The sequence below is a fragment of the Nonomuraea jabiensis genome, assembly GCF_014204795.1.
Classification (GTDB): Bacteria; Actinomycetota; Actinomycetes; order Streptosporangiales; family Streptosporangiaceae; genus Nonomuraea; species Nonomuraea jabiensis.
The window spans coordinates 2,563,930-2,620,760 of the sequence record NZ_JACHMB010000001.1; the positions used below are offsets into that span (position 1 = coordinate 2,563,930).

Below are 56,831 nucleotides of genomic sequence, written 5' to 3' on the forward strand. Positions count from 1 at the left end.
CGTTGTCGGCCGGGGTGCCGCCGTTCAGCGCGGTCAGCTGGTGGACGATCGCGTCGGGCGCGGCCTCGGCCACCGCGCGGGCGACCGCCTCGGCGTCGAAGACGTCCAGCCGTACGGCGCCGGCGCCCTGGGCGCGCAGCCGGTCGAGGCCGGAGTCGGTACGGGAGGTGCCCGTGACGCGGTGACCTGCTTCGACCAGCAGGGGGACGAGGTAGCGGCCGATGGCGCCTGCGGCACCGGCGACGAAGACGTGCATGCGGAGGTTTCCTTGCGTTGGACGGCGGGGGCGGTCGGGCGGATCGACGCTCGCACGGCCAGGCTAGGAGACAACTGTCCCAGTATTATGGTCCAGTCATCGGCCGGAAAATTGGACCATTCGCATGACCGACGCGCTCGGGCCCGAGCTCCTGCTGGAGCTGCCCGGCTGGGGTTCTCGTGGCAGGGCGCTGGAGGAGGCGCTGCGGTCCGCGATCCGCGGCGGGCGGCTCGTGGCCGGGACTCGCCTGCCGTCGAGCCGCGATCTCGCCTCCCAGCTGGGGCTGTCGCGGGGGACGGTGACGCAGGCGTACGAGCAGCTCGTGGCCGAGGGCTGGCTGACGGCGCGGCAGGGCTCGGGCACCCGCGTGGCGGCGGGCACCGCGGAGGCCCCGGCTCGTTCCGGGAGGTCGGCAGGCTCGGCGGAGGTCGCCACATCGGGGCGCTACGACCTGCGGCCCGGGCGGCCGGACGCGTACGCGTTCCCCCGCGAGGCGTGGGCCCGGGCGATGCGGCACGTCCTGCGGGAGGCGCCGACCGAGGTGTTCGGGTTCGGCGACCCGCGGGGGCGCATCGAGCTGCGCACGGCGCTGGCGTCGTATCTCGGCCGGACCCGCGGCGTCCGGGTCGACCCCGCGAACCTGATCGTCTGCTCCGGCTACACGCAGGCGCTCGGCCTGCTGGCGGAGGTCTTCACCGAGCTGGGCGTGCGTACGGCGGGCATGGAGGACCCGGCCATCGGCGACCACGTCCGCCTGCTGGCCGGCCGGCTGCGCGTCGCCGCCGTCCCCGTGGACGCGGCGGGCCTGCGCGTGGACGCGCTGCGCGACTCGGGCGCCGAGGTGGCCGTCTGCACGCCGGCCCACCAGTTCCCGCTGGGCGTGAGCATGGCGCCGGAGCGCCGCTCCGAGCTGCTGGAATGGGCGGACGACAGCCTCGGGTGGATCGTCGAGGACGACTACGACGGCGAGTTCCGCTATGACCGGCATCCGATCGCGGCGCTCCAGTCCCGCCGCCCGTCCAGGATCGTGTACGCGGGCTCGACCAGCAAGACCATCGGCCCGGCCGTCCGGCTGGGCTGGATCGCCTGCCCGCCCCTGCTGCTGGAGCCGCTCACGGAGGCCAAGCGGCGGGCGCGCGAGACCCGGCCCCTGGAGCAGCTGGCCCTGGCGCGCATGATCGAGCTGGGTGACTACGACCGCCACCTGCGCACGATGCGCCGCGGCTACCAGCGGCGCCGGGACACGCTGGTCGCCGCCGTGCGATCCGGCCTGCCGGACGTCCGGGTACGCGGCATCGACGCCGGCCTGCACGCCCTGCTCGAACTGCCCTCCGCCCCGTCGGAGCAGGCCGTCGTGGAGGCGGCGCGGGCGGCCTCGGTCGAGGTGCATCCGCTGGGCGAGTACATCCGCGGCGACCGCGACGGGCACCCGCCCTCGCTGGTCGTCGGGTACGCCACGCCGCCGGCCCACTCCTACCCCGCCGCGCTCGACGCGCTGATCCGCGGCCTGCGCGGGCTCTGACCGGAACCCCACGCTCGCCCGATTCGTTTTCTCATCAGCACGTGGAGCCCCGGGGGAAGGCGGACATGGGCACGATCGAGCGGCGACTGGGAAGGCGCGTCCGGCGGCACGCGGGCAGGTTCGTGCCGGCGCCTCCGGAGGAGCGCCGGCGCCTGACCCGGCGGCAGCGGCGGCGGATCGCGCGCCAGGCCGGGACGGCCGCCGCGCAGCGCCGCTCGGTGTGGCGGGAGTGGGGACCGGTCACGGCGCTCACGCTGGCCGCCTTCGAGCTGATCTACTTCTTCCTGGTCGCCGGCATGGTCGGGGGGACGAGCAGCACCGGCGTGATCGTGACGGGCGTCCTCGGCTGCGTCGCGGTCTGCTCCAGGTTCGTGCAGGAATATGCGATGTGGCGCAGCGCCGCTTCCAAGGTCGTTCCGTTCCTCGTCGTGGGCGTGGTCTCGGTGGCCGTGACGCTGGTCGCCATGGGCGCCGAGACGCTGTCGAAGATGGCCTGAGCGCGTCCCGTACGAACGTGTTTTCGAGTAAACTGCCGGCATGCCGAACCCGCTGGCCCTCAGCCTGGAGAGCGCGCGACGCCTGGCCGTGACGTGCCAGCACCTGGCCGGCCCGCGCCCCGGCGGCGGCCTCGACGGGCTGCGGCAGGTGCTGCGCACGCTGCGGTGCCTGCAGCTCGACCCGATCGACGCGGTGGCCCGCAGCCACTTCCTGGTGCTCTGGAGCAGGCTCGGCGACTACGACCGCGCCGACCTCGACACGCTGCTGTGGCAGGAGCGCTGGCTCTTCGAATACTGGGCGCACGCCGCCTCGATCGTGCTGGCGGAGGACTATCCGATCCACCACGTCATGATGCGCGGCCACGCCAAGGGCGAGTCCCCCTACGCCCAGCGGGTCCGCGGCTGGATCGAGGCCAACGACGGGCTGCGGCAGCACGTCCTCGACCGCTTACGCACGGCCGGGCCGCTGCCGCCGGGGGCGTTCGACGACCTCACGAGCGTGCCCTGGCAGTCGAGCGGGTGGACCAACGGCCGCAGCGTCGAGCGGATGCTCGACTTCCTGTGGTTCCAGGGCAGCATCATGGTCGCGGCCCGGGCGGGCCGCACGCGCCACTGGGACCTGGCCGAGCGCTGGCTGCCCGCGTGGGTCGACGCCCCGCCGCTGCCCCGCCGGGAGGCGGTGTCGCTGGCGGCCGAGCACGCGCTGCGCGCCCTCGGCGTGGCCCGCGTCGCCGACATCGAGCGCCACTTCATCCGCGACCGCTACCCCGAGCTCCCCGAGATCCTGGAGGAGCTCCAGCGCTCCGGCCGCGTGGTGCCCGCCGAGGTCGAGGACGGCACCGAGCGCTGGCACGTGCACCGTGACGTCCTCGGGCTGCTGGAGCGCGAGTGGCAGCCGCGCACCACGCTGCTGTCGCCGTTCGACAACCTCATCTGCGATCGGGCGCGCACCGAGCGGCTGTGGGGCTTCGAGTTCCGTACGGAGATGTACGTGCCCAAGCACAAGCGGCGCTACGGCTACTACATCATGCCGATCCTGCACGGCGAGCGGCTCATCGGGCGGCTCGTGCCCCGCCTCGACCGGCGCAAGCAGGTGCTGGAGATCGAGGGCCTGTTCCCGGAGCCCGGCTTCCCGGGCGACGAAATCTCCGTGCGGGCCGTCGGGGAGGCGGTGGCCGAGCTGGCCGCGTTCGCGGGGGCTCGCGAGGTCGCCTACGCGGCCACCGTACCGGAGCCTTGGCGGGCCGCCTCGGGCTGAGCTCCGGCGTCGCGCCTCCCCGTTCGATTCCCTCGATCGTGGGCAAGTAGGGCATGCTAATGATCCGTCAGCATCCGCCCTCGCCTCACCATGGAAGCCGTAGTCATCCACCCCGTCACCGCCCGCAGCAGCCGGCGATGGATTCCTACAGGACGTCTGACCAGCGACGACGTCTCCCCGCCCATCGCCCGCGCGACGGTGCCGTGGCCGCGCGAAACCCCGCCCAGCGCAACGATCACCCCCTTACCCTGCTGTGATCACATATAGCAATCACATGACTACTTTTCGTTAATCGGCGGTTGCGAGACTCATCGAAAAGCTTGAGGGAGGTCCCCCATGCCATACCTGACACAGCTGGCCGACGTCGCCCGCCGCACCGGATTCCCCGTGACCGAAGTGGCCGGATGGCAGACCCGCGGCCACGGGCCGCAGCCCCAGGTGCAGGGCATCGTGTGCCACCACACCGCCGGTCCCGCCGGCGGCGGCGACTACCCGTCGCTCGCGGTGGTCCGCGACGGCCGCCCCGGCCTCGACGGGCCGCTGTCCCAGTTCGGGCTCGGCAGATCCGGCCACATCTACGTCATCGCCGCCGGCCGCTGCTGGCACAACGCCCCTTCGACGTCGACGATGCACACCAACTCCGCCTCCCTCGGCATCGAGGCCGAGAACGACGGCACCCAGCCCTGGCCCGACGTCCAGAAGGACGCCTACATCCGGCTGTGCGCGGAGCTGTGCCGCGAGTTCGGGCTGCCCGCCTCGCGCGTGAAGGCGCACCGGGAGGTCAACACCTCCAAGCCGGACCCCCACTCCATCGACATGAACGACTTCCGGGCGGCCGTCGCCGCCCTCATCCAGGGCGCCCCCGCGCCTGAGCCATCCTGGACGGAGGAGATCGTGAACCAACTGCCTATGATCCGGCCGGGCGACGACAACTTTGACGTCAAAACCGTCAGAGGCTGCCTGTTCGCCCGGGGCCGGGTGCCCGCGTCCGCCTACGCGCAGGTCGGGCTGGAGGACTGGCTCAAGTCCACCCGCTGCGACCCGGGGCTCGTCGAGCTGGTCCGCGGCTTCCAGCAGGCGGAGGGGATCGGCGCGGACGGCGTCGTCGGCCCGAAAACCTGGCCCTCCCTCCTCCGCGTCTAACCCCACGACGTTCCCCACCCCCGCCCGACGACCCGGACCCCAACGGCAAACGACCTGACGCCATGAGGCCCGGCGTCAGGCGGCCCGGCGGTATGGGGCCCACTGCAGGCGGGCCCGTGGCAGGCGGGCCCGTGGCAGGCGGGCCCGTGGCAGGCGGGCCCGTGGCAGGCGGGCCCGTGGCAGGCGGGCCCGTGGCAGCGGCTCAGCGGCAGGACCCCGATCGCAGGCCGCCCGACGCTTCGCAGCGCCGTCGGCCATCCGGACACGCCTGCAGCCGGTCAGCCGGGTGCGCCTGCCGCCAGCCGGTCGGGCCCACTTGCCGTCGGTCGACCGGGCCCCGCGGGCATCGGCCAGGCGCAGCTGCCGTCGCCCAGCCGAGCGAAGTGGGCGTTGGGCGGCCGGGTGCAGCGGGGGCGTCGGGCGGCCGGGTGCAGCGGGCGTCGGCCAGCCGGACGCAGCGGGCGGCGGTGGTGAGCGGGGCCCATGGCAAAAGGCCCGGCGGTGTTGCCGGGCCTGGCCGTTTGTGAGGGCGGGCCGGACTCAGCCGGAGACCTTTGGTGTGGCGCGCATCCCGACGTAGCACACCGGGGTCCCGTCGGGCAGGGTCGAGAAGACGACGGGCATGTAGTCCTCGCTGAACGACGCCCCGATGCCCGAGGCCGCGAACACCGTCTCCGAGACCGGGGTCAGATCGGCCTCCAGCGGCGGCGACAGGTCCTTCATGCCGTCGACGAACTCGTACCGGATCCGGCTCGGGCTGATCGTGATGACGACGCCCTCCCGCTTGTACGTGCCCACGAACGGCGTCATGTCCACCGAGATCGGCTCCGCCGGCGGGCCGAACGGGTCCGGCATGCGTACCCCGGCCAGCTCCGCCAGCAGCTCGCGGAACAGGGCCGCGTACACCTGCCGCGCCCCGCCCCCGTTGGTCATGAGGGCGACGGCCACGCCGGCCTGCGGGACGACGCGCAGGTAGGCGTACTGGCCGATGGCGGCGCCGTCGTGGCCGTAGCCGGGGACGCCGTCCCAGTCGTAGAGGGTCCAGCCCAGGCCCCAGCCGTCCGCGCTGACGGTCCACTTGTCCGGGACGTCCACCTCGCGCCGCTGCATGGCCGCCACCGCGTCGGCGGGCATCACGCGCGTGCCGTCGGGGGCCAGGCCGCCGGCCAGGTGCATCTGGGCGAAGCGGACCAGGTCGCCGGAAGAGGTGATGATCCGCCCGTACGGGCCGGCCGAGCGCGGCATCATGTCCCAGACGGGCGCCGGGTCGGGGTCCTGGCCCGGCTCTCCCAGGTGGCTCATCGCCACGCGGAACCGGAGCGCCTCCTCCGGCAGCGTCATGGAGCGTTCGAGCCCGAGCGGCGTGAACACCATGTCCCGCAGCGCCTGGTCCCAGGTCTTGCCGGTCAGCACCTCGACGAGGCGGCCGAGCACGACGTAGCCGAGGCTCCCGTAGGAGACGGCCGTGCCGGGCCGGCAGTCCAGGGGCACGCCCCGGGCAGCCTCGACGTACTTGGCCAGGCAGTCGTCGCCCCGGCCGGAGTCGTGGTTGAAGTCGTTGGTGACCCCGCCGGTGTGGCTGAGCAGCTGCCGGACGGTGATCACCTTGGTGGCCTCCTCGTCCGGAGTGGCGAACTCCGGCAGCACGTCCACCACCCGGGCGTCCAGGTCCAGCCGGCCCTCGCCGACGAGCCGCATGACCAGCGTCGCGGTGTGGACCTTGGCGATCGAGCCGGACAGGAACACCGAGTCGGGGGTCACCGGCACGCCGGTCGCTCGGTTCAGCACGCCGGTGGCCAGCTCGTGGATGTTGCCGCCGGTCAGCACGGCCAGGGTCGCGCCGGGCACGTGGTGGGCGGCGCACAGCTCGTCGAGCCGCCGCTGCCAGTGATCGACGTAGAAGCTGCGGCCGGTCGAGTCCACCGTGCCCCAGTCGCCCGTGGCGTTCCAGTTCAGGTTCATGGTCTTTTCTCCTTAGATCGAGGCGGTCTTCTTGGGCATCACCAGCAGGGCCAGTACGGCGGCCGCCACCACGCCGGCGGCGCTGATGAGGAAGGCGGACGACATGGCCGTGGTGAAGGCCTCGCGGGCGGCGGCCGCGATCCCGGCGTCGCCGAGGCCGAGCGCGCTCCCGATCGAGAGGCGGGCCGCCGCCGGCGCGGTCGCGGGCATGGCCGCGGTGTAGGAACTGGCGAGTACGCTGCCCAGGACGGCGATGCCGAGGGCGGCGCCGGCCTGCTGGATGGTGTCGTTCAGCGCCGAGCCGACGCCGGCGTGCTCGGCCGGGATCGTGCCCATGAGGGCGGAGACCGCGGCGGGCATGGCCAGCCCGCCGCCGGCGCCCATGAGGAGCAGCGCCACGGCCGCGGTGGCCAGGCCGCTCGACGCGTCGAGGGTGCTCAGCAGGGCGAATCCGCCGGCGCTCACGACGAACCCGGTGACGATCAGCGGACGGTTGCCGAGCCGCGCGCCGAGGGTCGCGCCCAGGGTGTTGCAGGCCAGGGAGGCGACGGCCATCGGGATGAAGGCCAGGCCCGATTCGGTGGGCGTGTAGCCGAGGACGTACTGCAGGTACTGGGTGAGCACCAGCAGCAGGCCGCCGTTGCCGATCTGGACCAGGGTGAGCGAGAAGCTGCCGCCGCTGAAGGTGCGGTTGCGGAACAGGCGGAGCGGGACCATGGGGTGCGGCGTACGCAGCTCCCAGAGCACGAACCCGGCGAGCGCCACGACCGCCACGGCCAGCGCGGGCACGGACAGGCCGTGCGGCAGCTCGATGATCGTCCAGACCAGCGCCGACATGCCGGCCACCGACAGTACGGCTCCGAGGGGGTCGGGCCTGGTCTGCGGGCCCTTGGACTCGGGCATGAGCACCAGCGAGGCGACGATGGCCAGCGCCGCGATCGGCACGTTGATCAGGAACACGGCGCCCCACCAGAACCAGGCGATCAGCGCGCCGCCCAGCACCGGCCCGCCGACCAGGCCGACCATGGCGACCGCGCTCCAGGCGGCCATCGCCTTGCGCCTCTCCTGCTCGTCGAACACGGTGATCAGGATCGACAGGGTGCTCGGCATGATGAGCGCGCCGCCGATGCCCATCACGGTGCGGGCGGCGATCAGCGTCACCGGATCGGCGGCGTAGGCGGCCGCCAGCGAGGCCACCCCGAACAGGGCCAGCCCGATGACCATCACCCTGCGCCTGCCGAACCGGTCGGACAGGCTGCCCGCCGTCAGCAGCAAGCCGGCGAAGACCAGGATGTACGAGTCCAGGATCCACTGGATGTCCTGCGCGCTCGCGCCCAGGTCGGCGGTCAGCGGCGGGATCGCCACCGAGAGCACCATGTTGTCGACCACCAGCACGAGCGTGCTGAGACACAGCACCACCAAGATCAGCCAGCGGCGCGAATCGCGTGCTTGCATCAGACCCTCCCAGGCCGCGAGTACGTCGTCCTCGTTATGCGAACACTGTACGCACAAGAGAAGGGCGTTCGCAACCGGGCGGGCTGGACGGGGCCTCCGGCGTCGGCGGAGTGCCGCACCTACGGCGCCTGGCCGGGGAGGCGGCCGCGGAGCCGCCCGACGAGCTGTTCGAGTCGGTGATCGCCATGCTGACCTCGGGCATCGCGGCGATGGCCGGACAGATTTTTCGGGCTGTTGCGCCCGTGGCGGGGCCGTCGCGGCCTGCGGCGATAAGGCGGGTGTCAGGGTGCGCCGGGCGCGGGGATCTTGGGCTTAAGCAGGACTTACCCGCCGTTCGTCACGCTGGTGTCATCGGGACTCTAGGAGATGACATGGACGCGAACACGCCTCGCGAGGACAGCGCCGGCGGCTGGAGCCAGTTCGGTGACAAGCCGCCTGCCACCGGGACCTTCACCCGGCCCGGACCGGTGCTGCCGCCTCCTCCGCCGCCGCAGCGGCCACGGGCCGGGTTCATGCTCACGCGCAAGGCGGTCGCCGGGCTGGCGCTGGCGGCGTTCGCGGCGCTGGCGGCGACCGCGCTCGGGGGTGGCGCCGTCGGCGCCTACGTCGCCGGCGCCGGGCAGCCGGTCCCGACGGTCACCAAGACGGTGGCGAGCCCGGTCTTCCGTACGGCCTCCGGCCAGCTCACGGTCGCGCAGGTGGCGGAGAAGGTGCAGCCGTCGGTCGTGATGATCCAGGGGCAGTCCGCGGAGGGCTCCGGCGTGGTGCTGTCGGAGGACGGGCTGATCCTCACCAACAACCACGTGGTGAGCGGGCAGGGCAAGCAGCTGACGGTGAAGTTCAGCGACGGCAAGACGGCCAAGGCCACCGTGGTCGGCACCGACCCGGCCACCGACCTCGCCGTCATCCGGGCCGAGGGCGTGTCGGGGCTGGCCAAGGTCACGCTGGGCGACAGCGACCAGCTCAAGGTCGGGGACGACGTACTGGCCCTCGGCAGCCCCCTGGGCCTGGACGGGACGGTGACGTCGGGCATCATCAGCGCGCTCGACCGTACCGTGACCGCCGGTGGCGGCGGCCGGGGCGACCAGCAGCTCCCGCCGGGCTGGGGCGGGCAGCAGCAGAGCCAGGCGGAGGAGCCGACCACGCTCGGCGGCATGATCCAGACGGACGCGGCGATCAACCCGGGCAACTCCGGCGGCGCCCTGGTGAACGCGGCCGGCGAGCTGGTCGGCATCAACAGCGCGGTCGCCGCCGACGGCGTCAACCTCGGCTTCGCGATCCCCGTGAACACCGCCAAGCAGGTCTCCGAGCAGCTCATCAGCAAGGGCAAGGTGACCCACGCCTTCCTCGGGGTGAGCGTCACCGACGCCACCGGCGACGTGCCCGGCGCGCTGATCCGCCAGGTGAGCGCCGGCAGCCCGGCCGAGAAGGCCGGGCTGAAGCAGGGGGACCTGATCACCAAGATTGGCGAGACGGCGGTCTCCGGCGGCGACACGGTGGTGGGCCAGGTCCGCGGGTTCAAGGTCGGCCAGCAGGTGCCGGTCACGTACCAGCGGGACGGCAAGACCGCCACCGTGACCGTGACGATGGAGGAGAAGAAGTAGCCCGTCTCCCGCGCACCGCGCCCATGCCGCTCCTCGGCGTGCTCGATCCGGACGTGGGCGTGGACGCGGGAGCCGCGCCCGGGCGCGGAATGTGGACGATCACCGTCGCGGCGACGAGCTTGCGGCGGTCCGGAACGCCTCGACCTGAGCGCAGGGGCCTCAGCGGAGCGAGATGTAGAGGGCCTCGCCGACCTTGCGGTAGCCGACGCGGGCGTAGACCCGCGCGGCGCCGTCGTCGGCCGGGGTGAGGAACGGGGTCGTGACCCCGGCGCCCGCGCCCTCGCGGGTCAGCAGCGCCGTGACCGCGCCCGCGATGCCGCGCCGCCGGTGCGAGGGCAGCACCGCGATGCCCGCGACCTCGGCGACCCCGCCGTGCGGGCGGCCGAGCTGCCCGGCGCCGACGGCCTGCCCGGCGTCGAAGGCGGCCGCGATCAGGCCGCCGCCGTCGAGGACCCGCCGGAACCGCGCGATGTCGTGCTCGGTGGGCTCCGGCGCGTCGAACGCCTCGTTCATCACCCGAGCGACCTGCCAGAGGTCGGCGTCCTCGGTCACGAGCGCCACCGGTACGTCCACAGGCCGCTCCACCACCTCCGCCGGCGGGCACACCAGCAGCGGGTAGCGCCCCTCCTGGGCGAACCCGGCCGCGAGCAGGGCGTCCTCCACCTTTGGGGACACCTGCGGCACGTATTCCAGGCGGGGCGTCCTGGCCCGCGCGCGGAACGCCTCGATCAGCGCGGCGACCTCGTCCGCCGTGGGCGCGGCGTCGTCGTCGGGAACGGCGTAGTTGAACGGGAGCGCGTCGTCGTGCTCGTCGAACTTGATCGTGAACGGCCCGCACCGGACCGCCCGGTCCCCCGCCATCGACCTGAGATAGGCATGCACGTGAGCGCCCAGCAAGTGCGTTCTCCTTCCCTGAGGATGCGACCCCTGAGGATGCGACCCCTGAGGATCCGACGCATACGCTAGCCTGATCATCCCGCCCCGGGGACGATGAGGCCGCCCTCGTAGGCGGCGATCACCGCCTGCACCCGGTCCCGCAGCCCCAGCTTGGTCAGCACGTTGCTGACGTGGGTCTTCACGGTGTGCTCGCTGACCACCATGGCCTGCGCGATCTCCGCGTTGGACAGGCCACGGGCGATCATGCGCAGCGTCTCCTGCTCGCGGGCCGTGAGCACGCCCAGCCGCTCCGTCGGCGGCACGGCCGGACGGGCGACCGTCCTGGCGGTGAACTCGGCGATCAGCTTCGTGGTGACCGACGGCGCGAGCAGCGACTCCCCGGCCGCCACCACCCGTACGGCGTGGATGAGGTCGTCGCGGCGGACGTCCTTCAGCAGGAACCCGCTCGCCCCCGCGCGCAGCGCGTCGTAGACGTAGTCGTCCAGGTCGAACGTGGTCAGCATGAGGACGCGGCAGCCGCTCTCCGCGCACACGATCCTGGCCGCCTCGATGCCGTCCATGACGGGCATGCGGATGTCGAGCAGCAGCAGGTCGGGACCGTGCGCGCGGACGGCCGCGACGGCCTGCTCCCCGTCTCCCGCCTCGGCGACGACCTCGATGTCCGGCTGGGCGTCGAGGATCATGCTGAACCCGGCGCGTACGAGCTCCTGGTCGTCCGCGACCACCACGCGCACGCTCACGCCGCCACCGCCCGGCCGGCCAGCGGGAGGCGTACGAGGACCCGGAAGCCCGGCCCGTCGGCGCGGCGGCCGAAGTCGGCGGTGCCGCCGCAGGCCGCGGCCCGCTCGCGGATGCCGATCAGGCCGTTGCCGCCCGAGGGGAGCGAAGATCCGGAGCCGCGGCCGTCGTCGGCGATGTCGATCATGAGGGTGTCGTCCTGCCAGGTGAGTCTGATGTCGGCACGGGCCGCGCCGGCGTGCTTGACGATGTTGGTGAGGGCTTCCTGGGTGATCCGGTATGCGGCGATCTCCGTGTCGGGGGTCAGCGGCCCCGGCTCGCCGGAGGTGGAGTATGTCACGGCGAGGCCGGTGGCCCTGACCTGTTCGGCCAGGGTGGTGAGCGCGGCGATCGTCGGCTGCGGCGCCCGCGGGCCCTCCTCCTCCTTGAGCACGCTCAGCATCCGGCGGAGCTGGACCATGGCGTCGCGTCCCGCGGCGGCGATCGCGTCGAAGACGGCCTCCGCCCTGGCCGGGTCGCTCCTGACCACCACCGGTCCGGCCTCGGCCTGGACGACCATGAGGCTGACCGCGTGGGCCAGGATGTCGTGCATGTCGCGGGCGATCCTGGCCCGCTCGCGTTCGGCGGCCCGCTCGGCCTCGGCCTGGCGCTCGCGGGCCAGCTGGACGGCGCGTTCCTCGAGCGCGGCGGCGTGGGCGCGGGAGACGGCGGCGGCCCGGCCGATGGCGTAGGCGGCGGCGAAGAGCACGATGCCGCGCATCGCCGTCTCGGACGAGCCGACGATGAGCAGGCCGCCGGCGATCGTGAAGGCCAGCATGAGCAGGCGGGTCCATCTGGCGGAGTAGGCGGCCACGGTGTAGAGCGCCATGAGCGAGCCGTACCAGATGGGCTGCGCGGCCACCTCGTCCACGGCGTCGTAGAGGGCGGTCGTGACGAGGCTGGCCACCAGGACGGTCACCGGCGCCCGGCGCCGCCAGATCAGCGGCACCGCGGCGGCGACCACGACCGCGTAGCCCCACCAGTGCCAGGGCCCGCCGTACGGGTTCTCGCGGGAGAACAGCGGCCACAGCTGCACGACCAGCACCAGCAGCGCGAGCGCGGCGTCCAGCCAGATCTGCGGCAGCGAGCTCGACCACCGGCGAACCGCCGCAAAGAACCGTAGATCGGACACAGCATCCCATCTTGCCTCGTACGTCATGCGAGCGCGGCGGCGGGCCTGGACGTCGCCGGGACCTGGCGGGCAAGCGGGACGAACGAGACCAGCAGGCAGAGGGCGCCGAGCGGGATGAGGTCCTTGTCGATGAACGGCAGGACGAGGTCGACCAGGACCAGGACGGGCGTCCACACCCTGACCCGGCGCAGCGCCGCGAGCTGCACGACGAGGGCGAGCTGGCCGGCGAAGAACAGGAGGGGGACGACGTCGTAGACGACGGTCGAGACGCCGGGGACGCTCTGGACCCGGTCGAACAGCACGCCCATCGCCTCGTTGTCGGCGGACATGAACCCGACCACGATGTCGATGCCGAACTGGGCGAGCAGCGCCACGACGCCGGCGGTCCCGGCCGCCGCGCTCGCGGTGGCCAGGGCGTTCCCCCCGGCCATCCGCCGCATTTGCCAGAAGATGGGGACGAACAGGACGAGTGCCGCCATGAAGGCGAGGTGGCCGGTGGTCCACGCGATGCCGGGGCCCCGGCTGCCGTCGAGGCCGTCGAGGATCCGGATCACGCCGTAGGCGAGCACGAGCAGGGGCGCGGCGATGAAGGCGGTACGGGAGTTCATGGGGACGATCCTCGGCGTCGCGGGGGTCCCCGGGCATCGCCGGTAAGGGCGATTCCACGGCTCCCTCTCAAGAGCGAGGACGGATCCCCCGCTCAGTCGCGCCGCCGCGCGTAGTGCTGCTGGATCAGCGCGGCCGCGCAGGCCAGCGTGGCCAGGCCGAACCCGATGCCGACGAACATGTTGAGGTCGGAGGTGGAGGTGACCATGTTGGCGACCGCGAAGATCGCCAGCAGCAGCCACAGCAGGGGGCGGGGGATACGGACGGGGGCCATCGGGTGCTCCTCACGAGATCGGGTGACACCCCGAGACGCTACGGATCGCCGGCGCCACGGGCGATCCCGCCAGTGAGACAGCCCGAGGTACAGCAGGCTGTACTGTTCGTCCGGTATCGCGGCCTTGTCCGGGGAGATGCCCTAGGGTCTGAGGATGCCGACTCCCGACCCCGGGCCCTTACGCCGGTGGGACGTGGCGGCCCGGACCCGCGCCACCCTCGACGCCCTCGAACACCTCGTCGGCGGCGTCGGCACCGCCATCCTGGCGATCCTGGCCGTGTTCGCCGTGGCCGTCACCGCGCTGGCCTGCCTCCTCGGCGTGGGCCTGTTCCTGGTGCCCACCGCTCTGCACGTGCTGCGCGCCGTCGCCGACCGGGAGCGGGGGCGGCTGTCCCGCTGGGGGCCGGACGTCGTCATCAGTCCCGACCCGGTCCCGTCCGAGCTGCGAGCCGCGATCACGAACCCGGCGAGCCGGCGCGAGCTGTGCTGGGCGCTGGTCCACGCGTCCTTCGGGCTGCTGCTCGGGGCGCTCGGCATGACGCTGCCGCTCAGCGCGGTACGCGACCTGACGTTCCCGCTGTGGTGGCGGCTGATGCCGGACGGGGCGGGCGTGGACCTCTGGGTGGTGCACGACCTCCCGAGCGCCCTCGCGGTCGGCGCGCTGAGCGTGGGCTGGATCGCGCTGACCCTGGCCCTCGTCCCCGGCATGGCGCGCCTGCAGGCCTGGCCGGGGCGGCGGCTGCTGGCCGCCGACCCCGGCACCGACCTGGCGCTGCGGGTCGCCCAGCTCACCGCGACCCGCGCGGAGGCGCTCGACGCGCACGCCGCCGAGCTGCGGCGGATCGAGAGATCGCTGCACGACGGCACGCAGAACCGGCTCGTCGCCGTCAACGTCATGCTCGGCGCCGCCCGCCGCGCGCTGGCCCGCGACCCGGCCACCGCCGACGCCATGCTCGAACGCGCGCAGGACGCCGCCGAGCAGGCGCTGGCCGAGCTCCGCGCGGTCTCGCGCAGCATCCTGCCCCCGGTGCTGACGGACCGCAGCCTCGCCGACGCGCTGACCGGCCTGGCCGCCAGTTGCCCCGTCCCCTGCCGGATCGACGTCGACCTGCCCGGCAGGTGCGCCGCGTCCGTCGAGGCCACGGCCTACTTCGTGGTGGCCGAGGGGCTCACCAACATCGCCAAGTACAGCCAGGCGCGGCACGCCACCGTCACGATCCGACGGCACGACGACCGGCTGGACCTCCAGATCACCGACGACGGCCGCGGTGGAGCGGACGAGCGGCGCGGCTCGGGGCTGGCCGGGATCCGCCGCCGGGCCGAGGCCCTGGACGGGACCTTCGCGCTGACCAGCCCAGAAGGCGGACCTACCACCATGAATGTGAGCCTCCCATGCGGATTGTGATCGCCGAGGACGACCCGCTCCTGCGCGAAGGGCTCGCGCTGCTGCTGCGGGCGGAGTCGCTGGACGTCGTGGCCACCGCGCCCGACCCGGACGGCTTCCTGACCGCGATCGACGCCCACGAGCCGGACGTCGCCATCGTGGACGTCCGGATGCCCCCGACCCACACCGACGAGGGCATCGTCGCGGCCGTCGAGGCCCGGCGGCGGCAACCGGAGCTGGCCGTGCTCGTGCTGTCGGCGTACGTGGAGCAGGCGTTCGCCACCGACCTGCTCGCCCACGGCAGCGCCCGGCTGGGTTACCTGCTCAAGGAGCGGGTGGGGCGGGTCGAGGAGTTCATGGGAGCGCTGCACCGCGTGGCCGAGGGGGGCACGGCCATCGACCCGGAGGTCGTCGCGCAGCTGCTGGCCCGCAGCAGGCCCGACAACCGGCTCGACCGGCTCAGCCCGCGCGAGCGCGACGTGCTGGCCCTGATGGCCGAGGGCCTGGGCAACGCCGCGATCGCCGAGCGGCTGTTCGTCACCGACGGCGCCGTGCACAAGCACATCCGCAGCATCTTCGCCAAGCTCGACCTGGCGCCGACCGACCGGACGGACCGGCGCGTGGCGGCCGTCCTGCACTACCTGGAGAGCGGGAAATAGCGGGTTAAGCGCCCAGGTCGCGGGCGATGTTGTCCAGCCTGATGGCCAGCTCCTCCATGGCCTCCTCGCTCAGGCCGCCCTCCGGCAGCCGGGCCGCGAGCTCGTCACGGCTGGCGATGACCAGGCCCTTGTGCGCGTCGTCCACCTCATCGGCCGGCAGGACCACGCAGTCACCCCGGACGAACACCAACGTGGCGTCGGGGTGCTCCGACTGCAGCAGCTGGCGGACGCATTCAAGATCGATGAGAGACATCTCGGCTCCTCTGCCCCGACTGACTTCAAGCTGGGCGCTTACCCGGACGGCGGTCATCCGAACGTCGGGGGGCCGCCGTCGGCGTGCGAGCGCCGCACCCCGAACGTCACCAGGTACACGCCGGCCCCCAGCGCCACCAGGGCAGGCGGTACGGCGAGCAGCGGCCGCGCGGCCAGCAGCGCCAGCACGGCCAGGACCACCCCCACCAGCAGCCCGAGCGCGCCCGCCAGCAGGCGCACGCCGAGCCAGCTCGACGGCGGCGGCGCCTGCGGCCACTCGCCGTGGCCGCCTCCGTGCACGTCGGGCACGCCGGTGTCGCTCACCACGCCGGAGGAGGTGATCTCCTCGGGAGGCGGCGGCTCGCGCAGCACGGGAGCGAAGAACTCGTCCTCCGGATCCTTGTCGCGTCTGTTCATCCTGGATCACCTCGCCGGATCGGCTTCCTCCAGCTCGTGCAGGAACGGGTTGACCACGGCGTTCAGCTCGGCCAGGAGCGCTTCGAGCGAGGCCTGGGCGTCGTCGAGGTTCGGCAGGCCCGCGGCCCGGGCGTGGGTGGGCGTCGGCAGGCGCCCGACCGGCAGCGGAACGCGCAGCTCCAGCGTGCTCAGCGCGGTCGGCCGCTCGTACGGCGGCGGCACGTACGTGGGCTCCTGGCGCTGCCAGCTCGACCAGCCCCGCGGCAGCGGGAACGAGAGCGGGGCGGCCAGCTCGACCACCGCCAGCAGGCCCGGCGCCTCCTCCGGGCGGTGGCAGGTCGCGTCCAGCACCCGCGGGTGGCGGCGCACGTAGGCGTGCTCCGCCACCGGGCGCGTGGCCACCTCCCACGCGCCCAGCGCGAAGTGCAGCGGGTCCAGCGTGACGCCGCCCGCGGCCGGCTCGCCGTCCACGGCTTCGAAGGCATGCCGCCACCTGCGCAGCTCCTCGCCGTAGCGCTCCTGCGCGCTGCCCGGCTCCGCGCCGTCGCGCCCTCGCGCGGCGCCGATCCAGAACGCCTGCGTGCCGGCCATGCGCCTCCCCGGTGTCAGCCCTTGATCTCGATGCGGCGGGCGCGGCCCTTCTCGGTCTTGGGAACGCGCACGGTCAGGATGCCGTCCGCCAGCTCGCCGCCGATGTGCTCGGTGTCGGCGTCGCTCGGCAGGATCGTCCGGTAGACGAACCGTCCGGTGCGCCGGCGCAGCATCTGGCCCTTGTCCTCCTCGCTGATCTCCCCGGACACGCACAGCTCGCTGTCGTTGACCTCGACGTTGATGTCCTCCCGCTTCAGGCCGGGCAGCTCCGCCCGGACGATGTAGGCGTCCGGGGTCTCCTCGGTCTCCGCCACCGGCCGCCAGGCGGCCATGTCGCCCTCCGCGCCCTGCTCGAAGAGCCGCCCCATCTGGTCCCACAGCTGCTCGAACTCGGTGAAGGGATCCCAGGACCGCCTCTGCCAGGGAACACCCGCCTGCATCGCTCCGCGATTGCGCCTTATCGGCAAAGCCACTGCTTTCTCACCTCCGTGACGTGAGGGACACCGTCGTCCCCCTCCCCCAAATTCATCCCTTACCCGCAATCTTCCGTCGTGAACGGTTCCGTCGCAGGTCAGAGGGCGTGTCGAAGCCATCGGACGGGGAAGCTGGGTGGACATGACCGACGGAACGGGGACCACGCCGGGCGCCGGGGAATCCGCCCTCCCCACGGTCACGCTGGCGCTCGCGGGCGACACCATGCTCGGCCGCGGCGTGGCCGAGCGGCTGAGGCTGAGCGCCGACCCGGCCGACTTCTTCGACACCGGCGTGCGCTCGGCGCTCTCCCGGGCCGATCTGGTCCTGTTCAACCTCGAATGCTGCGTCTCGGACCGCGGCCGGCGCTGGGACCCGATGCGCAAGGCGTTCCACTTCCGCGCCCCGCCCCAGGCCGCGGCGATGCTGGCGGAGCTGGGCGTGCACGCGGTCACGCTGGCCAACAACCACGCCCTCGACTACGGCCACGAGGCCCTCCTCGACACCCTCGACCACCTGGCGGCGGCCGGGATCCGCACCGTGGGCGCGGGCGCCGACCTGGCCCGGGCCTGGGAGCCCGCCGAGCTGAAGGTGGGGGACCTCCGCCTGGCGGTGCTGGGCGTCACCGACCATCCCCCCGAGTTCGCGGCCACCGAGCGCAGGCCCGGCGTCGCGTACGCCGACCTCGGCTCCGGGGTGCCGGACCGGCTCACGAGCACGATCGGGAGCCTGGCCGCCGGCCTCGTCCTGGTCTGCGTCCACTGGGGCCCGAACATGACCTCCAAGCCCGTCACGCACGTCCGCCGCGCCGCCCGGGCCCTGGTGAAGGCCGGCGCGTCCCTGGTGGCCGGGCATTCCGCGCACGTCTTCCACGGGGTGGCCGGACCGGTCCTGTACGACCTGGGCGACCTCATCGACGACTACATCGTGGACCCCGAGCTCCGCAACGACCTCGGCCTGATCTTCCTGGTCACCCTGGACGAGCGGGGCCCGGTACGGCTGCGCGCCGTCCCCATCGCGCTGGACTACTGCCGTACCAGGATCGCGAACGACCTGGAGACCCGCTGGATCCGGGCCCGGTTCACCGCCGCCTGCGCCGACCTCGGCACCGAGGTCCGGTCGGAGGCCGGCGCGCTCACCGTCGATCTCCGGCCACCCGCGGATTGACCGGACGCGCCACCCACTTCGGGTACGCGGTCAATCATGCAGAGTGACCATATGGTGTGGTCAGTGGCCCACCTAGCGAGAGGATCGACATGGTGCACGAGCCGAGAATCGACGTCGAGAGCAGAGCCCAGTCGGTCAGGAACAGCCTGACAGAGGAGCAGTCCGAGCGGATCTCGGACGCGCTCGGCGAGCAGGGGATCTGGTTCGCGACCCCGCATCCCGGCGTGAGCGAGGCGCCCAGGCCCGACCGCGTCTGGGAGCTGGTGGGCGACAAGCCGCACCTGGGGCGCACGGCCACCGGGCGGGCCGCGATCCATCTCGCCGACGGGCACACCGCGCTGACCCGGCCGCTGATCCTCGCCGACGGCTTCGGTTACGGGCCCAGCGACCTGGACGCGTTGTGGGCCCACTTCAACAGCGAGCGCAGCCCCGGGTTCCTGGACCAGCTCCGGACCATGGGCATCGACGTCATCCTCCTGGGCTTCGACCAGCGCCAGACGTACCTCCAGGCCAACGCCGCCGTGGCGGTCACCTGCGTCCAGCGCGCCATCCAGGAGCGGCAGGGCGACCTCCCGCTCGTCGTCGGCGGCGTCAGCATGGGCGGCATGGTCACCAGGTACGCGCTGGCGCGCATGGAGACCGAGGGCGCCGACCACCAGACCGACAAGTACTTCTCCTTCGACACACCGCACCTCGGCGCCTGGATCCCGCTGGTGCTCCAGCAGCTCGCCTACCTGCACGAATCGCTGGAGCCGAACGCGAACGGCCCCGGGCAGGCCGAGCTGATCCGCAGCCCGGCCGCGCAGCAGCTCCTGTGGGCCTGGGTCGAGAACGAGGACTACTCGGGCCCCGTGACCACCGCCAGCCCGCTGCGCACGGAGTTCCTGGACGATCTGCGCCGGGTCGGCTGGTTCCCGATCCGGCCGTACAAGCTGGGGCTGGCCAACGGGGTCGGCGACGGCACGGGGCGCGACCTGCCGCCGGGCACGCCGGTGTTCGACCTGCACTACGACCCGCTGCAGCTCACGGCCAGGATCCAGCCGGACATGGGCCAGCTGCAGAACGTCGGCACGGTCAAGTTCGGGGCTCCGACGTGGACGAGCGCCACCTCGCACGTGGCCGCGTTCGACGGGGCGCCGGGCGGCACGCTCGACTCGTGGGGCAGGGTGGCCGACGCGATCGGGCTGCCCGTCCAGGAGCGGTTCCGCCACAGCTGCTTCGTGCCCGCGGTCAGCGCCATCGCCCTGGCCAGGGACCCGTACCACTGGCAGACCGACCTGTACAGGGACCTCACCGAGCTGCCGAAGGACGAGACATTCCTGGACGCGTTCTGCTGCGACACGGCCAACACCGAGCACGGCAACGTCTCCGAGGTGCTGATCGACTGGTTCCTGGAGCAGCTCGCCGGCTGGTAGCCGCGCGGCGAGGCGCCGGCTCGCGGGCGAGCCGACGCCTCTTCACGTCTAGCGGGTGCTGCGGTGCACGACCAGGAGCTGGTCGCGGGTGGCGTTCCGGTCGCGGTAGGCGATCGCGGCCGGGGCCTCGGCGCTGTGGTGGCCGGGCAGCCGCTCGTCGGCGCTCCAGGAGGAGCCGTCGAAGACCGTCCACCACAGGCGCTGGTCCGTGGCGCCGCGGTGGACGCAGTAGAGGCGGTCCTTGTAGACGGTCAGGGCGGGGCCCTCGGCGGCCAGGTGCATGGTCAGCTTCTGGTCGGGCGTCCAGGCGGAGCCGTCCCAGCGCGTCCACCACAGGCTGGAGTCCTTGCCGGTGTGCACGCAGTAGAGGTGGCCCCGCCAGACCGCCAGCGCCGGGTTGGACCGGCAGGCGTGGTCGGGCAGCTGCGTGCAGGGGCTCCACGAGGAGCCGTCCCACCGCGTCCACCAGAGGGTGGAGTCGGTGCCCGCGTGCACGCAGTAGAGCTGCCCGTCGAACGTGGCCAGCGCGGGGGCGGAGGCGCTGGGGTGCTCGGGCAGCTTGGCGTCGGGGCTCCAGGTGGAGCCGTCCCACCGCGTCCACCACAGGTTGTCGTCGCCGTCGCCGCGGTGCACGCAGTAGAGCCGCCCGTCGTACGCCGCCAGCGCCGGGGCCGAGTCGCTGACGTGCGCCGGCAGCCTTCGGTCCGCGCTCCACCCGTCCTGGGCGTCGTAGACCGTCCACCACAGGCTGGGATCGTCGACCTTGCCGCGGTGGACGAGGACCAGCCCGTCCTGGAACTCCGCGAGGGCCGGGCTCGACACGTCGAAGTGCTCGACGAACGTCTGGTCCGGGGTCCACCCCTCGCCGGGCTCGTGGACCGTCCAGTACAGCCGCTCGCCGTCGCGCCGGTCCTCGCGGGCCGGCACCAGCATGGCGGGCGCGACCCACGGCGAGACCAGCTTCACGCCGTACGGCCGGGCGACCGAGGTGATCCAGTCGGCCTTGGCGCGCACCTGCCGCTCGATGAGCGGGGCGAGCCAGGAGCCCAGCACGGTGGCCGCGGTCTCGCCGACGAGCTGCGGGATCTCGGCGGCCAGCAACGCGGCGCTCTCGTTGAGGTGGATCTCGAAACCCCACCACCGGGAGACCGGCCAGACCTCCGCGCCCATGGTGCCGAGCTCGCTCTGGAGCCGCCGTACGCGGTCCTGGGCCTGGGGCGGCAGCCCGGCGACCTGGCGCCCGCTCTCCCGCTTGGCCGCCGACCACTCGACCTCGACGGCCTCCCGTACGGACGGCTCGTCCAGCAGCTCGCTCTCGACGGCCGCGTCCACCGCGGCGGCGGCCACCGGGTCGTCCTGGCTGTGCAGCAGCACCTCCTCGCCGCCCACCGCCGCCGTGTCCAGCCCCGCTCTGTCGGCCCGGGTGTCATCAGTCATGTCCAGCCCCCCTGGAGTGATCCGCACCATTCGATGCGCATATGTCCCATCTATGGTAACCAGACGTAGTCATTCGATTACTCTCCAGGGGCCCTGGGCTACCTCTCGATGTCCACGGTGAACGCGTCGAAAACCGCCTGCCCCGCGCCGTCCCCCGCCGCGAACAGGCCCACCACCGCCCCCACCCACCGGCTCTGCGTGGCCTGGAAGGGAGCGCCGACCTCGCGCAGCCCGTCGCCGGCGTCCGCCAGGAACGTGACCAGCGCCCCCTCCCCGATCCGCGCGCCGACGGTGACGCGCGTGCCGTCCTTCACGGGCACGGGCTCCATGTCTCCGCACACCAGGACGGTGCCGCCCGCCGTGCGCTCCAGCCCGACGTAGGCGTAGGTGAACCCGAGCACGACCAGTCCCGCCCGGCCCTCGCCGTCCAGGGTGAGGCCGGTGGTGACCGTACACGGGTCGCCGGGCAGCCGCTGCCCGAGCACGGACGGGCGCTCCCTGAGGTCCTCCGGCCCCGGTACGCAGGCCAGGCGGAGGGTGCCGTCCCGCAGCTCCCACCAGGCGGGGTCGGGGTTGGCCTGCCAGCTCCACTGCAGGCCGAGCCCGGGCCCGGCGAAGTCGTCGGAGGTGGCGGGCTCGGCCGGCGTGCCGCCGGGGACGGGCACGCGGCCGCCGGGCACCGGCTCGCCGTCCGCGCCCATGACCGGCCAGCCGTCCTCCCAGGCCATGGGCTGCAGGTGCACGACCCTGCCGTAGGCGCCGCGGTCCTGGAAGTGCATGAACCAGTGCTCGCCCGACGGGGTGTCCACCCAGCCGCCCTGGTGCGGCCCGTTCACGTCGGTGCCGCCCTGCTCCAGCACGATCCGGTCCTCGTACGGGCCGAAGATCGAGTGCGCCCGGAACACCGACTGCCAGCCCTGCTCCACCCCGCCCGCCGGGGCGAAGATCCAGTACGTGCCGTCGCGCTTGTAGAGCTTGGGCCCCTCCAGCGTCCGGTAGCCGGGCAGCAGGTCGGCGTCGATGATCAGCGTGCCCTCGTCCAGCACCTCGCGGGCGTCCGGCGACATGCGGTGCAGGGTGAGCCGGTTGTTGACGCCGGCCCGGCTCTTGGCCCAGGCATGCACCAGGTACGCCTGGCCGTCGTCGTCCCACAGCGGGCACGGGTCGATGAGCCCGGCGCCCGGCTTGACCACGTGCGGCGCGGTCCACGGACCCCGCGGGTCCTCCGCGCTCACCACGTGGATCCCCACGTCGGGGTCGCCGTAGAAGATCCAGAACCGTCCGTCGTGGTGGCGCAGCGAGGGCGCCCACACTCCGCAACCCGGCCGCACGTCGTCATAGCCGCTCGTCACGGCGTGCCCGATGATCGTCCAGTTGACCAGGTCGCGCGAGTGCAGGATCGGCAGGCCCGGGACCTTGGTGAACGTGGAGGCGGTCAGGTAGAAGTCCGCGCCGACGCGGATCACGTCGGGGTCGGACCAGTCGGCGTTCAGCACGGGGTTGCGGTAGGTCGTCATCCCTCACTCCTTGGCGGCACCTGCTGCAATCGGTTGCAGGAAACGTCGCACCCGCACGTACGTGCCGTCAAATGGCCCGGATGCCGGAGGTGGCCGGGAGCAGGCCGTCATGGCCGAATTTCGAAATTTTCGGGGCGCTGGCCTGGCGGTTCCCGGGCGCGGCGGGGAGAGTGGGGGTCATGACGGTCGAGGACCAGCCCCAGCAGTTACCCAAACTGGCCGTGATCGCCCGCGAGGCTGGCGTGTCCGTTGCAACCGTTTCCAAAGCTCTCAACGGCCGCTCCGACGTCTCCGCCCACACCCGCCGGCTGGTCGCCGAGGTGCTGGAGCGGCGCGGCTACCCCAGGCAGCGGGTCAGGCCCGCGCGGGGAAGCATGGTGGATGTCATGCTGCAGGCCCTCGACTCGCCGTACGCGCTGGCGATCCTCGGCGGGGTGGAGGACGCGGCCTGGCGGGCAGGCGTCGACCTGGTGGTCTCGGCCGTGTGCGACCGCACCAAGCACGGCCAGCCACCGCCCGCATGGCTGGACCGGATCGGCGCCCGCGACAGCGCCGGCGTCCTGCTCGTGCGCACGTCGCCGACCGCCGCGCAGCGGGCCTGGCTCGCCGACCGGGGGATCCCCGCGGTGATCGTCGACCCGCGCCGCAAGCCGCCGGCCGGCCTGCCCGCCGTCGCCTCGGCCAACGTGGACGGCGCGCGGGCGGCCACCGAGCACCTGATCGCCCTCGGCCACTCGCGAATCGCCGTCGTCACGGGCCGCCCGGGGGTCCCGTGCGCGGCCGACCGGCTGGCCGGCCACCGCCAGGCCATGGCCGCCGCCGGGCTCCGGGCCGACCCCCGGTGGGAGGTGTGCGGCTACTTCCAGCAGGACGACGCCCTGCGAGCCACCCGCCGCCTGCTCGCCTCCCTCCCCCACCCGCCGACCGCCGTCTTCGCCTGCTCCGACTCCATGGCCGTCGGGGTGTACCAGGCGCTGGGCGAGCACGGGCTCCGCGTGCCCGACGACGTGAGCGTGATCGGCTTCGACGACTCCTGGGCCGCCGCCCACGTCACACCGGCCCTCACCACGGTCCGCCAGCCCTGGCCCGAGCTGGGCGCGGCGGCACTGACGGCATTGCTCACCGACGGCGGCCCGGGCCGGATCGAGCTGCCGACGGAGCTGGTCACGCGATCAAGCACCGCTCCGCCCCGACCGTCCTGACCACTTTGTCCAAGCCTTGGTGGTCGAGCCGCTGCCGCTTCGTGGGTGGATCAGATGGCGGCGGCCGGGGACCGGCGCGGTTACAGTTGATGCGTGACTGCCCTGCACGACGCCACTGAGTTGAGCGTTGCCGAGGCGGCCCGGCGAGGGGTTGCCCGCCTGGTGGCCGAGGCGGAGCAGGGGACCGATCTGGTGGTCACCCGCCGGCATCAGCCGGTGGCGGCCGTGGTGAGCATCCGCCGGCTCAACGAGTTGGAGGCGGCGGCGGCCGACCTGCGGGATCTGGCGCTGGTGCTTGCTCGGTCGGGGACCGACACGGGGGAGCGGGTCTCGCTCGATGAGGTGCTGGCCACTTTCGGGCACACCCGCGAATCGCTGGCCGCCATCCCGGACGACGAGTAAACGTATCCGACGTCGTATTCACGGCACCGGCGGTCGACGACTCTCGACGTCTCGGCCCAGACGCGGCGCCCAAGATACACAAGAAGAACCTGCTGCCGCGCCGCTACCAGAGTTTCGGGACTGGAGGCCCTGCACTCGGCTTGAAAGTTCTTGGCCAGTTCCTCCAAAGTCGCTCCGGAGCGGACGTTGGCGAGCCCGCTATCGCTACGTACCAAGTGGGTGCGGATCGCGACCCAGCCGTCGGCCATGTCTGTGATCTGCCATCCGGGGAACCTGCTGAGCAGGTGCTGCAGGGTCACGTCCATGGTTGCACCCCTGCGACCAACGGCGAGTGCGGATGCGCCCTGCGCAGCTCCGTGTAACGCATAGCGATACGCCGTGCGGCTGGCTCTGCCTGGCTCCGGGAGCGGGTGCCAGGCATAGACGGCGCGCTTTCGGCCCGGCTCCCAGCCCGTATGCCACCAGAAGGCGTCATGGCAGCACCAGACGAGGAGTCCCACACAGACGGAGACGAGTGCGATGCCGTAACCGTCGTGCACGTCGCTGGGGATGTTCAGGTGGATTAACTTCCGCTGCAACTGCTGGGCCGCGTCCAGTGACGTGACGACCTGCGGGCCGGGCAGCGCATGCTGTGGATACATCCACCTACCTCCGGTGACTTCAGTGCCAGTACGGCCAAGTGAAGCCAGGTGGGCGGGACCTTTGAACTTCGCCGCAGCCCGGTGTCGGGACGTGTTGAGTCACCGAGAAACGTCCCGAGACGGCCTTGCAACGTCCCGGACGTTAACGTCCACTGGAATGCGTGAATGAGCGCCTACGCACAGCGATGCTCCGCCATGGTGTAGCCCTGGAAGACCTGGCCGAGACGTGTGGCGTCGAGCCCAAGACGGTCGAGCGCTGGATCAACACAGGTCGGGTCCCGCACCGGCGGCACAGGTGGGCAGCGGCGAAGCTGCTGACCGCTGACGAGACGTACCTGTGGCCTGACGTGCTGGAGAGCAGTCAAGCGCGCCGAGGCCGGGCGAACAGGTCGGAACTCGTGGAGGTCTTTCCCGACCGAGCCAGCGTGCCTCGTGAGCTGTGGCTACGGTTCCTGACGGACGCTCAGGAGCGGGTGGACGTCTTGGTCTTCTCAGGGACGTTCTACGCCCAGACGCAGCCGAAGATCGCTCGATCATTGGCCGAGGCTGCGCAACGCGGTGTCGCAATCAGAATCAGGCTGTGCTTCGGAGATCCCACCGCCCAGTCTGTCGAGACCCGCGATCGCGAAGAAGGGTTGGGCGGGACGCTGGCCGCCAAGATCCGCTCTTCCCTGACCTACTACCGGGCGCTGCCCGAGTTGGATGGCTGCGAGGTCCGTCTGCACTCCACCACGCTGTACGCCTCACTGTTCCGCTATGACGATGACGTCCTGGTCAATCCACACGTATACGGAGAACCGGCCTCGGCCAACCCGACCTTCCACTTCCGCCGTCTCGATGGCGGGACGATGACCGAGCACTACATGTCGTCGTTCGAGCGCGTCTGGGCCGGAGCCGTTCCGTGGTCCGGCGCGAAGATCTGAGAGGCACCTCATGGGACGAGTTGAGTACTGGAACGACCCGAGGGCACCCAAGGCGAACAGTCTCGTACCGGCCTGCGGGACGGTCACCGTGGACGACGCAGGGCGCATCCTCATGCAGTGCCGTCGCGACACGGGCCAGTGGGCGTTGCCGATGGGCAAGATGGAGATCGGTGAGACGCCCTCACAGTGCGCCGTGCGGGAAACCGAGGAGGAGACCGGTGTCTTGGTCGAGCCGGTGGGCATCCTTGGGATCTACTCCGACCCCGGTCACATCGTCGCCTACACGGACGGCGAGATCCGCCAGGAGTACGAGGTCATGCTGATCGCCCGCCCGGTCGTCGGTCAGCCGGAGGCCAACGACGAGGCAAGCGATGTGCGGTGGGTTGAGCCGGGCGAACTGCACTTGCTGGACATTCACCCCACGCAGTGGCGGCAGCTCAACGACTACCTAGAGCAGAGGCATCCCCACGTTGATTGAACCCAGGCCCCAGGCCATCCGTAGCCGCCATGTGCCGAAGAACGCTCTAGCCTCTGCCTCTTCTGTTCGCAGGAGTAGCCATGGATAGTTGCGAAATCACTTTGAGTGGTCAGATTCTGCGATCGCGTGATCGAGGAGTCCTGCTGGTCATAGCATCGTTGCTATGGTCTGGGGTAGCGTAGAGGTGGAACCGGAAGTTCGGGAGTGGCTGGAGAAGCTCTCGGCAGAGTCGTTCGCGCGAGCGGCTTTCTACATCGATCTGCTGGCGGCCGAAGGCCCGCTGCTGGGAGAGCCGTACACGCGACAGCTCGATGGCAAGCTGCGCGAACTGCGGTTCTACCTTGATGATCTGACGATGCGGATCAGCTACTGGATCGCTCCGGATCGGCGGATCATCCTCCTGACCGTTTTCCACAAAACGCGAATGAGGGAAGATCGAGAAGTGGACCGGGCGCGGCGGGCGTTGTCCCGTTGCAAGGACGAGGCGCACTCGGTGGACGAGGAGTGGTGATGACCGAGCGGACCGATTGGGCTGATCTCCGTGACCGACGACTGTCCGAGCCCGGGGCGGCCGAGGCATACGATGCGGCTCGTCTCGCTTTTGAACTCGGTCGGGCAGTACGACAGATGCGGGAATCTCGTGGGTGGAGCCAGAGTGAGCTGGCTCGTGCGGCTGACATGACGCAGTCGGCAGTGGCCCGTTTTGAAGGAGGAGGCACCGTGCCGACGCTGCCGATCCTCGAGCGACTGGCCAGGGCTCTGGATGCCGAGCTGGAGGTGCGAATCAGTCCACGTGCTCCCGCAGCCTGAGCCTGATTTGTCGCGAGAAATGAAGTGCTACCACTAGCAGCATCAGACAGGTCCACCGCCCGGCAGGCCCAATGTCACCAGGCGCGCAGGCGAGGCTCTTCGTACCGACGGGGCTCATGGGTGCGGCTGGTCACCCCATGCTCCCCGGCCCACGAATTCTCCGAAGGCGAGCCGGTCCGGGGTGGGCAGCAGACGGCCCACTGTCCAACCGGTCAACGGGTGGGGACGATGGCGCCGGAGGCGCGGGGGGTGCGCCGGAGGCGCCTCAATAAGGACGTCTGAGCCCTTGCGCGAAGCGCCCCCGGCGAAGCCCTTTGTTTCGGGGTGGGTGGCCCTGGCCCACCTACTACTTGCCGTCGTGGTCGTGGTGGCGCTGCGGGCGGGGGGTCACCACGTCGAAGGAGGCCGTGGCGGTCTTGTTGCCGATCTTGACGGTCACGGTCTGGCTGCCGGGCTTGGCCTTGGACGGCACGGTCAGGGTCTTGGTGGCCTTGCCGTCGGAGAGCGCCACGCGGTAGGTCTTGCCCTCGGGGCTGGTCACGACGGCCGTGCCCGAGCGCAGGCCCTTGGCGGCGATCGTCACGTCGTACGAGTCGCCGGCGCGCACCCGCTCAGGGGCGACGGAGACCTTCAGCGCGAACCTGCCAGCCTCGTCGCGGCCCTTGGCGAGCTGGTCCTGGGTCACGGTGGGCGTGGCGGGGTTCGAGCGCGTCGGCTGCGGGGCCCTGACGGTGGCTGCCGGCTGCGGGGCCTTGACGGTAGCCGCCGGCTGCGGGGCCCTGACGGTGGCCGTCGGCTGCGGCCTGGCGTCGGCGAAGGCGGCGCCCGACAGGGGGAGCGTCAGCAGAGCGGCGCTGGCGAGGGTCACGGCGAAAGGCTTGGAGAAGCGCATTAGATATGGATCCGATCCGGGACAGACCTGGCCGAACATCTGAATTCAGCCCCCGAAGGTCTTCCCTCGCCAATCAACCTGCCGAGCCAATCTGAGAAACCCCTGTGCTCACCTTATGTATTGGATAAGTGCCGGGCCGCAGCTCACAGGCGATTCACAAGCAGGCATCATCAAACCTTCATAGAGGGACGTCATCGTCACGGGTATGCACACGACCAGCCCGAGCCCCCGGTCCGAGCCCGTGCGCCGATCGGACGGCGGCTCGATCAACATCCTCGTGGTGGATGACGAGCCGCCGCTGACCGAGCTCCTTTCCATGGTCATGCGCCATGAGTCCTGGGACGTCCGCAGCGCGCACAACGGCAGCGAGGCCATCCGCGCGGCGCGCGGGTTCCGCCCGGACGCGATCGTCCTGGACGTCATGCTGCCCGACATGGACGGGGTCCAGCTCCTTGCCCGGCTGCGCGCGGTGCTGCCGGGCGTGCCGATCCTGTTCCTGACCGCGCTGGACTCGCTCCAGGACCGGCTCGCCGGCCTGCGCGCCGGCGCCGACGACTACGTCACGAAGCCGTTCAGCCTGGAGGAGGTCGTCATCCGGCTGCGGGGCCTGCTGCGCCGCTCGGGCGCCGCCCGGGCGCGGGCCGAGGCCGGGCTCGTGGTCGGCGATCTCACGCTGGACCAGGACAGCCACCAGGTACGGCGGGCCGGCGAGGAGATCAGGCTCACGCCGACGGAGTTCGAGCTGCTGCGCTTCCTCATGCACAACCCGGGCCGGGTGCTCAGCAAGTCGCAGATCCTCGACCGGGTGTGGGCCTACGACTTCGGCGGCCAGAGCAACGTCGTCGAGCTGTACATCTCCTACCTCCGGCGCAAGATCGACGCGCAGCGGGAGCCGATGATCCACACCGTGCGCGGGGTGGGCTACACGCTCCGACCCGCCGGATGACGATGTCGCTGGAGACCAGGCTGGTGGTCTCCTCGATCGCGCTGCTGGCCACCGTCTGCGCCGTCATCGCCACCGCGACGACGCTGCTGTTCCACGACTTCCTCACCGACCGGCTCGACAGCCAGGTCACCTCGGCCGCCCGCCGCTCCACCAGCGCGGCGGCCCAGCGGGACGACCAGCCGCCGCAGGCCCGGGAGGTGTCGTTCCTGCTGTCTCCCGGTCAGGCGGAGGGCACGTTCGGCGCGCGGATCCGCCAGGGCGTGGTGCGGCGGGCCGCCGTCCTGACCGGCATCGCCACCGTGCGGGAGCTGCCCGCGCCGCCGTCGCTCGCCGCCGTCAGCCGCGCGCCCGTGACGGTCAACCTGGGTCCGCTGGGCGACTACCGGATGGCCGCCGCCCGCACGCCCGACGGCGACGTGCTGGTCACCGGGCTGCCCATGACCGCCGTGGACTCCATGCTGACCAGGCTCGTCGTGGTGGAGGCGGCCGTCACGCTGGCGGGCGTCGTGCTGACGGCCGTCGTCGGCACCCTGCTCGTACGCCGTGCCGTACGCCCGCTCGGACGGCTCGCCGCCACCGCTTCCAGGGTGTCGGAGCTGCCGCTGGCCACCGGGGACGTCGTGCGCCTGGCCCGCGTGCCCGAGGTGGACACCGACCCGTGTACCGAGGTCGGGCAGGTGGGCGGCGCGCTCAACCGCATGCTCGGGCACGTCGAGACCGCCCTCGCGGTGCGGCACGAGAGCGAGACGAGGTTGCGGCGGTTCATCGCCGACGCCAGCCACGAGCTGCGCACGCCGCTGGCCTCCATCGTCGGCTACGCGGAGCTGACCAGGCGGAGCGGCGAGTGGCACGGGCCGCAGACGGAGCACGCGCTCGGCCGCATCCGCTCGGAAGCGGGCCGGATGACCACGCTGGTGGCGGACCTGCTGCTGCTGGCCAGGCTGGACGCGGGCCGCCCGCTGGAGCGGGTGGAGCTGGACCTGTCGCCGATCGTGGTCAACGCGGTCAGCGACGCCCACGCGGCCGCGCCCCGCCACCGCTGGGTGATCAGCCTGCCCGACCGGCCCGCCCTGGTCCTGGGGGACGCCGACCGCCTGCACCAGGTGGTGACCAACCTGCTCGCGAACGCCCGTACGCACACCCCGCCCGGCACCACGGTCACCGCGACGGTCCGGCTCGGGGAGCGGGTGTGCGTCGAGGTCGCGGACGACGGGCCGGGCATTCCCGGGCACGTGCTCCCCCACGTCTTCGGCAGGTTCGCGCGGGGCGACGGGTCGCGCTCCCGGCTGGCCGGCGGCAGCGGGCTGGGCCTGGCCATCGTGTCGGCGGTCACGGCGGCCCACGACGGGTGGGTCGAGGTACGCAGCGAGCCGGGGAACACGGTGTTCACGCTCAGCCTGCCCCCGGGCCGGACCCGGAAGTAGTTTTTGCGCCGAGTTTGTCGAGGGCTTTCCGTGAAAAGGCGTCCCCCGGTGCTACCTTTCAGTGGATCATGTCGCGAGAAATGGCGGGAAACGCATTGAGGGCATTGGTGCGGATTGTTGCGGGCGTCACGGTCGGGTGCGCTGTGCTACTGGCCCCGACCGGCGCGTCGGCCGCACCGCCGCCCAGCGGGAGCTCCCTGCTCACCGAGCTGGTCGGCGCGGATCTCGGTACGGTGCTGAGGGCGCTTCCCGGCGTTTTCTGCGGAAATCGGCTGGTCGCCTACAACTCGCCGTCGCCCAATTCCCCGACCAAGTGCGTGAACGGCGCGGAGAACAGCGGGAACTCCACCAACAGCGGAAACTACCGCAATGAGGGAAATCCCATCAACAGCGGCAACTTCGAGAATGCGAACGGCGCCGTGAACACCAACAACACCAGCAACGGCGGGAACAACGCCAATGGCTCCCAGTCCATTTCCCGGTGACCGGCGATGAGCATCTTCAGGCGGCGGACCGGGGTGGTCGCGGCGCAGCTCACGCTGATGTTGTCGCTGCCGCCCGCCTTCCCCGCTCTCGCGCACGGGATCCCCAAGGACAGCGGCAACTCCTGGAAAAGCGGCAACTACCGGAGCAAGGGCGGCCGGCAGGTGAACAACGGCAACTTCCAGAACGCGAACGGCGCCGTGAACAGCAACAACACCGTCAGCGGCGGCAACAATGCCAACGGGCCCCAATGCATCGTCGAACGCAGAGCCCTCCTCAAGGGCGGCTGCTGACGGGCCGGTGAGACAGCGCCCGCCGCAGCGCACCGTCCGGGTGCTCACCGCGCCAGGCCACGTGCTGGTCGGGGCGGACCAGCGTCAGGGGCACATCGGGCAGATCCACCACCCGCAGCGGCACCCCCAGCTCCCGCACCTGCCCGGCCAGCGCCGCAGCCCCGGGCAGGCGCCGGTCCCCGACCACGCTGAAGCCCCGGCCCAGCCGGTCGTACAGGGACACGCCGGGCGCCAGCCACCGGTGCGGCAGCCGCTCCCCGGTGCCCTCGGCGACGATGGGCGAGCCCTCGTAGGTGTAGCCGAGCACCAGGTCCAGGCTGTGGAACTCGCTGTCCTTCGTCCTGCGCACCGCCTCCGCCACGGCGGGCCGCACCTTCTCGAACTCGGCCTCGTCCCCCATCAGCGCCGGGTCGGCCAGCTCGGGGGCGAGGGTGGCCATGTTCGCGGCGGCGGCCTCGATGGTGTCGGCGGCCACCGGGCGGCGCTCGGTCTCGTAGGTGGCCAGTAACGCGGCGGGCGCCCATCCGTGCAGCACGGCGGCCAGCTTCCAGCCGAGGTTGACCGCGTCCCCGATCCCGGTGTTGAACCCGTGCCCGCCGTACGGCGGATTCTGGTGCGCCGCGTCGCCCGCCAGGAACACGCGCCCGCTCGCGTATCGGTCGGCCAGCAGCATCCGCGCGTTCCACGGGTCGGTGGCCAGGATCTCCGCCTCGATGTCGGCCCCCGCCAGGTTGCGGACCAGCCGCATCGGATCCGCGCCCGCGGCCGGGACGCCCTGGGCGATGCACCACCAGGTGTCAGCCAGGTCGAGGCGGCCGACGATGCCGGGCTGGGCCGGGTTCAGCACCCAGTAGTGCACGGCGGGGCCGTGTGGCATCCGCTCGGCCAGGCCGGGGGCGCGGAAGACGATGTTGAAGTTGGGCCTGGCGTCCTGGCGGCCCTCATAGCGGGCGCCGATGGCCGCCCTGGTCACGCTGCGCGGGCCGTCGCAGCCGACCACGTACCGGGCGCGTACCTCACGCTCCTCGCCCGTGGCGGACGCGATGCGCACCGACACCCCGTCGGCGTCCTCCCGCAGCCCGGTCACCTGCCATCCGGTCAGCAGCGCGTCCCCGACGGCCTCCCGCAGCACCTCCTCGACCAGCGGCTGCGGCACCTGCTGGCCCGGCTCGGCCGCCAGCTCGGAGCCCACCAGGTCCAGCCCGAAGCACCCGCCGATCCTGGTGATCTCCCGGCCGAGCAGGCTACTGACGAACACGGCCTGGTCCGACCACCCGACCGCCAGCGGGGCGCGCTCCCGCACCCGCTCCGCCAGGCCCCATCTCCGCAGCAGCTCCATCGAACGCGCCGACGTCGTCTTCGCGCGGGGCCGCAGCCACGACACCTCCTCTCGCGGCTCGACCACCAGGCACCGCACGCCCTGGTAGGCCAGCTCCACGGCGACCGCCAGCCCCACGGGCCCGCCTCCGGCGACCAACACGGGCACATCCACAGGGGGCATGGTGTCCCTTCCCTCCCACCCCCGCAACCCCTGCCGCTCACCGGGCGCAGGCGCAGGACACCGCACACCGGACGCGAGGCGCCGATCGCCGCGGCCCCCAGCGTGGCCCGGGTGGTGGGCACTGGAGACCGGACCAGAGGGTTGTTACGGTTTACGCCTCAACCGACGATCATCAAGGGGTTTGCATGACCGAGTCCTCGACGATGCCGCTGCACATGCGGCGGGTGGGGTTCGACCCGGCTCCCGAGCTGGCGGCGCTCAGGGACGAGGAGGGGATCAGGCGGATCACGACCCCGTTCGGCCTGGACGCCTGGCTCGTCACCAGGTACGCGGAGGTCCGCGAGGTCCTCGGCGACGCCGAACGGTTCAGGATCGCCCAGCAGACGGTGGCGCGCCTGCCCGGAGCCCCCGAGATGACCCCCGAGCAGTTAGCCAAGATCCAGGCGGGCAACCTCCTCGGTGTGGACCCGCCCGAGCACACGCGGCTGCGCAGGATGCTGACCCCCGAGTTCACGAACCGGCGGATGCAGCGGCTGGAGCCGCGGATCAGGCGCATCGTGGACGAGCACCTGGACGCCATGGAGGCCGCCGGTTCGCCGGCCGACCTGGTGCCGTCGTTCTCGCTGCCGATCCCGTCGCTGGTCATCTGCGAGCTGCTCGGCGTCCCGTACGAGGACCGGGACGGCTTCCAGCGCCGCACCAGCAGGATGCTCGACCTGTCGGTGCCCGGCGACGAGCGGCTGGGGCTGCAGTTCGAGGCGCGCGCGTACATGGAGGCCCTGGTCCACCGCATCCAGCAGGACCCGGGCGAGGAGCTGCTCGGCATGCTGGTACGCGAGCACGGCGACGACCTGAGCACGGACGAGCTCGTCGGCATCGGCAGCCTGCTGCTGTTCGCGGGCCACGAGACCACCTCCAACATGCTGGCCCTGGGCACCCTGGCCCTGCTGCGCCACCCCGAGCAGCTCGAACTCCTCAGGAAGGAGCCGGAGCGCATCGACGCCACGGTGGAGGAGCTGCTGCGCTGGCTGAGCATCGTCAACTCGGGCACGACCAAGGTCGCGACGACGGAGGTCGAGCTGAGCGGCCGTACCATCCAGCCCGGCGAGCTGGTCCTGTGCGCCCTGCCCGCCGCGAATCGCGACCCCGCCCTCATGCCCGACGCGAGCACGTTCGACATCTCCCGCGGCGCTCCCGGCCACGTCGCCTTCGGCCACGGCATCCACCACTGCCTGGGCGCCCCGCTGGCGCGCATGGAGCTGCGGATCGCCTTCCCGGCGCTGCTCCAGCGCTTCCCGGGCCTGCGCGAGGCGGGCGCCGCGGACTTCCGCTCCTCCCACATCGTGTACGGCATGAGCTCCCTGGAGGTGGCCTGGTAGCACCTGCGGAAAACCGCAGGTCGATCCGGGCACGCGCATCATTCCGCCGCCATGGGCCGCGTACCTAGCGTTCCTGGCCATGACGGGAAAGTTGTTCGACGTGCCCCGCCGGGCGCTGGCGGGGCTGTGCGCCCTGCTCGCGCTGGCCGGCGTGATCATGCTGACCGCCATGGCGGACAGCACCATGCAGCCCCTGCCCGCCTCGGCGCCGGACGGGGAGTTCAGCACGGAGCGGGCGCTGCGCCACCTGGAGAGGTTCGCCACCGAGCCGCGCCCGATCGGCAGCCGGGCCGGTGAGCGGGCCAGGGACTACCTCGCCGGGCAGCTGCGCGCGGTGGGGCTCGACGTGCGCGTGCAGCGGGCCATCGGCGCGAACACGTCGGCCGGGCTGGCGTCGTTCGGGCAGGTGCACAACATCGTGGCCACGGCGAAGGGCAGCGACCCGACCGGGACGGTGGTGGTCGCCGCGCACTACGATTCCGCGGCCATGGGCCCGGGCGCCTCCGACGACGCCGCCGCGGTCGCGGCCATGCTGGAGACGGTACGCGCGCTCAAGGGAACCGCGCTCCGCAACGACCTCGTGCTGCTGATGTCGGACGGCGAGGAGGACGGCGTGCTGGGCGCCGAGGCGTTCGTCAGGGAGCACCCGCTGGGCCGCACGGGCGGGGTGCTGCTCAACTGGGAGGCCCGGGGCGTGAGCGGCCCGTCGCTGATGTTCCAGACGTCCAGGAACAACGCCGGGCTGGTCGAGACGTTCGCCGGCGCCGTGCCGCACCCGCGCGGCGACTCCACGCTGGGCGAGCTGTACCGGCTGCTCCCGAACAACACCGACTTCACCCCGATGGCCGAGAACGGCTTCACCGGCCTGAACTTCGCCTACATCGAGGGCTCCTCCCGCTACCACACCGCCGACGACTCCCTCGGCCACCTCGACCGGGGCAGCCTGCAGCACCACGGCTCGAACATGCTGGCGCTGACCCGCACACTCGGCGGCGCCGACCTCGGAGCGCTGGCCTCGGACCACGACCTCACCTATTTCCGGATCTTCGGGACCATGGTCACGTACCCGAACGCGCTCGTCTGGCCCCTGGCCGGGCTCGCGGCGGCGGCGGTCGCGGGGCTGGCGGTGCTGGCCCGCAGGAGGCGGCTGCTCAGCCTGCCCCGGCTCGCCGTCGCCGCCGTGTCGGGGGTCGTGCCGCTGCTGCTCGCCGCGGCCCTGGCGCAGGGGCTGTGGGAGGTGCTGGTGGCCTGGCGGCCCGCGTACGACGGGATGGGCGGGCTGCTGCACCGGCCGCAGGCGTTCCAGGCGGCCGTCGTGGTCCTGGCCGCGCTGGCGCTGCTCTGCTGGTACCTGCCGCTGCGCCGCCGCCTCGGCCCCGCGGCGCTGGCCGTCGGCGCGCTGGCCTGGCCGGCCGCGCTCGGCCTGCTGTGCGCCCAGGTCGCGCCGGGCATGTCGTACGTGCTGACGCTGCCCGCGCTGTTCTGCGCGCTCGGAGGGACGGCCGCGATCCTGCTGCGCGGCACGACCGGCCGGGTGGCGGCCTTCCAGGTGACGGCGGTGACGCTGGGCGCGGTCGTGGCGGCGGCGCTGCTGCCCGCCCTGGCCAGGACCGCGTTCGACGGGATGGGCCTCGCGCTCGGCGGGGTGCCCGCGCTGGTGCTGGCGGTCTTCGGGCTGACGGTGCTGCCGATCGTCGAGCTGTGCCTGCCGGAGCGCCGGCAGTCCCTGGTCCCGCTCGCCGCCGCCGGGCTCGCGGTGCTGCTGGTGCCGGTCGGCCTGGCCCGGGACGGCTTCGACCCGGCCAACCCCTTGCGTACGCACCTCGCGTACGTCATGGACTCCGACACCAGGACCGCGAGCTGGGTCAGCGCCGACGCTGAGCCGCCCGCCTGGACCAGGAGGTACGTCTCCGGCCACGACACCACGCCGCTGCCTCCCGGCTACGCCCGCGGCACCTCGCTCTGGACGGGACGGGCACCGTCGGCCCCCGGCGCGGCCGAGCCCCGCGTGACCGTGCTCGGCCGCGACGGCGACACGGTCCGGCTCCGCGTGACCACGGGCAGGGCGGCGCGCTCGGTCACGCTGCGGGTCGAGCGCCCGATCGCCGCGGCGACGGCCGCCGCCGCCGGCCTGACCCCGGTGAGCGTGGACGTCACCGGCGTGCGGGCCAACACGTGGCCGGGCGAGATCCGCTTCCGCGGCCTGCCCGCCACCGGGGCGGAGATCTCGCTGCGGGTCCCGGGGGCGGACCGGTTCCGGCTGACCGCCGTCGCGGAGACCGACGGGCTGCAGCGGGTTCCCGGCTTCGTCCCCAGGCCGAAGGGCGTGGTGGCGGCGACCCGGGAGGACGGCGACCTGGTGGCGGTCACCCGTACGTATGAGATCAGCACGAGGGGGTGAGCCCCGCACCGGCCTCAGCGGGTGATGGTGCCCGCCCGGACCAGCCAGTCGACCGCCTCGGAGATGGCCTCGAGCGGCGCGTACCGGGGCCGGTGCCCCAGCAGCCGCTCGGCCTTCTCCATGCTGCAGTGGGGGCTGTAGGAGATGTGGTCGAGCGTGATCTGCGCGTCCCGCTCCGGCACCGTCTCCCGCCACCGCTCCCACGGCAGGAATGTCAGCCGCGCCTCCCGCCCGAACCAGCCCGCCACCGCCTCGGCGTAGCCGCGCAGCGTCAGGGCGCCGATGGCGACGGAGTGGAAGCTCTCGCCCACGGAGGCCGACGGGTTGACCATGGCGTCCACGAACAGCCGCGCCACGTCGTCGGCGTGCACGTGCTGGACGGTCTCCATGCCGAAGTTCGGCAGCGCCAGCTCGCCGCCGTCGGCCAGCGTCTGGAACACGGCCGGATCGACGTTGCCCGCCGGGTTGACCGGCACCCAGCCGGGGCCGGTGATGTGGCCGGGGTGGATGATCGTGGCCGGGAAGCCGTCGCGGTGGGCGCGTTCGAGGAGGTGGGCCTCGATGGCGGCCTTCTGCTTGCCGTACTCGCCGAGTGGCCGCTTGGGCATGTCCTCGGTCGTCGGCACCCGGCTGCTCGGCCCGTGCGTCCAGATCGTCCCGCAGTGCAGGAACTGCCGGACCTTCCCGGTCAGCGCCGCCGCCAGGTCGCGGGCGCTGGTCTCCGTGAAGCAGATGAGGTCGATGACGACGTCGGCCTCCAGCTCCACGATCCGCCGCCCGAACGTGCCGTCGGCGTCCTCCGCCTCGCGGTCGGCGGTGACCTGGGTGACCCGCTGCCAGGCTCCGTGCGGGCTGTAGGGCTCCCGCTTGCCCCGGCTCACGGCCACGACGTCATGTCCGCCTTCGACCAGCCGGGGGATGAGGTACGTGCCGATATGACCGCTGGCGCCAATCACCGCTACTCGCATGCGCCCAGCGTAGACCCGCCGCTTTGCCGGTCAACCATCCCGATACGCTGCTGAACGTCCCATTTCGGAGGTTGGTCAGTGTCGGGGGTTGTCGCGGCGTTCGCCGCCCTGGTGTCCGTTGCCGTGATCGGCTACCTGATCGGGATGGGGGGCCTGCTGCGGGCCAGCGACGAGCTGGTGCTCTCGCGCCTGGCCTTCTTCGTGGCCACGCCGGCGCTGATGTTCGCCACCGTGTCGAAGGCGGACCTCCACATCCTCTTCTCGCCGGTGCTGCTGACCGAGGTGGTGGCGGTGGCGTGCGTGCAACTCGTCTACGTGCTGGTGGCCCGGCTGGCCTGGGGCCGCGACCGCCGCGAGGCCACGATCGGCGCGCTGGCCTCCTCGTACGTGAACGCCGGCAACCTGGGCGTGCCCATCTCGATCTACGTGCTGGGCGACGGCGCGCTGGTCGCCCCGATCCTGCTCTTCCAGCTGATCGTCCTCACGCCGGTCTCCTTCCTCATCCTCGACAAGGGGGCCCGCTCGGTGCGCGCGGCCCTGCTCCTGCCGTTCCGCAACCCCCTCACGGTCGCCTCCCTCCTCGGGCTCGTGCTGGCGATCACCGGGTTCTCCCTGCCCGTCCTGGTCATGCGCCCGGTCGAGCTGCTCGGCGGCGCGGCCGTGCCCGTCGCCCTCCTCGCGTACGGCCTCAGCCTGTACGGCTCCCAGCGCGCCCCCGCGGACTCCGAGGCGAACGGCGTCGGCAAGGACATCTTCCTCGCGGTCACGCTCAAGGCCTTCGTCCAACCGGCCGTCGCCTACCTGACCGCTCGCCTGGTCCTCGGCCTCGACGGCAGCGCGCTGCTGGCCGCCACCCTCTTCGCCGCCCTGCCGACGGCGCAGAACATCTACGTGTACGCGGTCAACTACGACACCGCCCGGCGCCTGGCCCGCAGCGCGGTGCTGCTGACCACGGGCCTGTCCATCCCGATCATGACCGCGATCGGCGCGGTCCTCGGGTGATTACCATGAGAGCGTGTTTCGCTCCTTGTGGAACGAGCCCCGTCCTCCCGACCCTCCGTTACGCGTCTGGCGGGACTGGGCGCTCGTAGGGGTGCTCGTGCCGCTCGCGGTGCTCGAAGGGGTCGTCCGTCCCGACCTCCCGTGGCGGGCGGTCTCCGTGAGCGTGACGGTCGGGCTGGTGTTCACGCTGCTCTGGCGGCGCACCAGGCCGCTGCTGATGCTCGCGATCCCCTTCGTCACCACAATGCTGGCCCCGCTGGTGACGGGCGGGCACCGTGCCGAGACGTACACGATGGCGTTCCTGCTGATCATCGTGTACGCGCTCTTCCGGTGGGGGTCGGGGCGCGAGACCGTGCTCGGCTTCGCGATCATGCTGCTGTCCGTGGGCGTCTCGGCGTCCTTCTACGACCTCGCCCCGGCCGACGCGGTCGGCGCGTTCGCCGTCATCTTCTCGGCCGTCGCGCTGGGGACGGCGTTCCGGTACCGGGCCAGGGCGCGGATGCGCGAGCTCGACCAGGTCAAGCTGCTCGAACGCGAGCAGCTGGCCCGCGAGCTGCACGACATCGTCGCCCACCACGTCTCCGCCATGGCGATCCGGGCACAGGCGGGCCTGGCCACGGCGCCCTCGAAGCCGGAGGCCGCCATCGACGCCCTGCGCGTGATCGAGGCCGAGGCGTCGCGTACCCTTGCCGAGATGCGCGCCATGGTCCGCGTCCTGCGCCGCAACGAGCCGGCGGAGCTGGCTCCCGGACGGCGGATCGCCGATCTCGAAGAGCTCGCCGGGCGTGCCCGCCTCGGCCCGTCCGTGGAGGTGGAGATGCTGGGCGACCTCGACGGCCTGCCTCCGGCGGTCGACGCCGCGATCTACCGCATCGCGCAGGAGTCGGTCACCAACGCCCGGCGGCACGCCCGGCACGCCACCCGCATCCAGATCCGCGTCGCCGCCGACGACACGTCGGTGCGCCTGCGCGTCAGCGACGACGGTGAGACGAGCGCCGCCGGCCCGATGCCCGGCTACGGGCTCCTGGGGATGATCGAGCGCGCCGGCCTGCTCGGCGGCACCTGCGAGGCCGGCCCCGACCCCGGCCGCGACCGCGGCTGGACCGTCACCGCCGTGCTCCCCCGTACGGGGGCGGCGACGTGAGCCCGCAGGGGGGCGGCGAGGTGAGCGCCCAGGACCGCGACATCCAGGTGATCGTCGCCGACGACCAGGAGATCGCCCGCACCGGGCTCAGGATGATCCTCGACGCGCAGCCCGGCATCGAGGTCGTCGGCGAGGCCGGCGACGGGCGGCGGGCCGTCGAGCTCGCGCAGCGGCTGCGCCCCGACGTGTGCCTGTTCGACATCCGCATGCCCCGCCTCGACGGCATCGAGGCCACCCGCCGCCTGGCCGGGCCGGGCGTCGCGGATCCGCTCGCCGTCGTCGTCATCACCACCTTCGACCTCGACGAGTACGTCTACGCCGCCCTCAGGGCGGGCGCCCGCGGATTCCTGCTCAAGGACGCTGGCCCGGACCTGCTCGCCCAGGCGGTCCGCGCCGCGGCCGACGGCGACGCGCTCATCGCCCCCAACATCACGGCCCGGCTGCTGCAGACCTTCGCCTACTCCGGGCGCGCCACGGCACCGGCGCAGCCCCGCGAGGCGCTGACTCTCCGGGAGGAGGAGATCCTGGCCACCGTGGCCCGCGGCCGGACCAACAACGAGATCGCCGACGAGCTGCACATCTCCCTCAGCACGGTCAAGAGCCACATCGCGAGCCTCATGCTCAAGCTCGGCGTCCGCAACCGCGTCGAGATCGCCATGTGGGCGTACGAGACCAAGCGCGTCAAGCTCTGATCGGGCCGATCGGCCAGGGAAGAGGTCGTACTTTCGGCTGTAGAGGGCGGGTGGCGGGCCTGGCGACACTGGTCGCAAGTCCCCCCGAAGGAGAGAGCGATGAAGGCGTTCGTCCTACCCTCGTACGGCTCACCCCTCGTCCTGACCGACGTCGACCAGCCCGTGCCCGGCGACGACGAGGTGCTGGTCCGGGTGCGCGCCACCTCCGTCCAGCCCTACGACTGGCACTTCCTGCGCGGCGAGCCGTACGTGGCGCGCGTGATGGGCGGTGGCGGCCCGGGGCTGCGCAAGCCGCGGTTCAGCGTCCTCGGCGCCGACGTGGCCGGGGAGGTGGAGGCGGTCGGCAAGGACGTGACCGGGTTCCGCCCCGGCGACGAGGTGTACGCGATGCCCAAGAAGGGCGGCTTCGCCGAGTACGTGTGCGTGCAGGAGAGCGAGCTGGCGCTCAAGCCGAGGAACGTGTCGTTCGAGGAGGCGGCGGCGGTGCCGATGGCGGCCGGCACCGCCCTGCTGGCCCTGCGCGACGACGGCCGCGTCCAGCCCGGGCAGCGCGTCCTCGTCAACGGGGCCTCCGGCGGCGTGGGCACGTTCGCCGTCCAGCTCGCCAAGGTGTTCGGCACGCACGTCACCGGCGTGTGCAGCTCAAGGAACGTGGGCCTGGTCCGGTCACTCGGCGCCGACGAGGTCGTCGACTACACCAAGGAGGACTTCACCCGGAGCGGGCGGCGCTACGACCTGCTGCTGGACATCGCGGGCAGCCGCTCCGGCTCCGCCTGCCGGCGGGTGATGACCCGCAAGGCGACCCACGTCCTCGTCGGCGGCCCGGCCGGCCGCTGGTTCCAGCCCGCGAGCCACGTGTTCGCGACGCTCGCGGCGGGGCTGTTCGTGTCCCAGCGGGTGGTCGTGACGGAGGTGGTGCCCTGCACGGAGACCAGGCAGAACCTCATGACGCTGGCCGAGCTGATCGAGAGCGGCGAGATCCACCCGGTGATCGACCGGACCTATCCGTTCGCGGAGATCCCGGCGGCCGTCAGCTACCAGGAGCAGGGGCACGCGTCCGGCAAGGTCGTCATCTCTCTCTGAATCCCACACTATGGGATGATTTGTCTTATTAAGAGAGACATGTCCTAGAGTTCCGAGCATGACACCACTGGAGATGGTCGCGGTGCTGGCGGCCGGGGTTGCGGCCGGAGGCATCAACGCCATCGTGGGCAACGGGTCGCTGATCACGTTCCCCACGCTACTGGCTGTCGGCCTGCCGCCCATCACGGCGAACGTCTCCAACAACATCGGCCTGGTCCCAGGCGGCATCACCGGCGTCATGGGCTACCGGCCCGAGCTGAAGGGGCAGCGGGAGCGGCTGCTCAGGCTGGCCCCGGCCTCCGTCGTCGGCTCGCTGGCCGGCGGGCTGCTGCTGCTCACCCTGCCCGAAAGCAGCTTCAACGTGATCGTGAGCGTGCTGATCGCGATGTCCTGCGCGCTGGTCCTCATCCAGCCCAGGCTCAGCAGCCTGCTGGCCGCCCGGCCCGGGCGCGAGCACGGCGGGCCGTGGCTGTGGCTGGGCGCGCTCGCCGCCGGCGCCTACGGCGGCTACTTCGGCGCGGGCCAGGGCATCCTGGTCATCGGGCTGATGGGCATCATGCTGGACGAGAAGCTGCAGCGCATCAACGCGGCCAAGAACGTGCTCGTCCTGCTGGTCAACTTCACCGCCGCCGTCCTGTACGCCCTCGTCGCGGACGTCGACTGGCAGGCCGTGCTGCTGGTGGCGCTGGGCTCGACGGTGGGCGGCTTCCTCGGCGCGCGCCTGGGGCGCAGGCTGCCCGCGGCGTTCCTGCGCGGCCTGATCGTCTGCATCGGCGTCGTCGCGATCGTCAAGCTCCTGGCGACCTGATCAGCCGGACAGCCCGAAGAAGAAGGCGGCCGGGATCAGCGCCACGACCAGGGTGGCGGCCCACCACCGGGGAGCGGGGCCGTCCCGCAGCACGGCGACCCCGAGTGGCACGAGCGCGACCGCCAGCCCGGCCAGCGCGACCAGCGAGATCGGGTCGCTGCTGCCCTTGAGCACGCCCAGCGGCAGCCCGGCCGCCAGCGCCAGGCAGACGCACCGGATCACGCCGAGCGCCCTGGCCCGGTAGGCGCCGACGGCGAGCACGATCCAGCCGGCCATGATGCAGACGTTGACCGCCTTGAACACGTGGAAGGCGCCGTAGGTCTCGCTGACCGCCTTCTGGGCCGGCGCCAGGCCGAGGGTGTCCACCAGGTGGAAGGCCAGGTGGCTCACCCCGGCGTGGAAGACCCGTCCGAAAAGGCCGAGGATCACCAGCGTGGCGCCCCATTGCGCCCAGCCGGGGTGCGACCTGCCGATCAGGCGGGCCAGCGAGGTCACCGCGGGCCACAGGAGCACGATGCCGGCGGCGTACAGGCTGTAGGACAGGACCATCCGCTCGGGCTGGGCGGCGTAGGCGGCGAGCTGATCGGGGAAGAAATCGCCCTCGCCCGCCCGGATGAGCACCCCGGCGAGCAGCAGCGACGGGCCGAGCACCAGCCCGGCGCCCTCGACCCAGCGCCCGGGAAGCATGTGCGTGATCGTCATGCCACCGATCCAAGCGGCGGGCGCGCCCGCGCACACGGGCGCTGTCGCGAGAACCGGAGGTAGAGCCAGCACTACCTCTCCCTTGAAGGAGTAGTCTGCGTAGTTTTAGTACGACCGAATCCTGCGACAGAAGGGACCAGGCACGTGCTCGACGATGCCGGCCTCCAGGCACTACGCGAGGCGGCGCGCCTGTCTCCCGACAACCTCCCGCTCCGCCGGCATCTCGCCGAGCAGCTCCTGACCAGGGGATACCTGGCCGACGCCGAGGCCGAGTTCCGCGCCGCGCTCCTGCTCGCGCCCAAGGACCCGGACATCTCGGCGGGGCTGGCGGAGGCGTTCGTCCGGCAGAGCGCCCACGGCGCGGCGCTGTCGGCGCTGGAGCCGTTCCTGGCCTCGCCCGGCTACCCGCCGCGGATGGGCGTGCTCGCGGCCAGGGCGCTGCTCGGCGAGGGCGACTTCGGCCGGGCGGCCTACCGCTACCACGAGGCGGTCTCCCGCGACGCGTCCGTCGCCGACCCCGAGCTGGCCGCCCGCCTGACCACCCCGGTCGCCCCGTCCGTGCCCGCGGCGCCCGCCCCGTACGCGACGACGCCGGCGGACGCGCCCTCCGGCGCGGAGGTGGAGAGGTCGAAGGTCACCTTCGCCGACGTGGCCGGGATGGAGGCGGTCAAGGAGGCGCTGCGGGTGAAGCTGCTGCTGCCGCTCCAGCAGCCCGAGCTGTTCGCCGCGTACGGCAAGCGCGCCGGCGGCGGCGTCCTGATGTACGGCCCACCCGGAGCGGGCAAGACCCACCTGGCCAGGGCCGCGGCCGGCGAGCTCGGCGCGGCGTTCGTCAACGTCGGCCTGTCCGACATCCTCGACATGTACGTCGGATCGAGCGAGCGCAACCTGCGCGCCACGTTCGAGCTGGCCCGCCGCAACCGCCCGTGCGTGCTGTTCTTCGACGAGGTGGACGCGCTGGCCGCGCGCCGCTCCGACATGCGCCAGGCCCACACCCGGCAGCTGGTCAACCAGTTCCTGGCCGAGCTCGACGGCGTGGACCAGGACGCCAACGAGGGCGTCCTGGTGCTGGCCGCCACGAACGCGCCCTGGTACATCGACGTGGCGTTCCGCCGCCCGGGCCGGTTCGACCAGCTCGTGTTCGTGCCGCCGCCCGACGCGTCGGCGCGCGCGGCCATCCTGCGCCTGCTCTGCCGCGACAAGCCGCTGGCCGAGATGGACTTCGACGCGGTGGCGCGGGTGACCGACCACTTCGTCGGCGCGGACCTGAAGGGCGTGGTGGACCGCGCGGTGGAGGTCAAGCTCCAGCAGTCGATCAGCGCCGGCCGGCCCATCCCGATGAACACCCACGACCTGCTGGCCGTCGCCCAGAACACCCGGCCCACGGCCGTGCGCGAGTGGCTGGCCACCGCGCGCAACTACGTGCTGCACGCCAACGAGTCCGGCGCGTGGGACGAGCTGATGCCCTGGATCAAGGGCAAGCGGTGAACCCTCGCGAGTCGATCCTGCGGGCGGGCACGCTGCTGCGGATGCGCCGCCCGGCCGACGCGGAGCGGGAGCTGCGCGGCGTGCTCGCCGTCCAGCCCGAGCACTTCACCGCGTTCTCGCTGCTCGGCCTGGCCCTCGTCCAGCAGGGCAGGACCGCCGAGGCCGTGTCCGCGGCCCAGGAAGCGGTACGGCTGGCGCCCGACCAGTCGTACCCGCACTACATGGCCGGGCAGGTCTACCTCCGCATCCAGCGGCCGGACCTGGCCGTCACCGCCGCCGAGACGTCGCTGGCGCACAACCCCGAGTCGGCGTCGACCTGGGAGCTGCTGGCCCGCGCCCACCTGCGGCTGGGCCGGTACCGCCAGGTGGTCGAGGCGGCCCACCGGGGGCTGGCCATCGATCCGCAGGAGTCCGACCTGGTGAGCCTCCTGGCCATGGCGCACGTCCAGCTCGGGGAGGCGGAGCAGGCCAGGGCCGCCGCCGCGGACGCCGTACGGCTCGATCCGGAGAGCGAGACCGCGCACCTGGCGTACGGCCACGCGGCGCTGCTCGCCGGCGACGCGAAGACGGCCGCCGCGGCCTTCCGCGAGGTGCTCCGCCTCGACCCCGGCTTCGACCCGGCCAGGGACCTCCTCGTCACGGCGCTCAAGCAGCGCAACCCGCTCTACCGGATCCTGTCGAACCTGCGCGGCCGGTTCCTGGGCGGCTGGCGGATGGTCCTCCTGCTGCCCGCCGTGCCGCCGCTCATCGCCGTGTTCGTCCTCATCGCGGTGCTGCACTGGGCGGCGTGGGTGGCCGAGGCGGTGACCGTGCTGCGGCTGGCCCGCGCGAAGGCGACCAGGCTGCTGTTCGAGGGCGTCGAGGCCCGCGTGGCCGTCGCGAGCTGCGCGCTGCTGGCCGCCGGGGTGGGCGTGCTCGCGCTGGGCATCGCGCTCGGCCAGGACGCGCTCGGCACGGCGGGGGCGGCGCTCATGGCGCTGGTCACCCCGGTGCAGGAGGCCACGCACACGGGCTCGGCCCGCGGGCGCCGCGTGCTGTACGGCTGGACGGGGCTGCTCGCGGTCGCGATCGTCGCGTCCGTGGTCCTCGGCTCGACGAGCGTCGCGCTGCTGGCCGGGTACGCCGGGATCGGCACGATCTGGGTGGCCGCGGGCGTCCGCCGGTTGTCCCCCGCTCCCGAGCGCCAGCCGGCCCGGTGAAACTTTCAAGCATTCTGCCTGGTCACAGCCATAGCACCCACGGTGCGTTGACGAGCGCGAACGCGGCATCCGAGCATGACGCCGCGCTCTCCCTCTCCGAAAGGCACCCCCATGCACTTGTCCAAGGCGTTGACGGCCGCCCTGGCCACGCTGGTGGCCGGAGCGGCAGTCGCTGTCGCCGTGACCACCGCCGCCCCGGCAGGCGCGGCCGCCGGCACGGGCACCGGTTACCTGCACACCAGCGGCAACAAGATCGTTGACAGCACGGGCGCGACCGTGCGCCTGACCGGCATCAACTGGTTCGGCATGGAGACCGACAACCGGACCTTCCACGGCCTGTGGTCCAGCACTCCCTGGAAGGGCCACATCGACAAGATGGCCTCGCTGGGCTACAACACGATCCGCGTGCCGTACTCCAACGACGCCCTCAAGTCCGGCGCCACGGCCACCGGCATCAACGACTACGTCAACCCCGACCTGATCGGCCTGTCGCCGCTGCAGATCCTGGACAAGATCATCGCGTACGCGGGCGGCAAGGGCATGCGGATCATCCTCGACCGCCACCGCCCGACCGCCGCCGGCCAGTCCGCGCTCTGGTACGTCCCCGCCACCCCGGAGAGCACCTGGATCAACGACTGGAAGGCGCTGGCCCAGCACTACGCGAACAACCCCACCGTCATCGGCGCCGACCTGCACAACGAGCCGCACGCCGAGGGCACCAACCCCAACGCGACCGGCTCCTGCTGGGGCTGCGGCGACCAGGCCCGCGACTGGCGGCTGGCCGCCGAGCGGGCCGGCAACGCGGTCCTGTCGGTCAACCCCAACTGGCTGATCTTCGTGGAGGGCGTGAGCTGCCCGAGCGGCGGCCTGTCCAACGTGTGGGACGGCGATCCCAGCAACGACGAGGACTGCGGCTGGTGGGGCGGCAACCTGTCGAAGGCGGGCCAGTACCCGGTACGGCTCAACGTGGCCAACCGCTTGGTCTACTCGCCCCACGAATACGCGACCTCGGTCTACCACCAGCCCTGGTTCGACGCCCCCGACTACCCGGCCAACCTGCCGGCCATCTGGGACAAGTACTGGGGCTACCTGTACAAGCAGAACATCGCGCCGATCATGATCGGCGAGTTCGGCACCACGCTGGCCGCGAACGTGGACAAGATCTGGCTGCAGGAGCTGATGAAGTACACGGGGACCGGGGTGAACGGGATGTCGTTCACCTACTGGTCGTGGAACCCGAACTCCGGTGACACCGGGGGCATCCTCAACGACGACTGGACCACCGTCAACCAGGCCAAGCAGGCCATCCTCCAGCCGTACCTGATCCCGCCGACCGGCGGCACCGGGCAGCCCTCCGACACGCCTACGCCCAACCCTCCCGGGCAGTGCGCGGTGACGTACAAGCAGACGAACTCCTGGCAGGGCGGCTTCCAGGGCGAGCTGACGGTGAAGAACACCGGCACCGGCACGATCAGCGGCTGGACCGCCACCTGGACGTTCCCGTCGGGGGTGACGCTGGTCAACGGCTGGAACGCGGTCGTGACCCAGTCGGGCACCACCTGGACCGCCAAGGGCCCCGACCACGCCAAGAACCTCGCCCCGGGCGCGTCGGTCGCCATCGGCTTCACCGCCAACGGCCCGGCCACCCAGCCCACCAACGCCACCTGCTCCTGACCGGCCTCGAAAGCTCCCGCCGTCGCGGGCGGACGCGCTCCCGCCCGCGGCTCCCGAACGAGCGCCCGCCCCGCGATCCACGACCCAGCACCGCGGGGCGGGCGCTCGCCTTTCCCTTCCCCAAGGGAGCGCATCCTCTTCCACGGCCCTCCCCCAAGAACAGCGCCCCTAACGTCTCCCCCCGAAAGGACAGCAACCCCAACAGCCCTCCCTCTCCCCAAGGGACGGCAACCCGCTGCGGCGGGAAGGAGGGTTGACCCGGGGTCGCACGTAGTGGATAACGGATTCCGACAAAGGGAGTAAACCTGCACTGTTACGGAGACCCCGATGGCAAGCGCGGCTTCTCCCGCATTGGTCGGGCGCGACACCCAGTTGCGGCTGCTCACCGGCGCCATCGCGGAGCCACCCTCCGTCATCCAGGTGCAGGGCGAGGCAGGCATAGGCAAGACCAGGCTCGTCAGAGCGGCCATCGACCCCCTGCGCAGAAGCGATCGGACGGTGCTGCTCGGCCACTGCCACCAGATCCGCGAGCCGCTCCCGTACGGCCCGGTCCTCGACGCGCTCCGGGACGTCGCCCCCGCGCTCCCGCCCCAGGACCGGCTCAGCCCCCTCACCGGCGTCCTGCGCGGCCACCTGCCCGAGCTGGCCGGCCACCTCCCGCCCGCCCCCTCGCCACCCGTGTTCGACGATCCGCGGGCCGAGCGGCACCGGCTGTTCCGGGCCGTCCACGCGCTGCTGGCCGCGGCCGGCCCCGTCGTCCTCGTCGTGGAGGACCTGCACTGGGCCGACGACGGCACCCGTGACCTGCTGCGCTTCCTCACCGACCAGCCGCCCGACGGGCTGGCGCTGGTGGTGACGTTCCGGCGGGAGGAGCTGCCGGTGCCGGGGCTGCCGTTCGGGCACGCGTACCGGCGGACTCCCGGGGTGCGCGGCGAGGTGATCTCGCTGACCCCGCTCGACGTCGAGGGCGTGCGCAGCCTCACCGCCGCGCTGCTCGGCCGGTCGGCGCCGACCCGCGAGTTCGCCGCCCGGTTGCACGAACGCACCGCGGGAGTGCCGTTCGTGATCGAGGAGGTGGTGCGCTCGCTGCTCGACGACGAGGGCCGCTTACCCGAGCCGGACGCGCTCGACCGCATGGCCGTGCCGCTGCTGCTGCGCGAGGCGATGGCCGAACGGCTCGCCGGGCTGTCGCCGGCCGCGCTGCGCGTCGTGCGCGCCGCCGCCGTCCTGGGGCTGCCCGCCGACGAGACCCTGATCGCCGCCGTGTCCGCGCCCACCCCGTCCGAGCCCGGGCTGGGCCAGGCGCTGGAGGCCGGCGTGCTGCTCGAGCACAAGGACGGCCAGTACGGCTTCCGCCACACCCTCGCCCAGCAGGCCGTCTACGACACCATCCCCGGCCCCGAGCGCCGCCAGATCCACCACCGGGCCATGACCGCGCTGTCCGGGCTCGACCTGCCGCCCCTCGTCCAGCTCGCCCACCACGCCCGCCGCGCCGGCGACTACGCGGCCTGGCAGCGCCACGGCGCCGCCGCCGCCGACCACGCCGCCGCGCTGGGCGACATCCCGCTCGCCGTCGAGGTGCTCGAAGGGCTGCTCGCCGACCCCAAGCTCCCCCACGACGCCCGCGGCCCGCTGGCGCTCAGCCTCAGCAGGGTCGCCGCCATCGGCCTGTCCCACCGCCGCGTCGTACGCATCCTGCGCCACCTGCTGTCGGACGACTTCCTGTCCCCGCAGGTACGCGGCCAGGCCCGGCTCAACCTGGGCGTGCTCCTGTCCAACCAGGCGGGCGCGGTCGCCGCGGGCCGCCAGGAGATCCTGGCCGCGCTCCCCGACCTGCACGACAACCCCAGCCTGGCCGCCCGCGGGCTGGCCCTGCTGGCGATGCCCGCGTGGGGCGGCGAGCCGCTCTCCATGCACCAGGAGTGGATGGTGCAGGCGGAGAAGCTCCTCGACGACCGCGATCCTGAGCTGACCGCCGCCGTGCTGGTCAACAAGGTCACCCTCGCCATGCTGGTCGGCGCGCCGGACGCCTTCGAGCTGGTGGGGGCGCTGCCGGTCAACGACCCGGCCCCGGCCGTACGCCGCCAGGTGGCGCGCGGCTACTCCAACCTGTACGACGCCGCGGTGGCGCTCGGTCACTACGCGGCGGCCGAGCGGTTCGCGGGCCAGAGCAGGCGCATCGCCGAGGAGACCGGCGCGCTCTACCCGGAGTTCCTGGTGGAGATGTCGTCGATCCGGCTCGACCTGCTGACCGGCCGCTGGGAGGGGCTGCGCGAGCGGGCCGTCGCCGCCGTCGAGATGAGCTTCGAGGCGCCGCTGCTGGCGGTGGACGCCCGGCTGACGCTCGGCATGCTGGCCCTGGCCAGGGGCGAGTGGGAGGAGGCCGGCGCGCATCTGGAGGCGGCCGGCGTACGCGACCTGGACTCGGGCTTCCTGCCCGTCGCCGCGGCGGCCTCCAGCGGGCTGGTGGAGCTGCATTTGACCCGCGACTCGCCGGAGTCGGCGCTGCGCGAGGCCGATCTGGCGGTGGGCAGGCTCCGGCGCAAGGGCGTGTGGGTGTGGGGCGACCAGCTCGTGCCGGCCGCCGTCCTCGCGCTGCTCAAGGCGGGCAGGCGGGGCGCGGCGGCGGATCTGGTGGCGGAGTTCGCGGCGGGGATCGAGGGCAGGAACGCGCCGTCCGCGGCGGCCGGGCTGGACGCCGCCAGAGGGGCGCTGGCCCAGGACGCGGAGGAGGCGGTCCGCTACCACGCCCTGGCCCGGGGCGCGTACGAGGCGATGCCGCGGCCGTACGGCGCGGCGCGGGCGGCGGAGTCCGAGGCGGGCGCGCGGTTCGCGCTCGGCGACCGGGCGGGGGCCGCCGACCTCGTCGCCGACGCGGGCGAGCGGTACGCGGCGCTCGGCGCCACCCACGACGCGGCCCGCTGCCGCCACCTGCTGCGCGAGATCGATCCGACCGGGGCGCGGCGCAGGGGCCGGCGGGGCCGCAGCGGGGTGCTGTCGCCCCGGGAGAGCGAGGTGGCCAGGCTGGTCGCGCTCGGCCGGACGAACCGGGAGATCGCGGAGGTGCTGTTCCTGTCGCGCCGCACGGTGGACACCCACGTGGCCAAGGTGCTGCAGAAGCTCGGCGTGCGGACGAGGGCGGACGTGCGGGAGCCCCGGCCGGACGACCGGCCGGGGCTCGTGGAGAGCTAGGGGCTCGTGGAGAGCTAGGGGCTCGCGGAGAGCTAGACGGTGATGCTCCAGGAGTCGAGGACGCCGGTGTCACCGGCGTAGACGTCCTCGATGTCGAGCACCCAGGTGCCCGCCGCCTGCTGGCTCACCGGGACGGAGAACGTCCTGGTGCCGTACTGCGTGCAGGTCGTGCCGCCGTACCTGTCGACCGCGTACCAGGTGCCGCTCGGCCCGCGTACCCAGATGTCGAGGTCCTCCGCGCACGTGTGGCTGATCGTGATGGAGATCTTGACCGGTGAGGTCGCGGTCCCCGTCGCGGTGGAGGTGATCGAGCTCTGGGTGTTGTTGAAGTCGGTGATCGGATAGTCGGTGCCGTTGGTGAACGTCCGGCCGCCCGAGGTGGTCTGGACGGTCAGCGTGTACGTCGCCGTGTGCGTGGCCGTCACGCCGGTGGCCGTCACCGTGACGGTGTAGCTGCCGGCCGGGGTGGTGGCCGCGGTCGAGATCGTCAGCGTGGACGATCCGCCCGAGGTCACCGAGGCCGGGTTGAACGCCGCCGTGGCGCCGGTCGGCAGTCCGCTTGCCGACAGGTTCACCGTCTGCGCGGTGCCCGCCGTGGTGGCCGTGCTGATCGTGGAGGTGGCCGCCGAGCCCGCCTGCACCGTGCCGGACGTCGGGCTGAGGGAGATCGAGAAGTCACGCGTCGGCGGGTTCGAGCTGACGGTGAGCGCGTACGTCGCCGTGTGCGTCGTCGAGCCGGTCCCCGTGACGGTGATGTTGTACGTGCCCGCAGCCGTCGACGAGCCGACCGAGAGCGTCAGCGTCGAGGAGTTGCCCGAGGTCACCGACGACGGGCTGAAGCTCGCCGTGGTGCCGCTGGGCAGCCCGGAAGCGCTCAGGCTCACGGTCTGGGCGCTGCCGGAGGTGGTCTGCGTGCCGACCGTGACCGTCGCCTGGCCGCCGGGCGCCGCGCTGCCGGACGTCGGGCTGAGGGAGATCGAGAAGTCGCTGGTCGAGGTGCCGCACGCGGGCTCGCCCGAGGCCGCCGCCACGCTGACCGCGCTCCACGCCGCCTTGGTGGTGTTGCACTGGGCGCTGTTGGCCCCGAACAGCTCGATCGCGGCCGCGACCGAGGCTGCGCGGATGTTGGTGTACCGCCAGGACGAGGTCTTGCGGGCCAGCGCGCCCATGTAGATCTTGCCGGCGTTCTGGATGCCGACGCCGGTGACCGACGAGGGGCCGCCGGAGCAGATCGGGCTGGACGGCTTGCCGCCGCCGGGGTTGTTGCCCTCGGCCAGCAGGTAGAACCAGTGGTTCAGCGGGCCCGCCGCCGCGTGCACCTCGGTGCTCGGGATCGAGGAGGAGTAGCAGTTCGGGTCGCCGAGCGCGCTCGGGTTGTACATGTTGCGGATCGGCCCGTCGCCGACCAGGTCGACCTCCTCGCCGACCAGGTAGTCGGCCGGGTCGTTCGGGTTGGCGGCGTACGCCTCGGTGAGCGCGCCGAAGATGTCGCCGGTGCCCTCGTTGATGCCGCCGTTCTCGTTGCCCGACCCGGCGCCGCCCGGCGTGGTCTGGAAGATCGCGTGCCCGAACTCGTGCGCCACGACGTCGATCGGGGTCGCCTGCCGGCTGTTGGCCTGGTTGTGGCCGAAGTTGGTGTAGCTGCCGTTCCAGTAGGCGTTCACGTCATTGAGCCCGACCCGCGCGGGGAAGCCGCGGCCGCTGCCGTTGATGCCGTTGCGGCCCAGCCAGTCGCGCAGCATGTCCCACTCGCGCTGCACGCTGTAGAGCGCGTCCACGCAGGCGGTCTCCAGGTTGGTGCCGGAGCCGTTGCCCCAGGCGTCGTCGGTGCCGGTGTAGGCGCTGCCGTTCTGGCCGCCGCACTGGATGCCGGGCCTGGACGTGTCGGTCATCGAGTACGAGCTGCCGGAGCCGCTCGTCCCGATGGTGACCTGGCCGTAGTAGTAGCCGTTGCCGGTGCCGGCGCGTACGAGGTCGTACGAGTCGGCGATCTCACCGGTACGCGCGTCCACGAACACGTGCTGGATGCTCGGCTTGCCGCCGGCGATGCCGCTGACCATGGCGTCCCAGGCCAGCCTCGGCTTCTCGCCCCAGGCCAGCACGACCAGACGGGGCGTCGCGGTGTCGTCCACGCGCGAGAGCTTCGTCCTGGCGACCTCGGTGGCCTTGCCGGCGCTGATCGTGGCCCTGGTCGGCACGTCGCCCGGGGTGGGGCCCGTCGCCGCGACCGTGTCCCGGACGTTCCCCGCCGCGTCGGTGACCACGACGGCGTCGCCGCCGACCATCGGCAGGCCCTTGTACGTGCGCTCGTACGACACGTAGAACATGTCCGCCGCGCCCGGGGTGACCGCCACGCGGCTGTAGGCCTCGTCGGGGCCCCGGGTGAGCTCGTCGAGCTGGCTGGAGACGGCCTTGTCGGCCACCTGTGCGGCGAGCGAGGCGGGGTCACTCACGCGCGCCGTCTGCTGCTGCTGCGGTGCGGCTCCGGGAGGGGCGGCGTTCGCGGGCGGCGTCTGTAACGCCAGTGTCGTGGCCGTGGCCACGCCGACGACCGCCGCGAGTAAGGCTTTGCGTTTCACGGCTGTGCTGCTCCTTTCGACGTTCTCCCTCGGGCTCGGCACGCTTCGTGAGCGCACGACGGCCCTCGCGCCGCACGGGGATCGCCTCGGCGGCGGGATCGCGGGGAGATTGGGGGGTGGGAAGCTAGCAGTGCTGTTGCGCCTTGATGCCGCGACGCTAAACGGTCACTCCCGACTGGGAAATACGTATACGCATCGGTAGCTATACCGATAATTCCGTTTCACCTGCTCAGTTGCGGGACAATCGGGGCGTGCAATTCGGCATCCTGGGCCCGCTCCTGGTGCGCTCCCCCGGTGGCGAGCCCCTGGCGATCGGGGGTCCGCGCCCGCGTGCCCTGCTCGCGTTGCTGCTGCTCGACGCCGGCCGGATGGTGAGCGTCGAACGGCTCATCGACGGCCAGTACGGCGACCGGCCGCCCACGGAGGCCGCCAACGCCATCCAGGCGCAGATCTCCCGGCTCAGGCGGAGCCTGCCTGCCGGCCTCATCGAGTTCCACGGGTCGGGATACCGGCTGGCAGTCTCGCCGGACGACGTGGACGCGCACCGGTTCGAGCGGCTGTCCCGCGAGGGGCGCAAGCTGCTGGCGGCCGGTCGGTTCCCGGGAGCCGCCTCCTCGCTCAGGGAAGCCCTGGAGCTGTGGCGGGGACCGGCGCTCGCGGACGTCGCCGACGCGCCGTTCGCGGGGCCGCAGGCGCTCCGGCTGGAGGAGCTGCGGCTCTCGGCCATGGAGGACCTGATGGAGGCCGAGCTGGGCCTGCCCGAGGGCAGCCCGGTGGCCGCGCTGCAGGATCTGGTGGCCGCGCATCCGCTGCGCGAGCGGCCACGCGGGCTGCTGATGCGCGCGCTGGAGGCGGCGGGGCGGCCGTCCGAGGCGCTGACGGTCTTCGACGAGACGCGCCGCCTGCTCGCCGACGAGCTCGGCACCGACCCCTCACCCGAACTGGCGGCCCTGCACCTGGCGATCCTGCGCGCCGAACGGCACCAGGTCCGGCGGGTCGCGCCGCCGGCCCAGCTGAACCGGCTCGTCGGGCGGGAGGAGGAGCTCGCGCGGCTGACCGCCCTGCGCGGGGTCCGCCTGGTGACGCTCGTCGGGCCGGGCGGCATCGGCAAGACGCGCCTGGCCATCGAAGCCGCCACCCACCTCCAACACCCGGCCACGACCACCACCCCCGAACCCCCGGGCACGACCTCCACCGGCCTACCCCGGGGGACGGCCACCGCAGACGGGGCTGCGGTGTGGCGCGTGCGGGAGGCGTGTTTCGTGGACCTGTCGCTGGTGGACGGGACCGGGCAGGTGGCGGGAGCGGTGCTGGCCGCGCTGGGATTGCGCGAGCCGGCGCTGCACGGCCTCCCCGACCCCACCGAACGCCTGGTGGCGGCGCTGGCCGAGCAGGACCTCCTCCTCGTCCTGGACAACTGCGAACACGTGCTCGCCGAGGTCGCCACGCTGGCCCGCCGCCTCCTCGCCGCCGCCCCCGATCTGATGATCATGGCCACGAGCAGGGAGCCGCTGGGCATCACCGGCGAGCACCTGGTCCCGCTGGCACCCCTCCCCACAGACCCGGCCGTCAAGCTGTTCGCCGAACGGGCAGCGGCCGTGCGGCAGGAGTTCGCGGTCGGGCCCGGCAACCTGGACGCCGTCCTGCGGATCTGCGCGGCGCTGGACTGCCTGCCGCTGGCCATCGAGCTGGCGGCGGCCCGGATGCGCACGTTCGGCGTGGAGGAGATCGCCACCCGGCTGGCCGAGCACGACCGGTTCCGGCTGCTGTCGCGCGGCGACCGTACCGCCCCCATGCGCCACCAGACGCTGCACGCCATCGTGGAGTGGAGCTGGAGCCTGCTCGACGCCGAGGAGCAGGCGCTGGCCAGGCAGTTCTCCGTGTTCGCCGGGGGCGCGAGCCTGGAGGCGGTGGAACGGGTGTGCGGCGCGGACAGCGCCGACCTGCTGGCCGACCTGGTGGACAAGTCGCTGGTCGAGACCGACGGCGAGCGCTACCACATGCTCGACACCATCCGCCTGTTCTGCGCGGAGCGGCTGGCGGAGGCGGGCGAGGAGGATCGGCTGAGAGCGGCCCACGCCGCCTGGTTCCTGGAGTTCGCGCGCCGCACCGACGGCCTCCTCTACAGCGCCGAGCAGCTCCGGGGGCTGGCCCTGCTCTCGGCCGACAACGCGAACCTGCAGGCGGCGCTGCGGTGGAGCGTCGAGCACGACCCGCCGGCGGCGGCGCGGCTGGTGGCGGCGCTGGCCATGTACTGGTGGCTCAGCGGGCGGCGGGGCCAGGCGACCCGGCACGCCGTGCGGCTCCTCGACGCGATCGGCCCCGAACTGGGGGAGGAGTACCTGCTGGTGGTGCTGCACGCCGTACCCGACGCCGAGTCCCCGCACTGGAAGCAGGCCTGGACGGTCATCGGCTCGCTGGAGCGGCCGATGCGGTGCCGGTTCGGCCCGGCCCTGTGGGGGATGCTCGCGGGGCCGCCCCCGCCCGGGGAGGCGGTCGCCGTCCGCGTGATCGGGTCCGACCCGTGGAGCAAGGCGCTCGGACGGTTCAGCGGCGCGCTGCTGGAGCTGCTGAGCGGCGACGTCGCCAGCGCGGAGCGGGGACTGGAGTCGATGATCGCGGAGTTCGGCGCCCTGGGCGAGCGCTGGGGGAAGACGCAGGGGCTCGACTGGCTCGGGCTGATCGCGAGCTGGCGCGGTGAGTGGGGACGCGCCATGGGGCTGTGGCAGGAAGCGGTCGGCCTGCTCGAAGAGCTCGGGGCGATGGAGGAGCTGGCGGACGTGCTGCACCGGCGCGCCGAGGCGCACTGGCGGGCCGGGGACGCGCCGGCCGCCCGCGCCGACTGCGAGCGGGCCGGGGAGCTGGCGCGCCGGCTCGGGCGGCCGGAACAGACGGCGTGGGTGAGCCTGCGGCTGGGCGAGATGGCCCGCCTGGAGGGTGACCTGGCGGAGGCGTCCCGCCACCTGGAGGCCGCGCTCGCCGCCTCCGAGACCGGCCTGTTCTCAGCCCACGGGGCCAGGTCGCACGTGCTGACGGCGCTCGGCCGGCTGGCCGAGGCGACCGGCGACGCCCCCGAGGCCGCGCGCCGGCACGCGGAGGCCCTGGCCATGACCCTGAACTCGCCGCTGACCACCGACCTCGCCCACGCCACGGAAGGCCTGGCGGGCCAGTGCCTCCTGGACGGTGCGGGAGATCTGGCGGGCCGGGCCCTGGACGCCGGAGAAGATCCGGCGGGTCCGCGCGTGCTGGGCAGCGCGGAAAGACCGGCGGGCCGGGGCCTGGACGGCGTATCGGTGGGCGGTGGATCGGCGGAGCGGGCGGCGGTGCTGCTCGGGGTGGGGGTGGCGTTGCGCGGCATGGCCGTCGCCGGGGATCGGGACGTCGCCAGGATCGCCGCCACCGCCACGGACGTCCTCGGACCGGCGGGATTCGCGGCGGCGTACTCCAGGGGGGCGTCGATGAGCAGGGACGACGCGCTCGCCACCCTGATCGCGCTCGCGGGCCCCGGCCACTGACCCAACGCTGACCCCGGTCGGGGCGCCGGTCGGGGCGCCGGTCGGGGCGCCGGTCGGGGCGCCGGTCGGGGCGCCGGTCGGGGCGGCGGTCGCTGACGGGGGCCGGCCCGGTTGTCAGCCGACGGTCGCTCCGCTATCAGCGGCGCTCGCGAAGCTGACGGACATGAAGAACGCCAACGTCCTCATCTCCGGCGCCAGCATCGGCGGCCCCGCCCTCGCCCTCATGCTCTCCCGCTACGGCTTCAACGTCACCGTCGTCGAGAAGGCCCCGTCGCTGCGCCCCGGCGGCCAGGCCGTCGACTTCAAGGGCCACACTC

The 56,831-nt window shown here is 72.6% G+C and carries 51 protein-coding genes (2 of these 51 only partly in view); 32 read left to right on the forward strand and 19 right to left on the reverse strand.

The window, feature by feature from the left end:
- Positions 1–256 carry the 5' end (the start) of an NAD-dependent epimerase/dehydratase family protein gene (locus HD596_RS11135; protein ID WP_185069182.1) on the reverse strand. 623 nt of this gene lie to the left of the window's left edge, so 256 of the gene's 879 nt are visible here — the first part of the coding sequence; it begins with the start codon at positions 254–256; the stop codon falls past the left edge of the window.
- Positions 257–380: 124 nt separating this feature from the next.
- Here HD596_RS11135 and pdxR point away from each other — a divergent pair, with 124 nt between their 5' ends.
- The 4 genes from pdxR (at position 381) to HD596_RS11155 (ending at position 4,676) form a co-directional block, all read left to right on the forward strand.
- Positions 381–1,778: a MocR-like pyridoxine biosynthesis transcription factor PdxR gene (gene pdxR, locus HD596_RS11140; protein ID WP_185069183.1), complete on the forward strand. Its 1,398-nt coding sequence runs from the start codon at positions 381–383 to the stop codon at positions 1,776–1,778.
- A 65-nt stretch (positions 1,779–1,843) separates the two neighbouring features.
- Complete coding sequence (locus HD596_RS11145; RefSeq protein WP_185069184.1) at positions 1,844–2,275, forward strand: hypothetical protein; 432 nt, start codon at positions 1,844–1,846, stop codon at positions 2,273–2,275.
- Positions 2,276–2,315: 40 nt separating this feature from the next.
- Positions 2,316–3,533 carry a winged helix-turn-helix domain-containing protein gene (locus HD596_RS11150; protein ID WP_185069185.1) on the forward strand — a complete coding sequence of 406 codons (1,218 nt, stop codon included), beginning with the start codon at positions 2,316–2,318 and terminating at the stop codon, positions 3,531–3,533.
- Positions 3,534–3,869: 336 nt separating this feature from the next.
- Positions 3,870–4,676, forward strand: a complete 807-nt coding sequence (locus tag HD596_RS11155) for a peptidoglycan recognition protein family protein (protein WP_185069186.1) — start codon at positions 3,870–3,872, stop codon at positions 4,674–4,676.
- A gap of 540 nt (positions 4,677–5,216) precedes the next feature.
- Here HD596_RS11155 and HD596_RS11160 read toward each other — a convergent pair.
- Positions 5,217–6,638, reverse strand: coding sequence for a serine hydrolase domain-containing protein (locus HD596_RS11160; RefSeq protein WP_185069187.1), 1,422 nt, complete (start codon positions 6,636–6,638; stop codon positions 5,217–5,219).
- 12 nt (positions 6,639–6,650) lie between these two features.
- Positions 6,651–8,093, reverse strand: a complete 1,443-nt coding sequence (locus tag HD596_RS11165; protein ID WP_185069188.1) for an MFS transporter — start codon at positions 8,091–8,093, stop codon at positions 6,651–6,653.
- A gap of 371 nt (positions 8,094–8,464) precedes the next feature.
- On the opposite strand from HD596_RS11165, the gene HD596_RS11170 reads away from it, so the two are divergent.
- On the forward strand, positions 8,465–9,697 hold the full coding sequence (locus HD596_RS11170; protein ID WP_185069189.1) for a S1C family serine protease: 1,233 nt from the start codon (positions 8,465–8,467) through the stop codon (positions 9,695–9,697).
- Positions 9,698–9,856: 159 nt separating this feature from the next.
- Here the strand turns inward: HD596_RS11170 and HD596_RS63675 are convergent, their stop codons facing one another.
- The 5 genes from HD596_RS63675 to HD596_RS11195 form a co-directional block, all read right to left on the reverse strand.
- Positions 9,857–10,594, reverse strand: a complete 738-nt coding sequence (locus HD596_RS63675) for a GNAT family N-acetyltransferase (protein WP_221519283.1) — start codon at positions 10,592–10,594, stop codon at positions 9,857–9,859.
- A 74-nt stretch (positions 10,595–10,668) separates the two neighbouring features.
- Positions 10,669–11,334, reverse strand: coding sequence for a response regulator (locus HD596_RS11180; RefSeq protein WP_185069190.1), 666 nt, complete (start codon positions 11,332–11,334; stop codon positions 10,669–10,671).
- Positions 11,331–12,503 (reverse strand): sensor histidine kinase, encoded by a 1,173-nt coding sequence (locus HD596_RS11185; RefSeq protein WP_313043597.1) that lies wholly within the window; start codon positions 12,501–12,503, stop codon positions 11,331–11,333. Before HD596_RS11185 ends, HD596_RS11180 begins: the two co-directional genes overlap by 4 nt.
- Positions 12,504–12,526: 23 nt before the next feature.
- Positions 12,527–13,111, reverse strand: coding sequence for a hypothetical protein (locus tag HD596_RS11190; protein ID WP_185069192.1), 585 nt, complete (start codon positions 13,109–13,111; stop codon positions 12,527–12,529).
- 92 nt (positions 13,112–13,203) lie between these two features.
- Positions 13,204–13,383, reverse strand: a complete 180-nt coding sequence (locus HD596_RS11195) for a hypothetical protein (RefSeq protein ID WP_185069193.1) — start codon at positions 13,381–13,383, stop codon at positions 13,204–13,206.
- A gap of 154 nt (positions 13,384–13,537) precedes the next feature.
- On the opposite strand from HD596_RS11195, the gene HD596_RS11200 reads away from it, so the two are divergent.
- Together HD596_RS11200 and HD596_RS11205 are read left to right on the forward strand one after the other, a co-directional pair.
- Entirely contained in the window at positions 13,538–14,788 is a 1,251-nt protein-coding gene (locus HD596_RS11200; RefSeq protein WP_185069194.1) for a sensor histidine kinase, read from the forward strand.
- Entirely contained in the window at positions 14,776–15,426 is a 651-nt protein-coding gene (locus HD596_RS11205) for a response regulator (protein ID WP_185069195.1), read from the forward strand. Before HD596_RS11200 ends, HD596_RS11205 begins: the two co-directional genes overlap by 13 nt.
- A gap of 4 nt (positions 15,427–15,430) precedes the next feature.
- Here the strand turns inward: HD596_RS11205 and HD596_RS11210 are convergent, their stop codons facing one another.
- The 4 genes from HD596_RS11210 to HD596_RS11225 are packed head-to-tail and all read right to left on the reverse strand — an operon-like array spanning position 15,431 to position 17,126.
- The gene (locus HD596_RS11210; protein WP_185069196.1) at positions 15,431–15,679 is read right to left on the reverse strand and encodes a hypothetical protein; all 249 of its coding nucleotides are present in this window, start codon (positions 15,677–15,679) and stop codon (positions 15,431–15,433) included.
- Between the two features lie 53 nt (positions 15,680–15,732).
- Entirely contained in the window at positions 15,733–16,095 is a 363-nt protein-coding gene (locus HD596_RS11215; RefSeq protein WP_185069197.1) for a hypothetical protein, read from the reverse strand.
- Between the two features lie 6 nt (positions 16,096–16,101).
- The gene (locus HD596_RS11220; protein ID WP_185069198.1) at positions 16,102–16,686 is read right to left on the reverse strand and encodes a hypothetical protein; all 585 of its coding nucleotides are present in this window, start codon (positions 16,684–16,686) and stop codon (positions 16,102–16,104) included.
- Between the two features lie 14 nt (positions 16,687–16,700).
- Entirely contained in the window at positions 16,701–17,126 is a 426-nt protein-coding gene (locus HD596_RS11225) for an Hsp20/alpha crystallin family protein (RefSeq protein WP_185069199.1), read from the reverse strand.
- Positions 17,127–17,301: 175 nt separating this feature from the next.
- On the opposite strand from HD596_RS11225, the gene HD596_RS11230 reads away from it, so the two are divergent.
- Together HD596_RS11230 and HD596_RS11235 are read left to right on the forward strand one after the other, a co-directional pair.
- Positions 17,302–18,324, forward strand: a complete 1,023-nt coding sequence (locus HD596_RS11230) for a CapA family protein (RefSeq protein WP_185069200.1) — start codon at positions 17,302–17,304, stop codon at positions 18,322–18,324.
- An 89-nt stretch (positions 18,325–18,413) separates the two neighbouring features.
- The gene (locus HD596_RS11235) at positions 18,414–19,739 is read left to right on the forward strand and encodes a lipase family protein (RefSeq protein WP_185069201.1); all 1,326 of its coding nucleotides are present in this window, start codon (positions 18,414–18,416) and stop codon (positions 19,737–19,739) included.
- Between the two features lie 48 nt (positions 19,740–19,787).
- Here HD596_RS11235 and HD596_RS11240 read toward each other — a convergent pair whose 3' ends face one another.
- Together HD596_RS11240 and HD596_RS11245 are read right to left on the reverse strand one after the other, a co-directional pair.
- Positions 19,788–21,176 (reverse strand): PLL family lectin, encoded by a 1,389-nt coding sequence (locus tag HD596_RS11240; RefSeq protein WP_185069202.1) that lies wholly within the window; start codon positions 21,174–21,176, stop codon positions 19,788–19,790.
- A 98-nt stretch (positions 21,177–21,274) separates the two neighbouring features.
- Positions 21,275–22,693: a glycoside hydrolase family 43 protein gene (locus HD596_RS11245; RefSeq protein ID WP_185069203.1), complete on the reverse strand. Its 1,419-nt coding sequence runs from the start codon at positions 22,691–22,693 to the stop codon at positions 21,275–21,277.
- 179 nt (positions 22,694–22,872) lie between these two features.
- Here HD596_RS11245 and HD596_RS11250 point away from each other — a divergent pair, with 179 nt between their 5' ends.
- The 6 genes from HD596_RS11250 to HD596_RS11275 all read left to right on the forward strand — a co-directional run bounded on the left by HD596_RS11250 (position 22,873) and on the right by HD596_RS11275 (position 27,149).
- Entirely contained in the window at positions 22,873–23,895 is a 1,023-nt protein-coding gene (locus HD596_RS11250) for a LacI family DNA-binding transcriptional regulator (RefSeq protein ID WP_185069204.1), read from the forward strand.
- A 93-nt stretch (positions 23,896–23,988) separates the two neighbouring features.
- The gene (locus HD596_RS11255) at positions 23,989–24,297 is read left to right on the forward strand and encodes a type II toxin-antitoxin system prevent-host-death family antitoxin (RefSeq protein ID WP_185069205.1); all 309 of its coding nucleotides are present in this window, start codon (positions 23,989–23,991) and stop codon (positions 24,295–24,297) included.
- Between the two features lie 802 nt (positions 24,298–25,099).
- Positions 25,100–25,861, forward strand: coding sequence for a DUF5919 domain-containing protein (locus tag HD596_RS11260; RefSeq protein WP_185069206.1), 762 nt, complete (start codon positions 25,100–25,102; stop codon positions 25,859–25,861).
- A gap of 10 nt (positions 25,862–25,871) precedes the next feature.
- Positions 25,872–26,339: an NUDIX hydrolase gene (locus tag HD596_RS11265; RefSeq protein ID WP_185069207.1), complete on the forward strand. Its 468-nt coding sequence runs from the start codon at positions 25,872–25,874 to the stop codon at positions 26,337–26,339.
- 163 nt (positions 26,340–26,502) lie between these two features.
- Entirely contained in the window at positions 26,503–26,850 is a 348-nt protein-coding gene (locus tag HD596_RS11270; RefSeq protein WP_185069208.1) for a type II toxin-antitoxin system RelE/ParE family toxin, read from the forward strand.
- Positions 26,850–27,149 carry a helix-turn-helix domain-containing protein gene (locus HD596_RS11275; protein ID WP_185069209.1) on the forward strand — a complete coding sequence of 100 codons (300 nt, stop codon included), beginning with the start codon at positions 26,850–26,852 and terminating at the stop codon, positions 27,147–27,149. The genes HD596_RS11270 and HD596_RS11275 overlap by 1 nt, the downstream gene beginning before the upstream one ends.
- A 346-nt stretch (positions 27,150–27,495) precedes the next feature.
- On the opposite strand, the gene HD596_RS11280 is transcribed toward HD596_RS11275, so the two are convergent.
- Positions 27,496–28,017, reverse strand: coding sequence for a superantigen-like protein SSL4 (locus HD596_RS11280; RefSeq protein WP_185069210.1), 522 nt, complete (start codon positions 28,015–28,017; stop codon positions 27,496–27,498).
- A 229-nt stretch (positions 28,018–28,246) separates the two neighbouring features.
- On the opposite strand from HD596_RS11280, the gene HD596_RS11285 reads away from it, so the two are divergent.
- The 4 genes from HD596_RS11285 to HD596_RS11300 all read left to right on the forward strand — a co-directional run bounded on the left by HD596_RS11285 (position 28,247) and on the right by HD596_RS11300 (position 31,187).
- Positions 28,247–28,987 (forward strand): response regulator transcription factor, encoded by a 741-nt coding sequence (locus HD596_RS11285; protein WP_185069211.1) that lies wholly within the window; start codon positions 28,247–28,249, stop codon positions 28,985–28,987.
- The gene (locus tag HD596_RS11290; RefSeq protein ID WP_185069212.1) at positions 28,984–30,411 is read left to right on the forward strand and encodes a sensor histidine kinase; all 1,428 of its coding nucleotides are present in this window, start codon (positions 28,984–28,986) and stop codon (positions 30,409–30,411) included. Before HD596_RS11285 ends, HD596_RS11290 begins: the two co-directional genes overlap by 4 nt.
- A gap of 68 nt (positions 30,412–30,479) precedes the next feature.
- Positions 30,480–30,896, forward strand: coding sequence for a hypothetical protein (locus HD596_RS11295; RefSeq protein ID WP_221519285.1), 417 nt, complete (start codon positions 30,480–30,482; stop codon positions 30,894–30,896).
- Positions 30,897–30,902: 6 nt separating this feature from the next.
- Complete coding sequence (locus HD596_RS11300; protein ID WP_185069213.1) at positions 30,903–31,187, forward strand: hypothetical protein; 285 nt, start codon at positions 30,903–30,905, stop codon at positions 31,185–31,187.
- Here HD596_RS11300 and HD596_RS11305 read toward each other — a convergent pair.
- Entirely contained in the window at positions 31,171–32,688 is a 1,518-nt protein-coding gene (locus tag HD596_RS11305; protein WP_185069214.1) for an FAD-dependent monooxygenase, read from the reverse strand. The two genes, HD596_RS11300 and HD596_RS11305, sit on opposite strands and share 17 nt — an antisense overlap.
- Positions 32,689–32,873: 185 nt before the next feature.
- On the opposite strand from HD596_RS11305, the gene HD596_RS11310 reads away from it, so the two are divergent.
- Positions 32,874–34,067, forward strand: coding sequence for a cytochrome P450 (locus tag HD596_RS11310; RefSeq protein WP_185069215.1), 1,194 nt, complete (start codon positions 32,874–32,876; stop codon positions 34,065–34,067).
- A gap of 79 nt (positions 34,068–34,146) precedes the next feature.
- Positions 34,147–36,468, forward strand: coding sequence for a M28 family peptidase (locus HD596_RS11315; protein WP_185069216.1), 2,322 nt, complete (start codon positions 34,147–34,149; stop codon positions 36,466–36,468).
- A 14-nt stretch (positions 36,469–36,482) separates the two neighbouring features.
- Here HD596_RS11315 and HD596_RS11320 read toward each other — a convergent pair whose 3' ends face one another.
- Positions 36,483–37,436: an NAD-dependent epimerase/dehydratase family protein gene (locus HD596_RS11320; RefSeq protein ID WP_185069217.1), complete on the reverse strand. Its 954-nt coding sequence runs from the start codon at positions 37,434–37,436 to the stop codon at positions 36,483–36,485.
- A gap of 78 nt (positions 37,437–37,514) precedes the next feature.
- On the opposite strand from HD596_RS11320, the gene HD596_RS64715 reads away from it, so the two are divergent.
- The 5 genes from HD596_RS64715 (at position 37,515) to HD596_RS11345 (ending at position 42,165) form a co-directional block, all read left to right on the forward strand.
- Positions 37,515–38,438, forward strand: coding sequence for an AEC family transporter (locus tag HD596_RS64715; protein ID WP_185069218.1), 924 nt, complete (start codon positions 37,515–37,517; stop codon positions 38,436–38,438).
- 13 nt (positions 38,439–38,451) lie between these two features.
- Entirely contained in the window at positions 38,452–39,582 is a 1,131-nt protein-coding gene (locus HD596_RS11330; RefSeq protein WP_313043607.1) for a sensor histidine kinase, read from the forward strand.
- Between the two features lie 47 nt (positions 39,583–39,629).
- Positions 39,630–40,274 (forward strand): response regulator, encoded by a 645-nt coding sequence (locus HD596_RS11335; RefSeq protein WP_185078412.1) that lies wholly within the window; start codon positions 39,630–39,632, stop codon positions 40,272–40,274.
- 99 nt (positions 40,275–40,373) lie between these two features.
- On the forward strand, positions 40,374–41,357 hold the full coding sequence (locus HD596_RS11340) for an NAD(P)-dependent alcohol dehydrogenase (protein WP_185069219.1): 984 nt from the start codon (positions 40,374–40,376) through the stop codon (positions 41,355–41,357).
- 58 nt (positions 41,358–41,415) lie between these two features.
- Positions 41,416–42,165: a sulfite exporter TauE/SafE family protein gene (locus HD596_RS11345; protein WP_185069220.1), complete on the forward strand. Its 750-nt coding sequence runs from the start codon at positions 41,416–41,418 to the stop codon at positions 42,163–42,165.
- On the opposite strand, the gene HD596_RS11350 is transcribed toward HD596_RS11345, so the two are convergent.
- Positions 42,166–42,867: a hypothetical protein gene (locus HD596_RS11350; protein WP_221519286.1), complete on the reverse strand. Its 702-nt coding sequence runs from the start codon at positions 42,865–42,867 to the stop codon at positions 42,166–42,168.
- Between the two features lie 144 nt (positions 42,868–43,011).
- On the opposite strand from HD596_RS11350, the gene HD596_RS61585 reads away from it, so the two are divergent.
- The 4 genes from HD596_RS61585 to HD596_RS63690 all read left to right on the forward strand — a co-directional run bounded on the left by HD596_RS61585 (position 43,012) and on the right by HD596_RS63690 (position 50,420).
- The gene (locus HD596_RS61585; protein WP_185069221.1) at positions 43,012–44,355 is read left to right on the forward strand and encodes an AAA family ATPase; all 1,344 of its coding nucleotides are present in this window, start codon (positions 43,012–43,014) and stop codon (positions 44,353–44,355) included.
- Positions 44,352–45,554, forward strand: a complete 1,203-nt coding sequence (locus HD596_RS11360) for a tetratricopeptide repeat protein (RefSeq protein WP_185069222.1) — start codon at positions 44,352–44,354, stop codon at positions 45,552–45,554. The genes HD596_RS61585 and HD596_RS11360 overlap by 4 nt, the downstream gene beginning before the upstream one ends.
- 111 nt (positions 45,555–45,665) lie before the next feature.
- Positions 45,666–47,228 (forward strand): cellulase family glycosylhydrolase, encoded by a 1,563-nt coding sequence (locus HD596_RS11365; protein ID WP_185069223.1) that lies wholly within the window; start codon positions 45,666–45,668, stop codon positions 47,226–47,228.
- A 327-nt stretch (positions 47,229–47,555) separates the two neighbouring features.
- Complete coding sequence (locus HD596_RS63690) at positions 47,556–50,420, forward strand: ATP-binding protein (protein ID WP_185069224.1); 2,865 nt, start codon at positions 47,556–47,558, stop codon at positions 50,418–50,420.
- 32 nt (positions 50,421–50,452) lie between these two features.
- Here HD596_RS63690 and HD596_RS11375 read toward each other — a convergent pair whose 3' ends face one another.
- Positions 50,453–52,999, reverse strand: coding sequence for a M4 family metallopeptidase (locus tag HD596_RS11375; RefSeq protein WP_185069225.1), 2,547 nt, complete (start codon positions 52,997–52,999; stop codon positions 50,453–50,455).
- 251 nt (positions 53,000–53,250) lie between these two features.
- Between HD596_RS11375 and HD596_RS11380 the strand changes: the two genes are divergently transcribed.
- Positions 53,251–56,514, forward strand: coding sequence for an AfsR/SARP family transcriptional regulator (locus tag HD596_RS11380; protein WP_313043617.1), 3,264 nt, complete (start codon positions 53,251–53,253; stop codon positions 56,512–56,514).
- 163 nt (positions 56,515–56,677) lie between these two features.
- On the forward strand, positions 56,678–56,831 hold the 5' end (the start) of the coding sequence (locus HD596_RS11385) for an FAD-dependent monooxygenase (RefSeq protein WP_185069227.1). It continues 989 nt past the right edge of the window; only the first 154 of its 1,143 coding nucleotides appear in the window; the start codon lies at positions 56,678–56,680; its stop codon lies beyond the right edge, outside the window.

What these genes read in the sequence shown, in the direction of transcription:
- pdxR (WP_185069183.1), top strand. Translation starts at nt 381, where the DNA reads ATGACCGACGCGCTCGGGCCCGAGCTCCTGCTGGAGCTGCCCGGCTGG.
- HD596_RS11145 (WP_185069184.1), top strand. Translation starts at nt 1,844, where the DNA reads ATGGGCACGATCGAGCGGCGACTGGGAAGGCGCGTCCGGCGGCACGCG.
- HD596_RS11150 (WP_185069185.1), top strand. Translation starts at nt 2,316, where the DNA reads ATGCCGAACCCGCTGGCCCTCAGCCTGGAGAGCGCGCGACGCCTGGCC.
- HD596_RS11155 (WP_185069186.1), top strand. Translation starts at nt 3,870, where the DNA reads ATGCCATACCTGACACAGCTGGCCGACGTCGCCCGCCGCACCGGATTC.
- HD596_RS11160 (WP_185069187.1), bottom strand. Translation starts at nt 6,638, where the DNA reads ATGAACCTGAACTGGAACGCCACGGGCGACTGGGGCACGGTGGACTCG.
- HD596_RS11165 (WP_185069188.1), bottom strand. Translation starts at nt 8,093, where the DNA reads ATGCAAGCACGCGATTCGCGCCGCTGGCTGATCTTGGTGGTGCTGTGT.
- HD596_RS11170 (WP_185069189.1), top strand. Translation starts at nt 8,465, where the DNA reads ATGGACGCGAACACGCCTCGCGAGGACAGCGCCGGCGGCTGGAGCCAG.
- HD596_RS11190 (WP_185069192.1), bottom strand. Translation starts at nt 13,111, where the DNA reads ATGAACTCCCGTACCGCCTTCATCGCCGCGCCCCTGCTCGTGCTCGCC.
- HD596_RS11195 (WP_185069193.1), bottom strand. Translation starts at nt 13,383, where the DNA reads ATGGCCCCCGTCCGTATCCCCCGCCCCCTGCTGTGGCTGCTGCTGGCG.
- HD596_RS11200 (WP_185069194.1), top strand. Translation starts at nt 13,538, where the DNA reads ATGCCGACTCCCGACCCCGGGCCCTTACGCCGGTGGGACGTGGCGGCC.
- HD596_RS11205 (WP_185069195.1), top strand. Translation starts at nt 14,776, where the DNA reads ATGCGGATTGTGATCGCCGAGGACGACCCGCTCCTGCGCGAAGGGCTC.
- HD596_RS11210 (WP_185069196.1), bottom strand. Translation starts at nt 15,679, where the DNA reads ATGTCTCTCATCGATCTTGAATGCGTCCGCCAGCTGCTGCAGTCGGAG.
- HD596_RS11215 (WP_185069197.1), bottom strand. Translation starts at nt 16,095, where the DNA reads ATGAACAGACGCGACAAGGATCCGGAGGACGAGTTCTTCGCTCCCGTG.
- HD596_RS11220 (WP_185069198.1), bottom strand. Translation starts at nt 16,686, where the DNA reads ATGGCCGGCACGCAGGCGTTCTGGATCGGCGCCGCGCGAGGGCGCGAC.
- HD596_RS11225 (WP_185069199.1), bottom strand. Translation starts at nt 17,126, where the DNA reads ATGCAGGCGGGTGTTCCCTGGCAGAGGCGGTCCTGGGATCCCTTCACC.
- HD596_RS11230 (WP_185069200.1), top strand. Translation starts at nt 17,302, where the DNA reads ATGACCGACGGAACGGGGACCACGCCGGGCGCCGGGGAATCCGCCCTC.
- HD596_RS11235 (WP_185069201.1), top strand. Translation starts at nt 18,414, where the DNA reads ATGGTGCACGAGCCGAGAATCGACGTCGAGAGCAGAGCCCAGTCGGTC.
- HD596_RS11240 (WP_185069202.1), bottom strand. Translation starts at nt 21,176, where the DNA reads ATGACTGATGACACCCGGGCCGACAGAGCGGGGCTGGACACGGCGGCG.
- HD596_RS11245 (WP_185069203.1), bottom strand. Translation starts at nt 22,693, where the DNA reads ATGACGACCTACCGCAACCCCGTGCTGAACGCCGACTGGTCCGACCCC.
- HD596_RS11250 (WP_185069204.1), top strand. Translation starts at nt 22,873, where the DNA reads ATGACGGTCGAGGACCAGCCCCAGCAGTTACCCAAACTGGCCGTGATC.
- HD596_RS11265 (WP_185069207.1), top strand. Translation starts at nt 25,872, where the DNA reads ATGGGACGAGTTGAGTACTGGAACGACCCGAGGGCACCCAAGGCGAAC.
- HD596_RS11270 (WP_185069208.1), top strand. Translation starts at nt 26,503, where the DNA reads ATGGTCTGGGGTAGCGTAGAGGTGGAACCGGAAGTTCGGGAGTGGCTG.
- HD596_RS11275 (WP_185069209.1), top strand. Translation starts at nt 26,850, where the DNA reads ATGACCGAGCGGACCGATTGGGCTGATCTCCGTGACCGACGACTGTCC.
- HD596_RS11285 (WP_185069211.1), top strand. Translation starts at nt 28,247, where the DNA reads ATGCACACGACCAGCCCGAGCCCCCGGTCCGAGCCCGTGCGCCGATCG.
- HD596_RS11290 (WP_185069212.1), top strand. Translation starts at nt 28,984, where the DNA reads ATGACGATGTCGCTGGAGACCAGGCTGGTGGTCTCCTCGATCGCGCTG.
- HD596_RS11295 (WP_221519285.1), top strand. Translation starts at nt 30,480, where the DNA reads ATGTCGCGAGAAATGGCGGGAAACGCATTGAGGGCATTGGTGCGGATT.
- HD596_RS11300 (WP_185069213.1), top strand. Translation starts at nt 30,903, where the DNA reads ATGAGCATCTTCAGGCGGCGGACCGGGGTGGTCGCGGCGCAGCTCACG.
- HD596_RS11305 (WP_185069214.1), bottom strand. Translation starts at nt 32,688, where the DNA reads ATGCCCCCTGTGGATGTGCCCGTGTTGGTCGCCGGAGGCGGGCCCGTG.
- HD596_RS11310 (WP_185069215.1), top strand. Translation starts at nt 32,874, where the DNA reads ATGACCGAGTCCTCGACGATGCCGCTGCACATGCGGCGGGTGGGGTTC.
- HD596_RS11315 (WP_185069216.1), top strand. Translation starts at nt 34,147, where the DNA reads ATGACGGGAAAGTTGTTCGACGTGCCCCGCCGGGCGCTGGCGGGGCTG.
- HD596_RS11320 (WP_185069217.1), bottom strand. Translation starts at nt 37,436, where the DNA reads ATGCGAGTAGCGGTGATTGGCGCCAGCGGTCATATCGGCACGTACCTC.
- HD596_RS11340 (WP_185069219.1), top strand. Translation starts at nt 40,374, where the DNA reads ATGAAGGCGTTCGTCCTACCCTCGTACGGCTCACCCCTCGTCCTGACC.
- HD596_RS11345 (WP_185069220.1), top strand. Translation starts at nt 41,416, where the DNA reads ATGACACCACTGGAGATGGTCGCGGTGCTGGCGGCCGGGGTTGCGGCC.
- HD596_RS11350 (WP_221519286.1), bottom strand. Translation starts at nt 42,867, where the DNA reads ATGACGATCACGCACATGCTTCCCGGGCGCTGGGTCGAGGGCGCCGGG.
- HD596_RS11365 (WP_185069223.1), top strand. Translation starts at nt 45,666, where the DNA reads ATGCACTTGTCCAAGGCGTTGACGGCCGCCCTGGCCACGCTGGTGGCC.
- HD596_RS63690 (WP_185069224.1), top strand. Translation starts at nt 47,556, where the DNA reads ATGGCAAGCGCGGCTTCTCCCGCATTGGTCGGGCGCGACACCCAGTTG.